The sequence below is a fragment of the uncultured Eudoraea sp. genome (genome assembly GCF_947258925.1).
Taxonomy (GTDB): domain Bacteria; phylum Bacteroidota; class Bacteroidia; order Flavobacteriales; family Flavobacteriaceae; genus Eudoraea.
The window spans coordinates 1-57,671 of sequence record NZ_CAMYKG010000004.1 but is presented as its reverse complement, the minus strand read 5'-3'; the positions used below and the strand labels follow the sequence as shown (position 1 = coordinate 57,671).

The 57,671-nt window shown below is 38.3% G+C and carries 48 protein-coding genes and 1 tRNA gene (1 of these 49 running past the window's edge); 15 read left to right on the top strand and 34 right to left on the bottom strand.

The window, feature by feature from the left end; all coding sequences use genetic code 11:
* Positions 1-1,152, top strand: partial view of an MFS transporter gene (locus Q0X77_RS01870; protein ID WP_297792308.1) — the 3' portion only. Its footprint begins 57 nt before the window's first position; the window shows 1,152 of its 1,209 coding nt (coding positions 58-1,209); its start codon lies beyond the left edge, outside the window; it ends in the stop codon at positions 1,150-1,152.
* A 5-nt stretch (positions 1,153-1,157) separates the two neighbouring features.
* The gene (locus Q0X77_RS01865) at positions 1,158-1,895 is read left to right on the top strand and encodes a DJ-1/PfpI family protein (RefSeq protein WP_297792306.1); all 738 of its coding nucleotides are present in this window, start codon (positions 1,158-1,160) and stop codon (positions 1,893-1,895) included.
* On the opposite strand, the gene Q0X77_RS01860 is transcribed toward Q0X77_RS01865, so the two are convergent.
* Both Q0X77_RS01860 and Q0X77_RS01855 read right to left on the bottom strand, forming a co-directional pair.
* Complete coding sequence (locus Q0X77_RS01860; RefSeq protein WP_297792304.1) at positions 1,882-3,306, bottom strand: alpha/beta hydrolase; 1,425 nt, start codon at positions 3,304-3,306, stop codon at positions 1,882-1,884. The two genes, Q0X77_RS01865 and Q0X77_RS01860, sit on opposite strands and share 14 nt — an antisense overlap.
* Before the next feature lie 290 nt (positions 3,307-3,596).
* On the bottom strand, positions 3,597-4,049 hold the full coding sequence (locus Q0X77_RS01855) for an Lrp/AsnC family transcriptional regulator (protein WP_297792301.1): 453 nt from the start codon (positions 4,047-4,049) through the stop codon (positions 3,597-3,599).
* 92 nt (positions 4,050-4,141) lie between these two features.
* On the opposite strand from Q0X77_RS01855, the gene Q0X77_RS01850 reads away from it, so the two are divergent.
* Complete coding sequence (locus tag Q0X77_RS01850) at positions 4,142-4,606, top strand: hypothetical protein (protein WP_366939189.1); 465 nt, start codon at positions 4,142-4,144, stop codon at positions 4,604-4,606.
* A 62-nt stretch (positions 4,607-4,668) separates the two neighbouring features.
* On the opposite strand, the gene Q0X77_RS01845 is transcribed toward Q0X77_RS01850, so the two are convergent.
* Positions 4,669-8,019: a methylmalonyl-CoA mutase family protein gene (locus tag Q0X77_RS01845; protein WP_297792299.1), complete on the bottom strand. Its 3,351-nt coding sequence runs from the start codon at positions 8,017-8,019 to the stop codon at positions 4,669-4,671.
* Positions 8,020-8,162: 143 nt separating this feature from the next.
* Between Q0X77_RS01845 and purU the strand changes: the two genes are divergently transcribed.
* The 3 genes from purU (at position 8,163) to Q0X77_RS01830 (ending at position 11,002) form a co-directional block, all read left to right on the top strand.
* Positions 8,163-9,014 carry a formyltetrahydrofolate deformylase gene (gene purU / locus Q0X77_RS01840; RefSeq protein ID WP_297792297.1) on the top strand — a complete coding sequence of 284 codons (852 nt, stop codon included), beginning with the start codon at positions 8,163-8,165 and terminating at the stop codon, positions 9,012-9,014.
* 78 nt (positions 9,015-9,092) lie between these two features.
* Positions 9,093-10,058, top strand: a complete 966-nt coding sequence (locus Q0X77_RS01835) for a carbohydrate kinase family protein (RefSeq protein WP_297792295.1) — start codon at positions 9,093-9,095, stop codon at positions 10,056-10,058.
* A gap of 746 nt (positions 10,059-10,804) precedes the next feature.
* A complete protein-coding gene (locus Q0X77_RS01830; protein WP_297792293.1) occupies positions 10,805-11,002 on the top strand; it encodes a hypothetical protein in 198 nt (65 codons plus the stop codon).
* On the opposite strand, the gene pyrF is transcribed toward Q0X77_RS01830, so the two are convergent.
* The 6 genes from pyrF to Q0X77_RS01800 form a co-directional block, all read right to left on the bottom strand.
* Positions 11,003-11,824: an orotidine-5'-phosphate decarboxylase gene (gene pyrF, locus Q0X77_RS01825; RefSeq protein WP_297792291.1), complete on the bottom strand. Its 822-nt coding sequence runs from the start codon at positions 11,822-11,824 to the stop codon at positions 11,003-11,005.
* 8 nt (positions 11,825-11,832) lie between these two features.
* Positions 11,833-12,909, bottom strand: a complete 1,077-nt coding sequence (prfA, locus tag Q0X77_RS01820) for a peptide chain release factor 1 (RefSeq protein WP_297792289.1) — start codon at positions 12,907-12,909, stop codon at positions 11,833-11,835.
* Between the two features lie 101 nt (positions 12,910-13,010).
* A complete protein-coding gene (locus tag Q0X77_RS01815) occupies positions 13,011-14,009 on the bottom strand; it encodes an FAD:protein FMN transferase (protein WP_297792287.1) in 999 nt (332 codons plus the stop codon).
* Between the two features lie 140 nt (positions 14,010-14,149).
* Positions 14,150-14,581, bottom strand: coding sequence for a ubiquinol-cytochrome c reductase iron-sulfur subunit (locus Q0X77_RS01810; RefSeq protein ID WP_297792285.1), 432 nt, complete (start codon positions 14,579-14,581; stop codon positions 14,150-14,152).
* A gap of 98 nt (positions 14,582-14,679) precedes the next feature.
* Positions 14,680-15,858 carry an AIR synthase related protein gene (locus Q0X77_RS01805; RefSeq protein WP_297792283.1) on the bottom strand — a complete coding sequence of 393 codons (1,179 nt, stop codon included), beginning with the start codon at positions 15,856-15,858 and terminating at the stop codon, positions 14,680-14,682.
* Positions 15,859-15,929: 71 nt separating this feature from the next.
* On the bottom strand, positions 15,930-18,116 hold the full coding sequence (locus tag Q0X77_RS01800; protein WP_297792281.1) for a glutamine synthetase III: 2,187 nt from the start codon (positions 18,114-18,116) through the stop codon (positions 15,930-15,932).
* Between the two features lie 211 nt (positions 18,117-18,327).
* On the opposite strand from Q0X77_RS01800, the gene Q0X77_RS01795 reads away from it, so the two are divergent.
* Positions 18,328-19,353 (top strand): glutamine synthetase beta-grasp domain-containing protein, encoded by a 1,026-nt coding sequence (locus tag Q0X77_RS01795; protein ID WP_297792278.1) that lies wholly within the window; start codon positions 18,328-18,330, stop codon positions 19,351-19,353.
* A 51-nt stretch (positions 19,354-19,404) separates the two neighbouring features.
* Here Q0X77_RS01795 and Q0X77_RS01790 read toward each other — a convergent pair whose 3' ends face one another.
* A complete protein-coding gene (locus tag Q0X77_RS01790; protein ID WP_297792276.1) occupies positions 19,405-20,994 on the bottom strand; it encodes a carboxypeptidase-like regulatory domain-containing protein in 1,590 nt (529 codons plus the stop codon).
* A gap of 24 nt (positions 20,995-21,018) precedes the next feature.
* Positions 21,019-21,957, bottom strand: a complete 939-nt coding sequence (locus Q0X77_RS01785; protein ID WP_297792274.1) for a calcium/sodium antiporter — start codon at positions 21,955-21,957, stop codon at positions 21,019-21,021.
* A gap of 222 nt (positions 21,958-22,179) precedes the next feature.
* Between Q0X77_RS01785 and Q0X77_RS01780 the strand changes: the two genes are divergently transcribed.
* The 3 genes from Q0X77_RS01780 to Q0X77_RS01770 all read left to right on the top strand — a co-directional run bounded on the left by Q0X77_RS01780 (position 22,180) and on the right by Q0X77_RS01770 (position 24,895).
* Positions 22,180-22,539, top strand: a complete 360-nt coding sequence (locus tag Q0X77_RS01780) for a BlaI/MecI/CopY family transcriptional regulator (protein WP_297792272.1) — start codon at positions 22,180-22,182, stop codon at positions 22,537-22,539.
* Positions 22,540-24,207 (top strand): M56 family metallopeptidase, encoded by a 1,668-nt coding sequence (locus Q0X77_RS01775; RefSeq protein ID WP_297792270.1) that lies wholly within the window; start codon positions 22,540-22,542, stop codon positions 24,205-24,207.
* Positions 24,208-24,742: 535 nt separating this feature from the next.
* Positions 24,743-24,895 carry an SsrA-binding protein gene (locus Q0X77_RS01770; protein ID WP_297792267.1) on the top strand — a complete coding sequence of 51 codons (153 nt, stop codon included), beginning with the start codon at positions 24,743-24,745 and terminating at the stop codon, positions 24,893-24,895.
* On the opposite strand, the gene Q0X77_RS01765 is transcribed toward Q0X77_RS01770, so the two are convergent.
* Positions 24,892-25,404: an adenine phosphoribosyltransferase gene (locus Q0X77_RS01765; RefSeq protein ID WP_297792266.1), complete on the bottom strand. Its 513-nt coding sequence runs from the start codon at positions 25,402-25,404 to the stop codon at positions 24,892-24,894. The two genes, Q0X77_RS01770 and Q0X77_RS01765, sit on opposite strands and share 4 nt — an antisense overlap.
* Before the next feature lie 77 nt (positions 25,405-25,481).
* On the opposite strand from Q0X77_RS01765, the gene Q0X77_RS01760 reads away from it, so the two are divergent.
* Positions 25,482-25,555 (top strand) — tRNA-Arg (locus Q0X77_RS01760).
* Between the two features lie 904 nt (positions 25,556-26,459).
* Positions 26,460-26,753 (top strand): hypothetical protein, encoded by a 294-nt coding sequence (locus Q0X77_RS01755; protein ID WP_297792264.1) that lies wholly within the window; start codon positions 26,460-26,462, stop codon positions 26,751-26,753.
* Between the two features lie 37 nt (positions 26,754-26,790).
* Here the strand turns inward: Q0X77_RS01755 and Q0X77_RS01750 are convergent, their stop codons facing one another.
* The 11 genes from Q0X77_RS01750 to Q0X77_RS01700 form a co-directional block, all read right to left on the bottom strand.
* Positions 26,791-28,608: a long-chain fatty acid--CoA ligase gene (locus Q0X77_RS01750; RefSeq protein ID WP_297792262.1), complete on the bottom strand. Its 1,818-nt coding sequence runs from the start codon at positions 28,606-28,608 to the stop codon at positions 26,791-26,793.
* A gap of 75 nt (positions 28,609-28,683) precedes the next feature.
* On the bottom strand, positions 28,684-29,148 hold the full coding sequence (locus tag Q0X77_RS01745) for a MaoC family dehydratase (RefSeq protein WP_297792260.1): 465 nt from the start codon (positions 29,146-29,148) through the stop codon (positions 28,684-28,686).
* 5 nt (positions 29,149-29,153) lie between these two features.
* Positions 29,154-29,891, bottom strand: a complete 738-nt coding sequence (gene fabG, locus Q0X77_RS01740) for an SDR family NAD(P)-dependent oxidoreductase (protein WP_297792258.1) — start codon at positions 29,889-29,891, stop codon at positions 29,154-29,156.
* A gap of 80 nt (positions 29,892-29,971) precedes the next feature.
* Positions 29,972-30,946: an NADPH:quinone oxidoreductase family protein gene (locus Q0X77_RS01735; protein WP_297792256.1), complete on the bottom strand. Its 975-nt coding sequence runs from the start codon at positions 30,944-30,946 to the stop codon at positions 29,972-29,974.
* The gene (locus Q0X77_RS01730) at positions 30,943-31,944 is read right to left on the bottom strand and encodes an NADP-dependent oxidoreductase (RefSeq protein ID WP_297792254.1); all 1,002 of its coding nucleotides are present in this window, start codon (positions 31,942-31,944) and stop codon (positions 30,943-30,945) included. The genes Q0X77_RS01735 and Q0X77_RS01730 overlap by 4 nt, the downstream gene beginning before the upstream one ends.
* A 19-nt stretch (positions 31,945-31,963) precedes the next feature.
* Positions 31,964-32,734 carry an enoyl-CoA hydratase/isomerase family protein gene (locus Q0X77_RS01725; protein ID WP_297792253.1) on the bottom strand — a complete coding sequence of 257 codons (771 nt, stop codon included), beginning with the start codon at positions 32,732-32,734 and terminating at the stop codon, positions 31,964-31,966.
* Between the two features lie 46 nt (positions 32,735-32,780).
* Positions 32,781-33,539, bottom strand: coding sequence for an SDR family NAD(P)-dependent oxidoreductase (locus Q0X77_RS01720; RefSeq protein ID WP_297792251.1), 759 nt, complete (start codon positions 33,537-33,539; stop codon positions 32,781-32,783).
* A 71-nt stretch (positions 33,540-33,610) separates the two neighbouring features.
* Positions 33,611-34,681: a phosphotransferase family protein gene (locus Q0X77_RS01715; protein ID WP_297792249.1), complete on the bottom strand. Its 1,071-nt coding sequence runs from the start codon at positions 34,679-34,681 to the stop codon at positions 33,611-33,613.
* Complete coding sequence (locus Q0X77_RS01710) at positions 34,681-35,901, bottom strand: acyl-CoA dehydrogenase family protein (RefSeq protein WP_297792247.1); 1,221 nt, start codon at positions 35,899-35,901, stop codon at positions 34,681-34,683. Before Q0X77_RS01710 ends, Q0X77_RS01715 begins: the two co-directional genes overlap by 1 nt.
* 14 nt (positions 35,902-35,915) lie before the next feature.
* Positions 35,916-36,692, bottom strand: a complete 777-nt coding sequence (locus Q0X77_RS01705; protein ID WP_297792245.1) for a glucose 1-dehydrogenase — start codon at positions 36,690-36,692, stop codon at positions 35,916-35,918.
* 59 nt (positions 36,693-36,751) lie between these two features.
* Positions 36,752-38,563, bottom strand: coding sequence for an acyl-CoA dehydrogenase (locus tag Q0X77_RS01700; protein ID WP_297792243.1), 1,812 nt, complete (start codon positions 38,561-38,563; stop codon positions 36,752-36,754).
* 438 nt (positions 38,564-39,001) lie between these two features.
* On the opposite strand from Q0X77_RS01700, the gene Q0X77_RS01695 reads away from it, so the two are divergent.
* The 3 genes from Q0X77_RS01695 to Q0X77_RS01685 all read left to right on the top strand — a co-directional run bounded on the left by Q0X77_RS01695 (position 39,002) and on the right by Q0X77_RS01685 (position 40,544).
* Positions 39,002-39,475 carry a hypothetical protein gene (locus Q0X77_RS01695; RefSeq protein WP_297792241.1) on the top strand — a complete coding sequence of 158 codons (474 nt, stop codon included), beginning with the start codon at positions 39,002-39,004 and terminating at the stop codon, positions 39,473-39,475.
* Between the two features lie 95 nt (positions 39,476-39,570).
* Entirely contained in the window at positions 39,571-40,134 is a 564-nt protein-coding gene (locus Q0X77_RS01690; protein WP_297792239.1) for a YeeE/YedE thiosulfate transporter family protein, read from the top strand.
* Complete coding sequence (locus tag Q0X77_RS01685) at positions 40,131-40,544, top strand: DUF6691 family protein (RefSeq protein ID WP_297792237.1); 414 nt, start codon at positions 40,131-40,133, stop codon at positions 40,542-40,544. The genes Q0X77_RS01690 and Q0X77_RS01685 overlap by 4 nt, the downstream gene beginning before the upstream one ends.
* Before the next feature lie 199 nt (positions 40,545-40,743).
* Here the strand turns inward: Q0X77_RS01685 and Q0X77_RS01680 are convergent, their stop codons facing one another.
* The 11 genes from Q0X77_RS01680 to Q0X77_RS01630 all read right to left on the bottom strand — a co-directional run.
* Positions 40,744-41,685 (bottom strand): glycosyl hydrolase family 17 protein, encoded by a 942-nt coding sequence (locus Q0X77_RS01680; RefSeq protein ID WP_297792235.1) that lies wholly within the window; start codon positions 41,683-41,685, stop codon positions 40,744-40,746.
* A 39-nt stretch (positions 41,686-41,724) separates the two neighbouring features.
* On the bottom strand, positions 41,725-42,609 hold the full coding sequence (locus Q0X77_RS01675; RefSeq protein ID WP_297792233.1) for a glycosyl hydrolase family 17 protein: 885 nt from the start codon (positions 42,607-42,609) through the stop codon (positions 41,725-41,727).
* Between the two features lie 78 nt (positions 42,610-42,687).
* The gene (locus Q0X77_RS01670; protein WP_297792231.1) at positions 42,688-44,127 is read right to left on the bottom strand and encodes an MFS transporter; all 1,440 of its coding nucleotides are present in this window, start codon (positions 44,125-44,127) and stop codon (positions 42,688-42,690) included.
* 65 nt (positions 44,128-44,192) lie between these two features.
* Positions 44,193-45,227, bottom strand: a complete 1,035-nt coding sequence (locus Q0X77_RS01665; protein WP_297792229.1) for a glycoside hydrolase family 2 TIM barrel-domain containing protein — start codon at positions 45,225-45,227, stop codon at positions 44,193-44,195.
* Positions 45,228-45,283: 56 nt separating this feature from the next.
* Positions 45,284-46,579, bottom strand: a complete 1,296-nt coding sequence (locus Q0X77_RS01660; RefSeq protein WP_297792227.1) for a glycosyl hydrolase family 17 — start codon at positions 46,577-46,579, stop codon at positions 45,284-45,286.
* 10 nt (positions 46,580-46,589) lie between these two features.
* Entirely contained in the window at positions 46,590-50,051 is a 3,462-nt protein-coding gene (locus tag Q0X77_RS01655; protein ID WP_297792225.1) for a hypothetical protein, read from the bottom strand.
* Between the two features lie 150 nt (positions 50,052-50,201).
* A complete protein-coding gene (locus Q0X77_RS01650) occupies positions 50,202-51,743 on the bottom strand; it encodes a sugar porter family MFS transporter (RefSeq protein ID WP_297792223.1) in 1,542 nt (513 codons plus the stop codon).
* Positions 51,744-51,802: 59 nt separating this feature from the next.
* Positions 51,803-53,293 carry a glycoside hydrolase family 30 protein gene (locus tag Q0X77_RS01645; RefSeq protein WP_297792221.1) on the bottom strand — a complete coding sequence of 497 codons (1,491 nt, stop codon included), beginning with the start codon at positions 53,291-53,293 and terminating at the stop codon, positions 51,803-51,805.
* A gap of 251 nt (positions 53,294-53,544) precedes the next feature.
* The gene (locus Q0X77_RS01640; RefSeq protein ID WP_297792219.1) at positions 53,545-55,170 is read right to left on the bottom strand and encodes a family 16 glycosylhydrolase; all 1,626 of its coding nucleotides are present in this window, start codon (positions 55,168-55,170) and stop codon (positions 53,545-53,547) included.
* Positions 55,171-55,181: 11 nt separating this feature from the next.
* Entirely contained in the window at positions 55,182-57,341 is a 2,160-nt protein-coding gene (locus Q0X77_RS01635; RefSeq protein WP_297792217.1) for a hypothetical protein, read from the bottom strand.
* 20 nt (positions 57,342-57,361) lie between these two features.
* A partial coding sequence (locus tag Q0X77_RS01630) for a RagB/SusD family nutrient uptake outer membrane protein (RefSeq protein WP_297792215.1) occupies positions 57,362-57,671 on the bottom strand: 310 nt, incomplete at its 5' end.

The window sequence follows — 57,671 nt, the reverse complement described above, 5'->3', positions numbered from 1 at the left end:
TGGTGGCTGTCTTTGATTACCTTAATAAACAGGGCCGGTACTATGGTCATCCCATTTTTGTCACTTTATCTTACCCGGGATCTTGGTTTCACCCTGGAAAATGTTGGTATTATCATGAGTTGTTTTGGATTAGGCTCACTTATTGGAGCATGGCTGGGTGGTAAATTAACAGATGTTTTTGGATCATACCCTGTGATGTTGGCAAGTCTAATACTTACAGGAATACTTTTTATTATCCTGCAATATTTCGAATCATTTTGGTCAATTTGTGGTGGTATTTTTGTGTTAATGATCATTGCCGATGCGTTCAGACCTGCCACATTTGTAGCGCTAAGCGCGTATAGCATGCCTGAGAACAAAACAAGATCTGTGACTCTTATTCGCCTTGCAATAAATCTTGGATTTTCTGCGGGACCTGCCTTAGGTGGACTAATAATTGGCACAATAGGGTACCATGGATTATTTTGGGTAGACGGTATTAGTTGTATAGCGGCAGGTTTTTTGCTATTAGTTCTCCTGAATCCCAAAAAGGTAAAAATCCTTGATAGCGTAGAAAACAAAACACCAAAATCTGCATATAAAGATGTCCCGTATTTGTTGTTTATTATTGCAATGGTCCTGTTCGGATTCATATTTGTGCAGTATTTTTCCACAATTCCCATATACTATAATGACATACATAAACTAAATGAAACACAAATAGGTTTACTCCTGGCTGTGAATGGCTTCATAATTTTTGTCTTTGAAATGCCCCTGATAAAATTTATGGAAACCAGGTCCCAGTCCAAAATATCGAATATGATAATTGGTTTAGCGCTTGTTTCTTTAAGTATTCTTATTCTAAATTTTACTTCATGGATTGGGGTACTTGCTATAGGGATGTTATTGATGACACTTGGGGAAATGATCGCATTCCCGTTCTCTAATGCCTTTGCTATGGACAGAGCTAAAAGAGGCAGACAAGGAGAGTATATGGCCCTTTATAGTATAGCCTTTTCCATTTCTCACATTTTCGCCCATAATTCAGGAATGCTATCCATTGTAAAATTCGGCTACCAAACCACCTGGTATTTGGCTTCATTTATTGGCCTACTCGGTATTTTGCTACTTTTGTTGCTGAAAAAATTACTTCTAAACAATTCCCGAAAGTAAAATCTATGAAAAATTTCTTGGTCCTTAGTTTCCTTTTAGGCATGGTTTATGGATGTTCCGAAAAAAAGAGGAATCCAGAGACTACAGCTACTATTCTTAAAAGTAACACTGAATTAAATCCTGATAATTATAATGTTGCCTTTTTAATCATGGATGGAACATATAATACAGAATTTACAGCCCCGTATGACATTTTTCAACATACAAAATACAGAGAAGGCATCAAAGCGATGAATACGTTCACGGTGGCTAATACTTTAGAGCCTATAACAACTTTTGAGGGACTGCGAATTTTACCCGATTTTAATTACTTAAAAGATTCCCTTCCACCAATAAATATACTGGTAATTCCAAGCGCAGAACACCATCTGGACAAAGATTTGAAAGATACGGCCATGCTTAATTTTATAAAAAGAGTAGACAAGAATGCATTATTTATGACTTCTCATTGCGATGGTGCTTTTGTTCTGGCAAAAGCAGGACTACTAGATAATGTAGCCTCTACCACCTTTCCCAGCGACATATCAAAATACAGGCAAATGTTCCCACATTTAAATGTAAAGGACAGTGTACTATTTGTTCATGATGGCAAGTATATCACTTCCGCAGGTGGCGCTAAAAGCTTTGAGGCCGCCCTATATCTATGTGAACATCTTTACGGAAAAGAAATAGCCAAATCGTTGGCTAAAGGTTTGGTCATAGATTGGGAACTTGAATTAGTACCTAAAACTATTCCTCAATAATTGCATCATACCGAGAACCTTTCAGGTACTTATTTACTATGGTATTGAACTCGGGCATTATTCTCAAAAGAGCTGTATGTTCCAAGGAATATAGTGTTGTCTTGTCCTGATATCCATTTTTTAATAATTCCTCGAGATAAAACAAGGCCGTCCCAAAATCCTCATATTTAGAACTATCCGAAATTATTTTTAAATAATACTGATATGCCTTTGGCTCTGTAATTGTTTTCAGCATCCATAGATAACTTAAAACCTCATCATCAGCATCCTGATACTCCTTTTCAATATCTATATTATCTTCAATTAGCGCATTTATATACCCCAACAATCTCTTTCCAACGTGTTTTTCGAAGGGATACAATTTTTTTTCATATTTCTTTAAATCCGTTATTTGATAGTTCCACCAGCCCAGATTATTATAATTTAGAGTTGATAAATCTTCCATTAAATTATAATTATAATCGTCTTTGATGAATGACTCCTGAAAAAGCGTATTACTAAAAAGGCGTTTTTGAGCTCTATACGTTTTATCTTTTTTCAAAGTTTTTACTTTCTCTTTCAGGGAATCAACTCCGACATGAGACCTGTAAACAGAAATCAATTCATTGAGCAGATTAGCAGCAGTGAGCATCTGATTAGAATTTAGCTGCCTTTGATATTCTTCAAAATCATTGCTATAAGAAGTCATTACCAGCGAATCATTTTTCGGGGCATTCCCCTTTGCTATTGCTGCAAGGGTCAAGATTTTTAACCCTTTTTCTATCAACCTAAAATCATTCCAGCGTTCACCTCCATCAAATACTAATAAATTATTAGGAAATTTCATTTTATTTAGCAATTCCCTACCCTGCAACATTTGCGTATAATTGAAATCCTCATTGCCCACAATTCCCACAAAGTGAAATGAGTTTTTTATATCTAACAATTCTACATTAGCCACGAATGATCCGCATGATATTACTCCATCAACCTGTTTTATAAATGAAGGGACTATTGATGCAAATTTAGCCCCGGAGGCAAAGCCTGCTGTATAAACTCTTTCGCTATTAACGGGGAGCATTTTCGCAACTGCCTGAAACATCCTGCTGGCAACCATAATATTCTTGGAAATTGATAGGGAGTCATGAATACTATTTGATGAAGCGAGAAAATATCCCTGCTTTTCCGCGGCCCCTTTAAAAGCATTAATTGCCTGAGAATTTTGCCCATTCATGTCGAAAACAAAAACTATGGGCCAGGTTCCCTTGCCGTCAAACTTTTTTGGAATATATAATTTATAGGTTTCAGGAATAGAATCATTGATGGGAATCGAATCTGTTATAGTACCCTTCTTAAATACCGCTTGCTTTGATTGTGAGATAGCTGAGTAGGAACAACCACAGATTAAAAGAAGAAATAATATTCGCTTCATATTTTTGAATTAATCAAAAACCTAGCCAAAATAAATTTATTGATACCCGAATTTATAGTAATAATTCTTAAAAACATCTTTAAGCTTGATTAGTAGCAACTTAGCTAAAACCATATCGCTATCTTAGTCCATTAGTTAAATTAAGTGATTAAATTGTTTAAGAACAAATATTCAAAAACATTTATTTTCCACTTCAGGATGACCGGCTCTAAATTTCTGATTACCTTATCTACATCTGCATATAAAATTGTAAAAAATATAAGCTGTGGATTCAATTCCTGATGAAAATTTTAAATCTTCAGACGTTTTATTGGTGCCTCAGACACAACATCAGATAAAATAATATGGGTCCGGGTTTCACCATATCTGATAAGTTTATCAATAAATCCTTCAAGATGTGCTTGATCTTTAAGAACTACTTCCATTATTATGTTTTCATTACCTGTGATGCGATAGCAATTGACAACTTCGTCTAGCTTTGGAACCATCTCAAGAAAAGGCTGCAATTTACCCATAAAAGCTTTTAATGTAATAATTGCTTTAAGCTGATAACCTGCCAAACTATATGATACTTTTGCCTTAAAGCCTTCAAGAATTCCAAGATCTTCCATTTTTTTAACGCGCTCAGCTACGGCCGGCGGCGTAAGGCCCACCTGCCTTCCAATTTTCGCCAAAGACAACCTGGAATTTTCCTGAAGGAGTTGAAGGATGCGCCAGTTTAAATCATCTATTTTGTTATTCAAAGTAAAATGTTATTAATAATATTTTTTATAAAGCAAAATTACAAAATTGATTTGTATTTTAAAGATATTATCCAAAATTAGGCCGTAACTTTATGTTTGAATTTTTGCTTAAAGAGAAAATGCCCTACAAGAACTTAAGAACCATACCGGTTTACAGAAAAGCTATAGACCTCTGCACGATGAGCAGGGAAATTGCCTCCTATGTTTCGCAGAACAAGGATTTGCTTCATTTATACAAATCAAATAGCTTAAGGGATCATATTGCCGATTCCTTACTTACCGATGCTATTTTAATTCCTCAGCAGATTGCCAGGGCAGAGTCCTCGGAGTCATATGCAGTTCGTATGAAAAGTGCCTCTTTTATTAATATAATGATAAGGAACATAATGTCTTATTGCAATGGTCTGGAAAATGATGGATTAAAAGAAAGGGAGTACTTAGATCTACTAAGACAGGAAATTCTTGGTTTCAGGAAGTCTTTCAAGAAATGGAGAAAATCTATCGGAATAAATGGCGGCAATTTAAATTGGGGATTTAATGATTACATGGGTTATTAATACCACTTCGATAATTACAATAATTCTTTTTTAATATTTACCTGCAATACCCCGGGAATCATTTACATATTTCTTCTGTATTGTCCCCCCACTTCAAACAAGGCCTGGGTAATTTGGCCGAGGGAACAGTCTTTGGTTACCTCAAGAAGTTTCGCAAAAATATTTTCATTCTTAATAGCAGTTTCCTGAAGTTCTTGTAACTGTTTTTCCGCTCTTGCCTCATTTCTACTATGCAGCCTTTCCAAAGTATTGATCTGATGTTGTTTTTCTTCTTTTGTTGCTCGAATTACCTCAGCCGGACGTATGGTCGGTGATCCTGAGGAACTCAAAAAAGTGTTCACACCTATTATCGGATATTCCCCGGTATGTTTCAGCATCTCATAATGCATACTTTCTTCTTGTATTTTGGATCTTTGATACATGGTTTCCATGGCACCCAAAACACCTCCACGTTCAGTTAGTCTATCAAATTCAAGCAAGACGGCCTCTTCAACAAGATCTGTAAGTTCTTCAATAATGAAAGACCCTTGCAGCGGATTTTCATTTTTGGCAAGACCTAATTCCTTATTAATAATCAATTGAATCGCCATTGCTCTCCTAACAGATTCCTCCGTTGGCGTAGTAATGGCCTCATCGTATGCATTGGTATGCAATGAATTACAATTGTCATAAATAGCATATAATGCCTGTAAGGTTGTTCGGATATCATTAAAATCAATCTCCTGCGCGTGCAAACTTCTGCCGGATGTTTGTATATGATATTTTAACATCTGCGCCCTTGGATCCGCATTGTATTTGTCTTTCATGGCTTTGGCCCAAATACGTCTTGCCACTCTTCCTATTACAGCATATTCAGGATCAATTCCATTGGAAAAGAAAAACGACAAGTTGGGACCAAATTTGTTAATATCCATTCCCCTGCTTAGATAGTATTCTACATAGGTAAACCCATTTGACAGTGTAAATGCCAATTGTGTAATTGGGTTGGCACCTGCTTCCGCAATATGATATCCGGAAATTGATACAGAATAAAAGTTTCTTACCTCATGGTCAATAAAATATTCCTGCACATCACCCATAAGTCGTAAGGCAAATTCTGTGGAAAAAATACATGTATTCTGAGCCTGATCTTCTTTAAGGATATCAGCCTGGACTGTACCCCTGATTTTTTTTAAGGTTTCCTGTTTAATCGAATTATAAATCTCCGGTGCAAGGACTTCGTTACCGGATATACCCAGTAAAAAAAGACCAAGACCGTTATTACCTTCCGGCAAATCACCCTCATATTTAGGTCTGTTTTCTATATCTTTCCCATAATGGGCCTTGATTTTTGCTGCTACCTCTTTTTCAAGGCCGTTTTGATGGATATACTTCTCACAGTTTTGATCAATTGCCGCATTTATAAAATAGCCCAACAGCATAGGAGCAGGACCGTTTATTGTCATGCTTACCGAAGTCATGGGATCGCTCAGGTCAAAACCTGAATACAATTTTTTTGCATCATCCAAACAACAAACAGATACGCCGGCATTACCTATTTTGCCATAAATATCTGGTCTGTGATCCGGATCATTTCCATAGAGCGTAACAGAATCAAATGCGGTGGATAATCTTTTGGCAGGCATATCCAGACTTACATAGTGAAACCTTCTGTTGGTACGTTCCGGTCCGCCTTCACCCGCAAACATACGTGTAGGATCTTCCCCCGTCCTTTTAAACGGGTAAAGTCCGGAAGTATAGGGAAAATCCCCCGGTACATTCTCCTGAAGCCGCCACTGGAGCCGATCACCCCATCCCCGATACCTTGGCAAGACTACTTTGGGAATCGCAAGGCCGGAAAGCGATTTTTCATGGGTGCTGATTGTAATTTCTTTATTCCTTACTTTAAAAACATAGGAAGGGTCTTTGTATTTTTTAATGGTACTGTCCCAATTGAGCAAAATTTCCCAGTTGTAAGGATCCAAATTCATTTTTACCCGGTCAAATTCCAAGAGTAATTGTTGAATTAAATTATCATTGGAGTTTTCCTCAGGCACATGTATACTTGAGGCTTCGATACCTGAGCTATTTAAGACTGGTGGTGTATTAGAAAGACCTGCTATTGTTTTATAAATACCGTATAAATGTTGTGCTACTTCAACCTGGTTGGCAACTTTGACATCATAGGATTTAATACTTTCCGAAATCTCAGAAAGATATCTTGTTCTGGATGGGGGTACCACAAACACTTTTTCATCCATTTCCTGACTAACTACCAAAGTCGATTCGAGATTAGCATTAGCTTTTTGGGTCAATTTTTCCATAACCGCTTTGTATAAACGATTCATTCCAGGATCATTGAATTGAGAAGCTATAGTTCCAAAAACGGGCAAGGTCTCTACATCACTTTCCCATAATCCCTGATTCCGCAAATACTGTTTCCTTACATCCCTAAGTGCGTCTAGTGCACCCCTTTTATCAAACTTATTTATTGCAACCAGATCAGCAAAATCCAGCATATCAATTTTCTCAAGCTGAGTAGCTGCTCCAAATTCTGGTGTCATTACATAAAGGGAAACATCGCTATGCTCAATTATTTCGGTATCTGATTGTCCTATTCCTGAAGTTTCAAGGATAATTAAATCAAAATCGGCAGTTTTTAAAACCTCAACAGCTTCATTTACATATTTAGATAATGCCAAATTGGATTGTCGTGTTGCCAAAGATCGCATATATACCCTATTATCATTTATGGCATTCATGCGGATCCGGTCGCCCAGCAGTGCTCCTCCTGTTTTCCTTTTGGAAGGATCAACGGATATTAATCCAATAGATTTCTCAGGAAAATCCCTTAAAAACCTACGGACAAGTTCGTCAACTAAACTGGATTTACCCGAACCCCCGGTGCCTGTAATTCCAAGCACAGGGACATGATATTTATCCTGTCGAATTCCGCTAAAGAGTTCCTCAAATTCGGACGGTCTGTTTTCAGCAAGACTTATTAACCTGGCAATGGTCTCAGGCTGTTTCTTCTTCAAAGATTCATGCAGGGTCATTCCTTTATTTAGGGCCAAATTTGGAACCGGGAAATCACACAGTTCAACAAGATTGTTTATCATTCCCTGAAGACCCATTTTCCGGCCATCATCCGGAGAATATATCCTTGTAATCCCATAATTCATCAACATATATCTAAAATATTCATTATGACCGCCTTGATACGAAGTCATAGCAATGGCATTAACATCTTCCTGAATAGCGCAATTTACCACCTCATCTACACTTCTGTCATGACCTAAATGAATAACCTCTACTCCTGTCGATTGAATAATACGCCGCATAATATTAATGGCAGCGTCATGACCATCAAACAGTGAAGCCGCCGTAACGACTCTTATTTTATTCTTTGGTTTATAAATTTTATTTTGCTCCATTGATAATTTTTGGACTTCTTTAGGTAAGCAATTTACGGAAAATGCAAAAAAAATCACCTTACAATCAGAATTTTATAAAAATCATTAGTTTCAACAAGCCTCTGTGCCTAATAGTATAATTTTATGGGCTAAAATAGATTATTTTGAGAAACACAATTCTTATTCACTGCCCGGATAAGTCGGGAATAATAAGCGCTATAACTGGTTATATACACGAAAAAGGTGGAAATATTGTTTACCTGGACCAGCATGTCGATGAGGAACTCGGCGTTTTTTTTATGCGCCTGGAAAGTGAGTTTTCAAATAATACCATTGCATTTTCTGAATTCAAAGAAGAGTTTGAGACAAAATTGGCCCTCCCATATGAGATGAAATGGAGTATACATCCTGATAACTTAAAACCTAGAATGGCCATTTTTGTTTCTAAATACAACCACTGCCTGTATGACCTATTAAGCAGATATAAATCCGGTGAACTGGAAGTTGAGATTCCATTCATCTTAAGCAATCATGAAGATGCCAAACATATTTCCGAACAATTTGAAATTCCTTTCTACTATATTCCCGTAACCAAAGAAATGAAAGCGGAAGCAGAGGAGAAGCAATTGGAACTATTAAGAACACATAATACAGATTTTATAGTACTTGCACGCTATATGCAAATATTAAGCAGTAAGATTATAGATCATTTTCAAAATAAAATCATAAACATTCACCATTCTTTTCTTCCTGCGTTTGCGGGAGCCAAACCTTATCATGCGGCATTTGCAAGGGGTGTTAAAATCATTGGAGCAACCAGCCATTATGTAACAGAAGCCTTAGATGCAGGACCCATAATTGAACAAGATGTTACTATGGTATCGCACTCACACAGGGTAAAGGATTTTATCGCTAAAGGACGTGATCTGGAAAAAATTGTACTTTCCAGAGCGGTTCAACTTCATGTGAACAGGAAAACCATGGTCTACAATAATAAAACCGTAATTTTCTCGTAAGCTCAGAGTAAAAGCTCTTTTCACAACACATATTATTTAGTATATTAACGAAATAATATTTTACAAAGAGCAATGCTTATGGTTAAAATAGCGGTTTTAGGACCAATACCAAGAGATACTATCTACACACACCAGGAAGAGGTAATACAAAAATACGGTTGTGTAACACATCCTGTAATCGCTTTGGCCAAGCTATTGGGAGAAGAAGGAAACGTTGTTCCAATTGCCCATGTCCATCAGAAAGATTTTGATCCAATTCTGGAAGTGTTTAAACCATATTCAAATATTGACACTTCCTATATAGGCAGTGAGGAGGATAGAGGCACGGTTATAGAATTGAGGTTTATAGATCAAAATAATCGATTAGAGAAGCAAACATCCTGCATGAGGCCCATCTTACCGAAGGATATTTCAGATTTAGATGATATTGATGCCTATGTTTTTGTTCCCATTACAGACTTCGAGATTTCCCTAAGTACATTAAGTTATATTAAGCAGCATAAAAAAGGGTTGATAATTTTTGATGCACATGGACCTACTACGACCATGAGTATGACAGGAGATCGATACCGGAAGTTCTGGGTAGACATGGATGAATGGCTTCCCAATATTGACATTCTTAAAATGAATCTTGAAGAATCCCAGGCGTGTTGGTTTAAAAGTGAATACGAATACGAGGAAATGACTAGTTATGAAGAAGATAAAACAGATCATTTAGATGCAATGGCCGAGCATGTGTTATCAAAAGGCGTAAAATATTTCTATGTAACATTAGATTCAAGAGGTTGTGTAGTGTATTACCTTAAGGATAATGCTATTGTGAAAACCTTTGTAAAATCTGTTTTAATGAAAGATGTTATTGATACTACCGGATGCGGGGACTCCTTTGCCGGAGGCTTAGCTTACGGGTTTTGTTTTTACAATGACCCTATTAAAGCGGCACAATATGCAAATACGCTTGGTGCCCTGCGAACCCAGGGAAAAACATTTGAAGTTTTCAAAAACAAGAAAGAAACCGAGAAAATAATGTCCAGGTATTATTAATACCCCCTGAGCACCGGATTTATAAAGAACTCCCTTGATTATTGCATTTATCCCTAAAAATCAGCCTCGATTTCATAGAATGATTAAATTATTTCTTAAAATCCTTACAATAAAGAGAAAAAATTAACGTTAAATTTTTAAAGGCAAATAGCTACAAATTCTAAGCTTTTGTAGTTCTGCTCAGTTTCAAGCAGATGCCCTTGAACGAATTATTTGAGTTAGTATTTTTTGAGTTAGTTAGTTTAAACCGGTGGAAGCACCGGTTTTTTTGTTCCAAAATGCCTCAATATCTCTGACTTAATTCACTTTTTTATACAAGCCATCAAAGGCGACATTTACAACGGTGTCCTTATTCAGTACTTCCCATAGTTGACGTACCGTACCGACTTTATTATGGGTCCAGGTAATCTTATTTACATATTTCCCACCGTCTTAGCCAGCAAAAAGATCAGATTTTAGAATCATTTGGTTCCCACTTCTACTCCCATACAATTTTAAATGACCTTCTGAATTATCAATCCAAAGTTGTTCCCATTACCCATTAATTTGCCTTCAGTTTCAGCTTTGACAAATAAACCGAAGACTCAACAATTCTCATAAATTTCTAGACTTTTTATGCTTGTTTTCAACAATTTAGTTAAATATTGGACAAAACACTTGATTTTTAGGTGAATACATATATATTCTGACATCCAAAGCTTCATTTTGGCCGTATATTTGTAAGAACGAAGAAAAAGAATATGACCATGGATAATCAGTATTGTAAAGTTGGAGCGATTACTCCAATAACAAGCGGACAAAAAGCTCTAGCCCAAATAGAGTACCAATATCAGAATTTTTTAAATAAAGCTTCAGATTTTAAAACTACAGACGACAAGCTGGCGGCTTTTTTTGAATTAAAGGCCCGGAAGCTGGAAAAGCTTTTAGAGAGTTTAGTAAAGTAATTAATTCTTCTTTTTTAGTTCCTTTGCCATAGTATCCTGTAATTCCTTTGCCTTTTTGGCAGCTGCAATAGCAAAGTCATGATCCTTTGAGGCATAGATTATCCCCCTGGAAGAATTCACCAATAGCCCTACATTTTCAGTCATTCCATATTTACATACCTCCTGTAGGCTTCCCCCTTGGGCGCCTACCCCCGGAACTAACAGAAAACTATCAGGTATTATTTCCCTGATTTCGGCCAAATAACTTGCCTTAGTAGCCCCAACAACATACATCAGGTTTTGAGAATTCTTATATGAAATAGAGGTTTCCAAAACTTTTTCATATAGAGTCCTTTCTCCAATCTTCTTTGTTTGAAAATCAAAAGCCCCTTCATTTGAGGTCAGGGCGAGGAGAATAGTATGTTTATCCTCAAAAGATAAAAAAGGTTCAACCGAATCTCTCCCCATATAAGGTGCCACGGTAATGGAATCAAAGTCCATATCCTCAAAAAAGGCTTTGGCATAACGGTAGGAGGTGTTTCCTATATCGCCTCGCTTTGCATCTGCAATGGTAAATATTTCAGGGTAAAATTCATTAAGGTATTCAATGGTCCTGCGCAAGGCCTCCCACCCTATTGAACCATACGCCTCATAAAATGCAATATTTGGTTTATAAGCAACACAAAGGTGCTGGGTAGCATCAATAATAGCCTTATTAAAAGAAAAAATGGGTGACTCTTCGTTTAACAGATGGTTCGGTATCCTTTCAAGGTCTGTATCCAAGCCTATACAGAGAAAGGAATTCTTTCGGTAGATTTGCTCAACTAAGTGTTCAATTTTCATGCTAACTCCTAAAAAATCTCCGAAGCTTCTTTTAATTTTTCTGTATTGTCCACCAACATTAACTCATCAATAATCTTTTGAATATCACCATTTATTATATTCTGGAGATCATAAAGAGTTAGGCCTATCCTATGATCGGTAACCCTGCCCTGTGGATAATTATAAGTCCGGATCTTTGCTGAACGATCTCCGCTGCTAACCTGCGAATTTCTTTTTGCAGCGTCCTCTTCCTGTTTCTTGGCAAGTTCCATATCATACAAACGTGATCTCAATACTCTAAAGGCCTTATCCTTGTTTTTATGTTGTGATTTTTCATCCTGGCACTGTGCTACCAGGCCTGTTGGAATATGAGTTAGCCTAACTGCAGAGTACGTAGTATTTACTGACTGGCCCCCGGGACCTGAAGAACAAAAATAATCTATGCGGACATCTTTGGGGTCTATCTGAACATCAAAATCTTCAGCTTCGGGTAAAACCATTACCGTTGCTGCACTGGTATGAACACGTCCTTGCGTCTCTGTCTGAGGAACACGCTGTACCCTGTGTACGCCCGCTTCAAATTTGAGTGTACCATATACATCTTCGCCACTTACTTCAAACTGGATTTCCTTATAACCCCCACTGGTACCCTCACTTAGATCAATAATATTTGTCCGCCAACCTTTAGACTCGCAATATTTCGCATACATTCGGTAGAGGTCCCCGGCAAATATACTCGCCTCATCTCCACCTGTCCCTGCCCGTATTTCCATCACAACGTCTTTGGCATCTTCCGGATCCTTAGGAATTAATAAAAACTTTATTTCCTCTTCCAATAGGGGCAATCCTTCCTTGGCTTCATCCAATTGCATTTTTGCCATTTCAACCATCTCTAAATCACTCCCATCAGCAATGATCTCCTCGGCTTCGTTCATATTGTTCGTAAGCTCAATATATCGATCTCTTTTCTCAATAAGCACCCTTAAATCTTTGTACTCCTTATTAAGTTGTATATAGCGTTTTTGATCAGATATTATATCAGGTTGAATAATAAGATCCGATACCTCATCAAAACGTTGTTTAACTATATTTAATTTATCTAACATGCAATCATCTCTTAGGTATGCGAATTTACAAATTTTTAAAGGTTATTAACCTCTTAAAAACTAATATAGGATGAGTATCGGTAAAATAATAATGAGAATTTTTATTCTTCTGTATCCAGAATTATTCCATTGCTGGTCCACATCTGATTAAAGGCGTCCAGAATTATTACTTCAGTGTCACCAAGTTGGTTTACCAGGAACATCCCTCTTTCCTTACCCAGAACAAATACCGCTGTAGCCAGGGCATCACAAAATTCGGCACTTTGGGCAAGTAAAGTCACCTTGTTGATACCTGTGGCAGGATATCCCGATATTGGATCAATAAACTGCGAATATTTTTTACCATTAAAAGTCAGGTATCTATCCAGATTACTTGTAACAGATACGGATGATTCAATTAAAGGAAGCCATGTAAATATCCTGCCGTTACCTCTTGGGCGATGCACACCTATCAACCATTTCTCACCAGTTGCTTTTGTTCCCCATGTTGTAATATCACCGGAAGCGTTGATCATGCCGGCTGGCACCTGTTTGGAGACCAGTAATTCCTTAACCTTATCCGCGGCATAGCCTTTTCCAATTGCACCAAACCCTATTCGCATACCCTCTTGCTTAAGAAACACAGTATTATCGGCCCTATTTAATACGATTTTGTCATACCCTACTTTTGAAACCGCCTCACTTATCTGTTCGGGGGTTGGGAATGCCGTCATGGAGCCATCATACTTCCAGGTGTCTTCCATAGCGGCTACCGTAATATCAAAAGCACCTTCTGTAATTTCCGAAATCTTTTTAGAACGCTCTATCAGCTTATAAAGTTCATAGCTTACCTTAACGGGTTTCAGGCCCGCATTTCGATTAATTTCTGAAGTTTCTGAATCCTGATCCCAGGAGGAAATCAATTTTTCAATTCGCCTAACTTCTGCAATGGCTTCTTCCAAATTGATATAGCCAATTTCTTCGCTTTGGGCAACAACTGTAAGTTCAAAGGGAGCACCCATTAAACTTACTGATCTTTTTACGGTTACATATTTTTTATTCTGTCCATAGGACATGGCCATGGTAAGAATACCAAAAAGTAATACCACCAAACTCCTCACTTACTTTGATTTTTTTAGTAGTGAAAAAATGGGGTACAGCAATGTTGCGCTCTTATCAACTAAAGAAAGAGCATAGGAAAAAACGAAAAGATCCAGGGCCAAACTTTTCATATTTTAATTAAAAATGCGAATAGCGGTAATTACTCAAAAACACGCAGTAAATCACCGTTTAATTCTGTGTTAAACGTTTTAAGCGGATTGCTTGTAATGGCATTTAATGGTGTACCGTTTTGATCAAATTCTGATCCATGCGTAGAGCAACGAAATATTCCTCCATTATCGTCAATAAATCTTACCTGATCTGTTTGCTGATGACTGCAAATCTGACTGGCAGCTACAAAGTTCCCTTCCAGGTTCTTTACAACGACCACATCATTTTTTAGAATAAAATCACCATTATTCTGCAATCCTAAACCTTCCTGTGAAGTAAGATCAACTGTAAAGTCAACTCCGGTAGGCACCGGTAACACATCCAGGTCTCCATCATCACTTGAACAACCATTAATACATGGGAAGGTTAAAGCAAAAGCGGCACCAGCTCCCAGACTTCTTAAAAATTCTTTTCTCTCCATAACATAACTATTTTTAACTTTTCTTGGGTAAATCCAACTAGAGGATTAGGGTAAAAATCACTAAAGAAAGAACGCTTTAAAACAAGGATTCGTATACCTTAATAGTTAAAGCTACCGTATTGGCTCTTGATTGTTAACTTTTTTTTGGGATTTGCCTCTACATAGCCTATAATTTGGGCTTCTACATCAAATTCTTTAGAAATTTCAATTAGGTCCCGGGCAATGCTTTTATCCACATAAAGCTCCATACGATGTCCACAATTAAAAACCTGATACATTTCTTTCCAATCTGTACCCGATTGCTCCTGTATTAATCTAAACAAGGGAGGTACGGGAAACATGTTGTTTTTGACGATATGCAGGTTTTCCACAAAGTGAAGGATTTTGGTCTGTGCCCCACCGCTGCAATGCACCATCCCATGGATATGTTCGGAATCGTATTTTTGAAGAATTTTTTTTATGATTGGAGCGTAGGTTCTCGTAGGTGACAACACAAGTTTACCGGCATCCAAAGGAGAATCGGGCACGGCATCTGTAAGTTTAGCATTTCCGGAATAGACCAAGGCTTCAGGAACACTTGCATCATAACTCTCAGGATATTTTGCACTCAGGTATTTTGAAAAAACATCGTGCCTTGCTGAGGTAAGTCCGTTACTACCCATCCCACCATTATATTCCTTCTCATATGTCGCCTGTCCGTAAGACGCCAGACCAACAATAACATCTCCCGGGGAAATATTAGAATTATTAATTACACTCGACCTTTTCAACCGGGCAGTCACTGTAGAATCAACGATCACCGTACGCACTAAATCTCCTACGTCTGCAGTTTCTCCACCAGTACTATGAATCGTGATCCCATGATTGGCCAAATCTTCAATCAATTCCTCGGTCCCATTAATTATGGCCGAAATCACCTCTCCCGGAATCAGGTTTTTATTTCTTCCAATCGTAGAAGACAACAGGATATTATCTGTAACACCAACACATAAAAGATCATCCAGGTTCATAATCAGTGCATCTTGTGCAATACCTTTCCAAACAGACAGGTCGCCTGTTTCTTTCCAATACATATACGCAAGTGAGGATTTGGTACCCGCACCATCTGCATGCATTACCAAACAATATTCCTCATCCCCGGTGAGGTAATCCTCTACAATCTTGCAAAAAGCGTTTGGAAATAACCCTTTGTCAATATTTTTTATGGCATTATGAACGTCTTCTTTGGAGGCTGATACTCCTCTTTGGCTATAACGTTTACTGGCAGACGGATCCATTGATTTTGGTTTTCGTAAAAATAGGACAAACCTTAAAAAAAGCCCACAAAATGTGAGCTTTAATTCTATGCTTATTTAATATACAATAGTTCCCTGTATTTAGTAAGGGGCCAGGACTGATCGTCGATTAGTTGCTCAAGCTTATCACAATGATATCGGATTTTATCAAAATAGGGTCGAACATTATCGCAATATGCGAATGCTTTCTTATTGAGATCTTTTAAATTATTAGCGATCTTTCGGGCATTGGTCATATCATCTGTATTCCTTTTTATAACTACCATATGCTCCGAAATCTGTTCAATCAAAGTAAGATGGCCCTCGGATAATTTTTTATGCGCTGCGCCATAAATCTCTTTTAAGCCCAGAACATTTTTAATTATTTTATTTTGATATTCGATTGCCGCAGGAATGATGTTGCTATATACCAAATCATTTAAAACCCTGCCCTCAATTTGGGTTTGCAAAATATAGGTTTCTAATTCAACTTCCTGCCTCGCTTCTACTTCAGTACTATTCATGACCTCCAAGCCCTTAAAAAGTTCCAAACTCTTTTTAGATGTCAGCACCCGGACTGCCGAAGGAGTATCTTTGTTATTACTCAACTTCCTTTTTTTAGCTTCTTTTTCCCATTCTTCACTATAGCCATCCCCATCAAAACGAATTCTTTTGGATGATTTAATATATTCCCTTAATACATTAAAAACTGCCTCATCCTTCTTTAATTTCTTTTTATCAATTAAAGCATCTACTTCCTTTTTAAATTCCTTTAATTGATTAGCGACAATCGTATTCAGAATCATCATGGGCTTTGCAGAATTTGTTTTAGAACCAACAGCACGCATCTCAAACTTATTTCCGGTAAATGCAAATGGTGAAGTCCTGTTTCTATCGGTATTGTCCAATAAAATTTCCGGGATCTTACCTACTACATTGAGCTTTAGTTCAGTTTTTTCCTCAGGTGAAAGTTTTCCCTTGGAAACTCCTTCCAATTCATCCAAAACATGACTTAGTTGTGTGCCAATAAAGATTGAAATAATAGCAGGTGGAGCCTCGTTGGCACCCAATCTATGATCGTTACTGGCAGAAGCAATTGAAGACCTCAAAAGCTCCTCATAGGTGTCCACCGCTTTAATAGTATTTACAAAAAAGGTTAGGAACTGCAGGTTTTTCATTGGTGTAGATCCCGGACTTAACAAATTAACTCCGGTATCCGTTGCCAGCGACCAATTATTATGTTTCCCTGAACCATTGATCCCCGCGAAAGGTTTTTCATGAAATAGAACTTTAAAATTATGCCTGTCTGCTACCTTTTCCATAATATCCATGAGGAGCAAGTTATGGTCAACTGACAGGTTTGCTTCTTCAAAAACGGGAGCCAATTCAAATTGATTGGGCGCAACTTCATTATGTCTGGTTTTTAAAGGGATGCCCAGTTGAATACATTCTTTTTCCAGTTCCCTCATAAAGTTTACTGCCCTGGTGGGAATAACTCCAAAATAATGATCACTTAACTGCTGACCTTTGGCTGCGAGATGTCCAATAAGTGTCCGACCGGTTAAAACTATATCAGGGCGTGAATTTGCCAATGCCTTATCTACCAAAAAAAACTCTTGCTCCCACCCTAAGGTAGCATGGACCTTAGAAACATTTTTATCAAAATATTTGGCCACGGCTGTAGCCGCAATATCCACAGCGTGCAAAGCTCTTAATAGAGGGGCCTTGTTGTCCAGCGCTTCTCCGGTATAGGAGACAAAAATTGTGGGAATGCAAAGCGTTGTACCATAAATAAATGCCGGGGAAGTAGGATCCCAAGCCGTGTAACCCCTTGCTTCAAAGGTATTCCTTATTCCCCCACTAGGAAAACTTGAGGCATCTGGCTCCTGCTGAACAAGTTGGTCGCCACCAAATCTTTCAACCGCCCGTCCGTCCGTCCTAAGGTCAAAAAAAGCGTCATGCTTTTCTGCAGTTGATCCTGTTAAAGGTTGAAACCAGTGTGTATAATGCGTAGCACCCATTGAGATTGCCCATGCTTTCATGGCTTCAGCTACTTGATCTGCTATTTTTCTATCAATTTTGGTACCCGCAAATATTGCTTCATTAACGCTTCTATGCGCATCCTTTGTAAGATATTGCAGCATCCGGTCTTCATTAAAAACATGGGTGCCAAATAGTTCTGATCTTCGGCCTGTTTCTATCACTGAATGCTGTTGGCGCTGCAGGCTTTCGGTAATTGCATTTAATCTTCTTTTGGACATTAATTGAATTTTAAGAGTTTAATTTCAACGATATTAAGCAATTAATAGAAAAACCGCTAAATTATGCAAATATTGCAAAATACCCTCTAATAAACAGGGGTGTTGATAAATATGTCGAATTTTTTGATAAATACCCCCTATTTTTTAATAGATATAATTAAAATAATTTATTTTTGGAAATCGCAAAATTGAAAAATTAACATCGAAGATTATGAGTAAGACAAAATTGGAATACATTTGGTTGGATGGCCACGAACCAACGCAGGAGTTGAGAAGCAAAACTAAAATTGAAGAAGATTTTGGTGGCAAAATAGAGGACTGCCCATTATGGTCTTTTGACGGAAGTTCAACAGAACAGGCAACAGGTGATTCTTCAGATTGTTTGTTGAAACCGGTTGCTATTTATCCGGATCCCGAAAGAGCTAACGGATTTTTAGTAATGGCAGAAGTGCTAAATGCTGATGGAACACCGCATGAATCAAATCATCGTGCTCAAATTGATGATGATGATAATGACTTCTGGTTCGGATTTGAACAGGAATATTTTTTAATGGATACTGAGACGGATTTACCGCTTGGGTTTCCACGTGGCGGGTTTCCAGGGCCTCAAGGTAAGTATTACTGCTCCGTTGGTGGAAGATACACCTGGGGGAGAGACTTTGTAGAAGAGCATATGGACTTATGTCTTGCGGCCGGCATTAATATCGAAGGTATTAATCAGGAGGTGGCGCCCGGACAGTGGGAATTTCAGTGCTTTGCCAAGGGTGCTAAAAAAGCTGGTGATGAGATTTGGATTGCCCGTTATTTATTGAATCGCCTAACTGAGAAATATGGCTACTATATTGAATTACATCCAAAACCGGTTAAGGGCGATTGGAATGGTAGTGGAATGCACGCAAACTTTTCAAATACAACGTTAAGAACATGTGGTTCTAAAGAGATTTATGAACAAATTTGTGAGGCTTTCAGGCCTGTTGCTATTGATCATATAGACGTTTACGGTGCTTTTAATGATGAAAGGCTTACTGGCTTACATGAAACAGCATCCATTAAGGATTTTAGTTATGGTGTTTCAGACCGGGGAGCTTCTATCAGAATCCCGATCATCACCGTTGAAAAGGGATGGAAAGGATGGTTAGAAGACAGGCGCCCTGCTTCTAATGGTGACCCATACAAGATTGCAGGAAGAATTATCAAAACTGTTAAATCAGCAAATATTGAAGCTGTAGCTAACTAGTTCTCCGCATAATTTTTACTGAGCCGCCTTTAATTCCTTAAAGGCGGTTTTTTAATTTATAGGTGTTTTTAGTGGGGTGTTCATCCAAAAATCTGTGAACCCATCCGGTTTTACCAGGGGTTGCCCTTTAAAAATAGGGATATTCTTCCTCATATAAAGACTATCTGCAGGGCCTTTACCGGAAGAATTTACCTGCTGAACAAAGTACTCACGAAATTGATCAAATAGACCATAAGTAGGTCTATCTAAAACATTACCCTCAGTATCCAAAATATTTTTAACTTTTATACTTAACAGGTCAGATATCCCTTCTACAATGCTTGTTGCCATACTAATTTCCTTAAACATTGCGTCTTCCTTCTCCTGAGGTATCCGCGGGTATACCTCAATCTCTTTATCACCTGTTACTATGAGACCTATTGGTACCTTTTTTCCATTATGCTTTATAGTATAATTAGTTATCCTCTGTGTGGATACTGGTTCTGGCTGGCCACTTAACTTAATTACAAAACATCTTTTTTTGAGGTCAACTAAAAACTGTTCTGTCCTGAATTTTGGTGGTTCCACAAGCATAAACGTATTGTGAAAAGAGATATAATTTAAAAACATTTTAGTATTTACACGCTGATATTCCGTGATTACCTCAAAAATAAGCTGTTTGCCGGTATCATGTTTGTTTGTTTTGCCCTTCGGCATTGATTTAAAACGGTCATAAAGCGAATATTCCATTTTATGAATGGCAAAATCTTTCCTGGAAATATATAAGGTCCCGTAAGCAAGGTAGTTTTCGTACGATTTTTTAAAATCGATGGTATATAGATACTCTCCTTTTAAATACGTGTCTTGTTTCCTTTTAAAACTGTGATTTGACAGGAATTCGTATTTGAACCTATTTACAAATGAATAGGTTTCATATTCATAATTCCGGATGGCGTCGTGAATGCGTAAAATAGTAAATTCATTACCTCCAAAATCATGCAAATAGGCATTATCGATAACTTTTAATCCACTTTTGTAATTATAGGGTTGTCGGGCAACAGAATTTCTTTCAAAATCTGTATTCTCCCTGAAATCGTACAAACGCACTTTGGTGGTCTTCAAATCTGATTTGTCAAAACCACCATCAAATACTTCAAGAATAGCTTCATTAAGGTTAAGATATTTATTCTTATCCAATTGATAATCCCGATAATATCCAAGTGTGGAAAAAGAACTTATCGGATAATTTCGGGGAATAGCATTTATAGCATTCCTGACAATTCTTTTGGTGCCCAGAGGTCTTTTTTTTCTTGCCTTTAGCACTGCTTCTTCGAGCTCAATTATTCCTTCCTTTAGATAAATGATATTTATTTCATTAGAAATTAATTCAGATATTAAAATTATTTTAGTCTCATAACCCATAGAGGACACCTCCAGGACATCGCCTAAGGTCTGGTACTTAAGAGGTATTTTAAACCCTCCATCTGCATTAGAAATTACCCCTAAAGCATAATTCTGCACTCGAATAGTAGCAAAAGGAATGGGTTCTTTGCTTATAATGTTCAGCAATCTTCCATATATAAATTCCGGCTTTTGGGCCGACGTAAGCGATATATTAAAAACTATAAGGAGGAATAAAACAAGTCGTAATCTTATATTCATAGAACATAATTGTTAAATCCATTTTCAGAATAGCGTAAAATATAGAAAAAGAGAATAGAAAAACAACAATATAAGACCGTCTCTCCAGCCCAGTCGAAGTCCTTTAGGAAAGAAGACCAATGGAAGAATAAGGAAGGAAATACCCAACATCCACCAGATATCATTGGTTAGCAGCCCCTGATCAATGACATAAATGGGTTGAATTAAAGAAGTAATTCCTAATACAGCTAACAAATTAAAGATATTGGAACCAATAAGGTTACCCACGGAAATGGATTTTTCCTTTTTAACTACTGCTATAATGGAAGCTGCCAGTTCGGGGATACTTGTACCTACAGAAACTACGGTAATTCCAATAATACGTTCACTTACTTCATAAAAAGTAGCCATGCCTACAGCGCCCATGACCAATAATTCTGAACCTCCCCAAAGGGCCGCACCACCCAATCCCAGAAAAAGCAACGCCTTGTAAAGCGCGAGAGGTTTATCATCCTCACGGGCATCATCTATTACAGCCGTTTTCTGAAAACGAAGTAAAAAAATCAAAAACAGAAATAGGAAAAGAAGCATAATTCCGCCTTCATGGCGTTGTAAGGCACCGTCGAAATACAGAAAACCTATAACTAAAAAAGTTGCGGCCATCATCACCGGCCAGTCTGTAATATAGAAAGCCTTACGTACATCAATGTTGCCAAGAATTATAATAATTGCCAATACTAATCCCAGGTTGGCGATATTGGATCCAACCACATTTCCAAGGGCCAGATCCGGAAAACCATCTAATGCAGCATTTATGCTAACAATAAGTTCCGGTGCCGAAGTTGCAAAGGAAACTATGGTCATGCCGATAATAATTCTGGATATATTGAGGCGCAAAGAAAAAGCTACAGCCGACTTTAATAACCAGTTTCCTCCCAGTATTAATAAAGACAAACCAATGACGATAAACAAAAAATTGAGCATCCCGAAGATTTCGGTAAAGATAGCAGAATACCCCGAAAACATTAAGTCATAAAGCAATAAATTAAACCCGCTTTTTAATGGAAATATAATAAGTGCCCTTTATGGAAAAATGAATTCTAAATGAAGTTTACAGGTCCTAAAACCAAAAAAATAGTTAAATAACTATAAAAGTAGTTGTATAACTAAATTATTAGTAATAGGTTTGAATAAAATTAGTTCAAGATGCATAGACTTACCAATAAGGAGGAGGAAATTATGAAAATCCTCTGGAGACTAGAGCGAGCGTTTGTAAAGGAAATCAGGGAAGAATTGAAAGGTAAAAAACCACATTACAATACCTTATCTACTATAGTTCGGAACCTGGAGGATAAGAATTATGTTGCTCATGAAGCGTTTGGCAATACACATCGCTATTATCCTCTTGTTACCAAAGAGGTCTATAGAAAACGTTTTATTTCCAATACCCTGATAGATTATTATGACAATTCCTATAAAAGTATGGTATCCTTTTTTGCCAAAGAACAAAAGATATCCATTGAGGAGTTGAAGGAAATTATAGAACTAATTGAAAAAGAAAACTAGATGGAAGCTTTCATGATTTATCTATTAAAAGCCTCCGGAATCCTTGTCCTATTTTATGTATTCTACCAGGCTTTTCTAAAAAACGAAACCTTTTTTCGGGCGAATCGCAATTTTTTATTAACCGGAGTCATTGCAGCTTTTATTTGTCCCTTAATAGTTATCAATAACTACGTGGAAATCGTTGCGACTCCTTTAACCATTGCAGATTCTTTAGCGGTAAATTCTTCTTATGAAATAGGTAAACCCCAATTTAATTGGCTGAATATCCTTTACGTGGTTTATGGCCTTGGTTTACTTATGCTTGTATTCAGATTTATTTTCCAACTCTTTGCTATTCGTAAAGTGATTAATTCCAACAGAATCATTAAGAAAGATGGTAACGTTTTTGTAGAAACCGATAAAGACATTGCCCCTTTTTCTTTTTTTCGATACATTATCTATAACCCAAACAAATTTGATACCCTTGAGCTCGAAGCTATATTAAAACATGAACGTGCACATAGTTCCCAACAACATTCTTTGGACTTATTGATAGCCCATTTTGTTACTATTATATTGTGGGCAAATCCATTTAGCTGGTTATATAAAAAGAACATAGAACAAAATCTGGAATTTTTGGCGGATGACACCGCTATTCAAAGTGTCGTATCCGATAAGGCCTATAAATATGCTTTACTTAAAGTATCTGGAAATCAATTCTTTACGCCAATCACGAATAATTTTTACAGTTCATTAATCAAAAAACGAATAGTTATGTTACACAAATCAAAATCAAACAAAAGAAACGCCTGGAAAATGGTATTAATTCTTCCGGCATTGGCCATTTTCCTGTTAAGCTTTAACACCCGGACGATCTATACCCCAAAATCGGATGACAGCTTCATATCGGCTGAAAACCAGAAAACTATCGAAATCCTGATTAACAAGGATACCACTAATGAGGAACTGGAGGAAATTAAAAAAGAATTATCGGCAAAGGAATTAGATTTTTCATATACGGTAGTACATAATGAAAATAAAGAAATCATAAACATCGAAATTGATATGCGCTCTAAGAAGAAGGACGGTAAAAAATTCAGCAGTTCTGCCGAATTTGACAATGATGGCAAACCCATAGATCCCATAACATTAGTCTATAATGGAGATGACAACTTATTTTTTATGGGTGATTCCAAATCTAAGCACAAGGTCCTACATGAAAAGACAAACGTCCATACCTGGGTTTACAGCGATGATGACGATGACAGGCATATTGAGATAAAAAACATCAACGGCAAAGAAATTATTATTGTCAAAGGAAAAGAAGTTACCCACGAAACCATAGAGGAAATGCGAGTAGATGATGAGATTTATGAGAAGCATGTGCGGATCATGAAAAGCAGTTCAGATGAAAAAGACGCCAATGTATTTATTCTTAAAGATTCGGATGATGATAATGATATCGAAGTAATAAGTGAAGAAGGCAATAGTTTCTTTTTTATAGATACCGATGAAGAAGACCCACTCTATATAATTGACGGTAAAGAAAGCAGTAAGAAGAAGCTAAAATCCTTAGCTCCGGAAGAAATTGAGACTATTAATGTCTTCAAAGGTGATAAGGCCTTTGAAAAGTATGGAAAGAAAGCAAAAAATGGCGTTATAGAAGTCCATACGAAGAAAGGGAATTAACTATTGCTGAAATATCAGATTGATCAATAAAACCATAAAACTATCGGCCATAAATTAGGCAGGTAGTTTTGTTTTTTCAGGACGGAATTGACAAAATAAGCGAATTTCAGCCTTCAAAACGCCTTGAAGTTAACTCATAGCCCAAAAAACCCCCTACAAATGTTACAATTGTTAAGTTTTTTATCGTTTTAATATTACTATTTAAAACACTAAACAAGAGAAGCACCATCTAATTATAATAAATATCATTTTAATACTTACAATTATGTATGCAATTACATTAATTTACGGTAAATTATTTGCAGAAGGTGCATGCGTTCACATATCTTCGAATTTCAATTACGAAAAGCAACAAGTTTTAACTTTATAAATTAATTACAACTTATGATTACGATTGCAAAAATTATTATTTATGTTTTAGTCTCTCTTATACTGATAATAACCTAATTAAATATGGAGTAAATGAAGTAAAAATGAGCGCTTTGAGCGTTCATTTATTTTATGTATAAGATTGTATATTTACAAAAAGTACAGCATGAAAAAATCATTCTTTAAGCTTCTTGCCAAACTAAACAAACTGATATTACCTTCCTATACCAAGAAGAGAAAGGACCTTTCTAAAGCATCCAAATATCAATTGGCCATTATTGGATGGCGCTATTATATTACTACGAACGCCCTGGACTAATAACTTACCAAAGCCTTTAAATCATAATCTTCCAGTTTGGAAGCCCCATTTAATTCCAATAACTCCAATAAAAAGTTACATTGCAGCACCTTTCCGCCAAGAGCTTCTACCAATTCACAAGTTGCTTTTGCAGTACCCCCTGTAGCTAAAACGTCATCGTGAATAATTACGTTCTCACCAGGTGAAATACTATCTGCATGTATTTCAAGTGTATCTTTTCCATATTCAAGTGCATAGGTCCGGCTAATCTTGTCTGATGGTAATTTTCCGACCTTTCTTACCGGAACAAATCCGGCATTAAGCAATGATGCGAGGATAGGCGCAAAGAAAAAACCACGGCTTTCCATGCCAACCACCTTATCTACTTTAACATCACCTATCATTCTTAACATGGCCTGGGCTGCCGCTTGCAATGCATCTGCATCTTTTAATAACGGAGTGATATCTTTGAATGTCACCCCTTTTTCCGGAAAATCATGAATATCTCTGATGTAATTTTTAAAATCCATTTATTTGATAGGTTCTAATTTTGCCTTAAATGTAAAAAGAAATATATTTGCAGCCCGTTAGGGAACAGAATATATAAGGCCTCGTAGCATAACTGAATAATGCACTTGATTACGGCTCAAGAGATTACAGGTTTGAATCCTGTCGAGGTCACATCAAGCACAAAACCACGCCAAAAGGCGTGGTTATTTGTTTTATGGAAAAACCAAACAGCGTTTGAGTTTTAGAATAAAATTAATACCCCGAGCGACAGCTCGTGGTTTTGTATTTGCAACTTTGAGCTAAAAGGACGTGCGCCAGCAAATCCTGTCGAGGTCACGAATAAATAGTACGATAAGGAAAAACGCCAAGCTTGCTTGAGCGTTTTTTTGTTCGAACTATTTTCAAAGCGGAGCTTTGTCAGGATAATGAGCATTGTGAATAATCCTGCCAAGGTCACTTAAAGCAGAAAGTCCATTACGAAAGTAATGGATTTTTGTTTTTGGAGAAGATGGAAAGTATTGCTTTCTAATCTTCGAGAAAAATAAAAAATATGGCTTAGCCATGGATTTTCTATTTTCACCTGGGAGCACAAAGGAACACCAGCAAAGCGAGTAATCCTGTCGAGATCTCTTAAGATTGAAAAGCGCTTACAAATGTGAGCGCTTATTTGTTTGAAGAAGCTAAGAACTTACCTTTTATCCGAGGTAAACATAAACTTTACCAAGACACTGTAGGCCATATTATTAACCAAAAGTTGTAAAAAACCATCTGTATATAGGAATTTTATGACAAGGATAAAAAGGGAACACTACGCATTTCATCCAAATAAGTTATAGTTAAACGGATATCTTTTGTTTTTGGAGCGGACAAATTTAATTTTATGGTTATGAAAAGAAAATCCAGAATTATCAGCATTGTACTAACGTTTGGGAGTGCGTTTGTCCTATTTATGACATTCATGGTGGTTTCCAATATTATGTAGGCTGCTTTCGGCCATATCAATCTAATTGGTATCTTTGACTTACCAAACCCCAATACATGATAGTTTTACTGTCATGATCTTAAAACCTATAAAATGCCTAGAAGCACAAGAAATTTAGCAATTGCCTTGATCGCGGTTATCGTGGGTTTTGGCATTGGCATATACCTACAGGACCTGAAACATCAGGAAAGTACGGCTGCAGCCTGGGAAGCTAACCGCTTTAACGTGGCAAAATTTCACAGGATATTGAAGTATAATTCCAATATGAATCAGTCCAACTGGGCAGTAATGCAAGATAGCATTTCACAACAACTAGATTCCCTGGTGATCCTGCGTTTCAGAAAGGAAATGGACAGCCTCAATGCGCTGAAGAATCAAAATCCGTAGTATTCTGATAAATCCTAATAGCAGTCAAAAACTTCCGTTAGGTGTATATTTCCTGTATTTCCTTTTTATATTTCTCCCTTATCACGCGTCTTTTAAGCTTTAAGGTTGGTGTTAGTTCAGCTACAGAACCATCTTCGTGAATAGGCAGCCAAACAGTCGGAACAAGCCGGAATTTCTTTATTTGCTCTATATGATTGAATTCTGGATTATAGATATCAATCACTTTTTGATATTTTGCAATTATTCTATCCTGCTTCACCATATCCTCAAGACTGGTCCACTTAATATTTTTATGCAAACACCAGTTCTTCAACCCATCTTCTGAGGGAACAATAAGCGCTGAGACAAATTTTTGTTTATCGCCAATTACCATGATCTGATCAATAACAAAATTTTCTTTTATCCTGTTTTCTATGGGTGCGGGTGCTACATATTTACCGCCGGAAGTTTTCAACAACTCTTTTTTCCTGTCGGTAATTTTCAAAAATTCTTTTCCATTTGCACCTTTGATCATTTTTCCAATATCCCCGGTACAGAACCATTTTTTGCCATCAATTTCTTTGAATACCTGAGCATTTATCTCGGGTTTTTTATAATAGCCCGACATTACATTGGGACCAATAGCGAGTACTTCACCTTCATCTTCATTATATTCCCCTGAAGATTTATCTATATACAATTCTACACCATTGATGGCATATCCCACTGTCCCAATGATGGCCCCTCCTGGTTCCGTGCCATTAACAGTTAAAGTAGGAGAAGTTTCTGTTAGCCCATATGCCTCCCGTATATTTATCCCGGCAGCGCAAAAGACACGTATTATTTTTAAGGGACAAGGGGCAGAACCTGTAACAATTAAGCGTACATTTCCTCCCAGGGCTTCTCGCCATTTGCTGAAAATCAATTTATCAGCAATCCCCCATTTCATCTTATTATAAGGGGATAAATTCTGATCCAGTTCATAATTATCTGTTAAGCGAAGGGCCCAAAAGAAAAGTGCCTTTTTTATTCCTTTTAATGTCAGGCCTTTATTGTAGATCGCCTCATATACTTTCTCAAGAAGTCTTGGAACTGTCGTGAAAACTACAGGTTTCACAGATGCCAAATCACCATTAGGGCCACTAAGATTATCCGTGCCACAAAAATATATGCTGGCAGCCTTGTTAAACCATGCAAGTGAAACCGCTCTTTCGTATATGTGGCACAAGGGTAGAAAACTCAATACTTTTTCCCCGGGATAAATGGTTACGAATGGGGAAGTTTCAAGGATAGCATGTAAAATATTCCTATTTGTCAACATAACCCCTTTTGGATTTCCGGTTGTTCCGGATGTATAAATAATTGTAATCAGATCATCACCCTTTGCCCGATTCTTAATTTCTTCAATCTGGGGTAGATTATCACTGTCTAAAATTTCCTCCCAAAATGGTCTCCCTTCAACTTTGTCAAATGTAAATATGCTTTTTAAACTGGGAACTTTATTACTGGTTAATGACAATTTATCATAGAGATCAAGTCCTCCGCAAAAAGCCGCCTTTACTTCAGCTTCGTTTAAAATATATTCAAACTCAGAAATACTTATTGTAGGGTAAAGGGGAATACTTATTAAACCGGACATTTGCAGGGCAAAATCCATTATGACCCACTCCGGTCTGTTCTTATAAATTACCATGGCCACCTTATCTCCCGGTTTTAATCCTAATTTCAATAAGCCGGAGGCAGCTTGTTCCGCATAATTTTTTACATCTTCGGTACTAAAGGATTTCCAATTTCCAAGTGCATCGCGGGCACTTAAAGATGCGTCAAGCGGGTTGTTTTTCAATTGTTTGTAAAGAAGATCAAAAACTCTGGTCATTGGTTGGTGTTTTTTGTTTATATATTGCTAATTATCGGCAACTTTTATTGGATGATCATTTTTAAATTTAAGAAATTACTCAAACATCAGGCTTATAAATTCCGCCACACAGGCAGGTTTATCGGATCCCTCCTTCTCTACGACACAATTCGAAGTAATTTTCAAGCCATTATCCCCGAATTTTTCGATTTTCTGTATCGTACAGATCAGTCTTAGGCGGCTATTGACCAATACCGGGCTTGGAAAACGCACTTTGTTTACCCCATAATTTATACCCATTTTGGAAGATTTAACCACTAAAACATCACCCAACATCTTTGACAAAAGTGCAAGTGACATGAAGCCATGTGCCACAGGTTTCTTAAAAGGTGAGTGTTTTTTTGCTTTTTCAACATCAATATGAATCCATTGAAAATCCATGGTGGCTTTCGCGAAGTCATTGATCATTTCCTGTGTCACCCTAAGCCAGTCCCCGGCAGGTAATGTTTGACCTTCTATTGCCCGAAAGGCATCAAAATTCTCTAATTCTATTTTGGCCATAGTATTTATCTTGAGGTTCCACCATCTATTGTAAGGCAAATGCCCGAAACAAAACGAGCTTCATCTGATGCCAGGTACAGGTAACCATAGGCAATATCTATGGGTTGTGCTACAGTCCGAAGCGGAATGCTATCCTTAATTTTGGTAAAATGCTCTGCCGGGATCTTATCTACCATTTCGGTCATCGTAAATCCGGGCGCTATTGCGTTGGCCGTAATCCCATACTTACCAAATTCCATGGTCCATGTTTTTGACATGGCAATTACACCGGCTTTGGTGGCGGCATAATTTGTCTGTCCGAAATTACCCCTTAAACCTACATTCGAGGCGGCACTTACTATCCTGCCCCATTTATTCTCCTTCATATAGGGAACAGCCGCCTGGGTACATATAAATACGCCTTTCAGATTGACATCAATAACTGCGTCCCATTCATCCTCACTCATTTTTTCAAGGGTTCTGTCCCTCGTAATTCCCGCATTATTAATAAGGATATCTATTCTTCCATATTCATCATTTACCATTTTAAAAAGTCTTGTTACCGCAGGCTTATCCGTTACCGAAACCTGGTGATATTCCGCTTTTCCCCCCGAGTCATTTATACTATCAGTTACTTGTTGCCCTTGCGGCAATAGGTCCATAATAATTACCGTTGCCCCTTCTTTTGCAAAGAGCTCGGCTACAGCCCGGCCTATGCCACGGGAACCCCCGGTAACTATTGCTATTTTGTCTTTTAATCTCATTTCGTATGTTCTATGATTATATTTCTTTTTATTCCTTAAGGAATTTGATTTAAGCTGAATTAATTACCAGATTAAAAGCCTTATACTTTTATTACTAATTTACCTTTTACCTTTCTATTTATAATTTCTTCTAAAGCCTTTGACGTTTCACTCAAATTATAGGTCTTGTGGATATGGGGCTTTAGCTTACCTTCATCATACCATTTCATTAAGGTCCTGGTATTCTCCATATTCTCCTTCGGGTTTCTCATAGCAAAATCACCCCAAAAAACACCAACAATTGAGGCAGTCTTCAGTAATGGCAGATTTAATGGCATTTTCGGTATTGTACCGGAAGCAAAGCCAACGACCAGATACCTGCCTTGCCATGCAATTCCCCTGAATGCCGACTCTGAATATTCACCACCAACAGGGTCATATATAACATCTACTCCTTTCTTATCAGTCAATCTTTTAATTTCCGTCTTCAGATCTTTTTTCGAATAATTAATAGTTTGATCAGCGCCATAATCGCGACATAATTGTAGTTTATCTTCAGAGGATGCAGCCGCAATTACATTAGCGCCCATGAGTTTACCTAACTCCACGGCAGCTAAACCTACACCACCCGATGCACCAAGCACTAAAAGTGTTTCACCTTTTTCCAGTTTCGCCCTGTCTTTAAGTGCGTGGTATGAAGTACCATATGCCACCATAAAAGACGCCGCAATTGGGAAATTCATATTTTTTGATTTCAGGAAACAGGTATTAGACGGTACAACCACTTCTTCTGCAAACCCTCCATTTAAGACAAACCCAAAGACTTCGTCACCCACCTTAAGATGTTTTACCTCATCACCAACCTCTTTTACAATCCCGGCAATATCGCTGCCAGGAGTGAAGGGAAGTTCTGGCTTAAATTGATATAAACCCTGGATAATTAGCGTGTCCGGAAAATTAATTCCGCAAGCTTTTACATCTAACACCACTTCTTTTGCCGTAGGCTTTAAACCGGGCATTTCTTCTAAAACCAGGGAAGATGGCGGGCCAAATTCCTTGCATCGTATGGCTTTCATTCTATTACTTTTAGTACCAGTTTACCTAACTTTTCGCCTGAAAACAACCTTTGATAGGTTTGATGAAAGTTCTCAATGCCATCATATATGTCTTCTTTACTTTTCAATCTTCCTGCTGCCAGCCACGCTCCCATTTCCTTTGCAGCTTCCCCATACCTCTTTGCATAATCAAATACCACCATTCCCTGCATTGTAGCGCGGTTTACCAGGAGTGAAAGGTAATTACTCGGCCCTTTTATGGCCATTTTATTGTTGTATTGTGAAATGGCGCCACATATCACTACTCTTGCATGCATTCTGAGTCTGCTCAGGGCGATATCAAGAATTTCGCCGCCTACGTTGTCAAAATATACATCCAGACCTTCCGGGCATTCTTCCTTCAACCTGAATCTAACATTCTCATTCTTATAATCAATAGCCGCATCAAAACCCAATTCCTCAAGTATATAATTACATTTCTCTTTGCCCCCTGCAATACCTATAACCCGACAGCCCTTTATTTTAGCTATCTGGCCTACGATACTCCCTACTGCTCCGGCCGCCCCGGATACAACCACAATATCACCTTCTTTGATCTTCCCTACATCAAGTATTCCAAAATAGGCGGTCATCCCTGTCATGCCCAAAGTGCTTAAATAGGTAGGAAGAGGTGCGAGGTTTGGATCTATGATACGGGAATTTTTTCCATCGGAAACTGCATATTGCTGTACACCTCCAAATCCCGCGACATAATCGCCTACATTGAAGTCTGAATTGTTGTTAACCGCTACCACCTCACCTACAGCACCAGCGCGCATTACAGAGCCAATAGGCATAGGCTCTATATAGGATTTCGAATCATTCATCCAACCCCGCATTGCCGGATCGAGCGAAACATAGTGTTGCTTCACCAGAATTTCTCCATCCTGTAATTCGGGTATAGGGTTACTCTCCAATGACCAGGTTGAAGCATCAGCCTCACCCAAGGGTCTTTTTACAAATTTTAGCTGTTTATTCATTTTTTTCATATCTGTTCTATCATTTCTTTTTATTCGAGAAACTCTTTACATAAGCCTCCATTTTGGCCCTTATTTCTGGCTTCCACCATAAGGTTGCGGCTTCTTTAAGTGAATTTTCAGCATTAAAATCCAGCTTGCCGTGTAAATTTTTGCGAAGTTTACTTTTAGTATTAAGAAGTATTTCCTGATCCGCTTTTAAGTAATGCTTCATCTTGGCCTCAGCTCTGGGCAATACCTGATCTAAAGGGACCAATTCATCCACTAAACCAACTGACAAGGCCTCTTTTCCATTAAGTAGTTTTCCCTCCATAATATACCTGCTTGCTAAACCTTCACCAATCCAAAATGCATAAGTTTCTATAAGGTTCTGAGATATCTGAATGTTTACAGCCACTTCATTCAGTCCAATTATATAGTGTTCGCCATCTGCCATAATTCGGTTATCGGTAGCCACAGCGAGAACGCAACCTCCTGCCGGGGAATGACCTGTAATTGCTGAGATAAGAGGTTTTGTGATCTGCATCAATTCTATAAAAAGTGCGCCAAAAACATGGAAAAATTCTTCGATCTGCTTTTTATCGTATTGAAATAGTTCGATGAGATCCAAGCCTGCCGAGAAATAATTAGGCTGCCCTGTAAGTATTGCGCCTTTCACCGTTTTGTCATTTTCAATTTCACTGAAGACTTGCCTAAGTTCTTGTACCATTTCATAATTGATGGCATTTACCTTTCCCCGATTCATCTCGATAATGGTATACCCTTCTTTCTTTATAATCTTTAATGTATTCATCTGGGTAGTATTTCTAATTTGTTCAATACCGGTTTTTCAAATTATCCTATAACAAAGATGTCCCGCCATCCAAGGTTATTGTTTGACCAGTTATATATTTCGATTTATCTGATGCAAGCCAAACGGCAGCCTCTGCGATTTCATCCGCTTCTCCAAACCTATCCATGGGAATCAATCTTTTTAGGGTTTTTTCCATATCGGGCTTGCTGTCGAGTAATTTATCTAAAAGTGCCGAATGGGTGTAACCCGGACATAGTGCATTTATCCTGATATTTTTACGTCCATATTCCAGTGCAGCCGATTTGGTCATGCCTACGACGGCAAATTTACTTGCGCTATAGGAAAGGTTATTCCCAGAGGGTTTTAAGCCAGCGAGGGAAGCGATATTGATTATATTTCCATATCCCTGCTTTATCATCTGCTGCAAAGCCAATTTCATACAATAAAAAACACCCGTTTGATTCACAGCGATAACATTGTCCCAGTCTTCAAGGGTGTGTTCGGCAGTCTTTCTTTGATTTTCACCACCAATTCCGGCATTATTTACCATGACATCTAAGCTTCCATAATTCTTGACAGTATCCGAAATCAAACTTTCTACTTCAGAATACTTGGTTACATCTACCTGGTACGAAAATGCCTTACCGCCTGCTATATTTATTTCATCAACTACTTTTTGGGCACTTTCAATATTGATATCAGCTACAATAACCAATGCCTTTTTCTTAGCCAGCAATAAAGCCGTAGCAGCTCCTATCCCACCTCCGGATCCGGTAATTACAATCACTTTATTTTTTAAATGCATATCTCTTTAATTTAACCGTACGCCCCTGATCTTTTAAGGTATGTCTTTGCTTGTCACACTGCAAATATTATTTAGTCTATACTATCCCTCTGAATTGCCCTCCATGCGGTGTCACAACACAAACCTGAAACTATGTTCAAGTTGGCAAATCTAGGGTCTGTTGTATGTCCATGCTTGTATCTATAATATATCTGTTGGGCAATAACCGCAATTTTAAAAAGGCCATATGCATAATAAAAGGTTAGATTCATAATATCCCTGCCACTTTTAAGCGCGTATTCCTGCACAATTTCAGAGCGTGTAGGATTACCTTCCATGGTCGTAGGTGATGGAAGGCCCTGTTTTAAAAAATCGGCATCGGAGCTCGTCGTCCAGTATCCAAGGGAAGTTCCTAAATCCATCAATGGATCACCTAAGGTGCACATTTCCCAGTCCAGTATTGCTGCTACATCTTTCCATTGGTTATTTGTAAATACTACGTTGTCGTACTTATAGTCATTATGGATAAGGCTATAAGCGTAGTTTTGAGGTTGATTATTTTCCATCCATGACATGACTTTTTGAGCTGAAAGAACTTCTTCTGTGGCTGCTGCCAGGTATTGTTTCCCCCAGTTCAAAACTTGCCTTTCCACATATCCTTCCGGATTTCCCAATGCTGCCAGTCCGGCTGCTTTATAATCCACATGATGTAGTTCCACATAAGCATTTAACCAGGTATCTGCTATAGTTTTAAATTCATTCGGTGAGATCTGGCGCTCTCCGGCCTCATTAGCCGTAAGAATAATTCCGTCAACCTTCTTCATAATATAAAAAGGAGCTCCTAATAACCCGATATCTTCTGAATACGCATATGGTTTAGGAGCTTTATCAAATACTTTATGAAGCATATTAAGCACTTTAAACTCCCTGCCCATATTATGGCCTCGTTTTGGTGCCGCAAATGGAGGACGACGAAGTACGTATTCCTTTTGCTCTATTTTTAGCAGATACGTAAGATTGGAATAGCCATTGTAAAATTGCCTGATTACCAATTCACTGTTTTCATCACTAATCAAAGCACATTGCAACAGGAAATTTTTCAAGTTCTTTTCATGTAGTTCCTCCCCTATTCTTACAGTTTTGGTTAGCTCCTTTTCCGCCATTAGCTGTTATCTGTGTATATTTTTATTGTGTTTTTTCCCAATTGACTTAAATGAACTTCATCGGGGCCATCAGCCAGTCTCAAAGTTCTTGCGGCGGCATAAAAATGAGCCAGCGGTGTATCTCCACTAACACCCATACCCCCCATAATCTGAATGGCCTTATCAATAACGTTTAAGGCCATATTCGGAGCTATAATCTTAATCATGGCTATTAGGTCTTTTGCTTCTTTATTGCCCACCTTATCCATCTTATCAGCTGCCGAAAGTACCAAAAGACGTGCTTGCTCAATCTCACAACGAGCGTATGCAATTTCCTGCCGGATGCTGCTATAGGTATCCAATGTTCTCCCAAATGGTTTGCGATGGGTAGTTCGTTGCGACATTAACTCCAAAGAATACTGAGCCATTCCTATTAACCTCATACAATGGTGTATTCTTCCCGGTCCCAAACGGCCCTGGGCTATCTCAAATCCACGGCCTTCACCAAGGATTAGATTCTTTTTTGGTACACGAACTTCATTCAAAACTATCTCAGCATGTCCTTCGGGAGAATCATTATAGCCAAAAACACTCAAGGGTCTTACTATCTGTAATCCCGGTGTATCCATTGGAACTAAAATCATACTGTGTTGCAGGTGGCGAGGGGCATCGAAGTCGGTTTTCCCCATAACAATGGCAATCTTACAATTAGGGTCCATAGCCCCTGAGGACCACCATTTTTTTCCTTTAATAACGTATTCATCTCCATCGGCCTCAATGGAAGTCTCAATATTTGTAGCATCTGAGGAGGCGACATCGGGTTCGGTCATTAAAAAGGAAGATCTCATATCACCCTGCATCAAAGGCTGTAACCAGGTATCTTTCTGTTCCTGAGTTCCATATTTTGCCAATACTTCCATATTTCCCGTATCCGGGGGACTGCAATTAAAAACCTCCGAAGCCCATAAAATCCTGCCCATAATCTCGGCCAATGGGGCATATTCCAAATTGGTTAAACCCGGACTTAATTCTCCATATGTCTTTGGTAAAAACAAATTCCAAAGTCCTTCAGCTTTTGCTTTTTCTTTTAGGGAAACAAGGCCCGGCCATTTCTTCCATATATTGACAGGATCTTTATGGAATGACTCAACTTCTTCCTGAAAAGGAACAATATGTTCAGCTATAAATTTTTTTAGCTTGTCCTGCAAGGCAATGGATTTTCCACTGTAATCAAAGTTCATAATATAATTTTTGTTTAACCTGATATTAAGTATCCACCATCCGCTGCATAGACACCTCCTGTCATATAAGACCCCGCGTCTGACGCCAATAACATCGCTATTCCGGCCATTTCTTCCGGAGCGGCTATTCTACCAAGGGGCAGGGCCTTTTTAAAACCTGCTACCAACTTGTCATCCGTCCATAATCCCTCACTAAATTTAGTCTTGATCAGGCCCGGGCACAAGACATTTGCCCTAATCCCGTAACGGCCCCATTCTTTAGCCTGATTCTTCGTTAGCATAATCAAAGCTGATTTAGTTGCACTGTACAATCCTAAGCCAAATCCGGGCGTAAGCCCTTCTACAGACGAAATATTGATGATGCTACCCCCCTTCTCCTTCATATGAGGCAAGACCAGATTAGAGAGGATCCATGGCGCCTTTACATTTACGTTCATTATCTTATCAAAAACTGCTTCATCTGAACCCTCCAAGGGACCATAATAAGGATTTATAGCAGCATTGTTTACCAAGATATCTATTCGTCCAAATTGATCTATAGTCTTATTAATCAAATCTTTGCGTTCTTCGGAATCACCTATATGGCATTGAATTCCCACAGCTTTAAGACCTGCTTTTTGAAATTCAACAGCGACTTCATCCACGGCGGCCTGCTTTCGACTACTAACAACTACTTGGGCTCCATTTTCTGCCAGGCCACGGGCAATCGATTTTCCTATTCCTTTGCTTGAACCGGTGATTATTGCCACTTTACCGTTCAGGTCAAATTTCGATCTTATAGTGTTACTCATTTATTTTTGTTGATTTAGTGCTTTGTGATATTTGGCTAATTGCATCTTAATTCTTAACCTCAATTGAACAACTCATTTTCATCAGCCATTGTCAAAACCTCTTTATCCGTTAAAACCTCGGCCAACGCCTTTGTTTTAGGAATTTCATATTTGAAATAGAACTTCATCGCATGGATCTTACTATTCAGGAATTCCTGTGAATTTTGAGCGTTACCTGAATTCAATTTCTTATGTGCTTTTGTAGCCATATCCAACCACAACCAGCCTATGATAATATTTCCAAAAAATTCCATGAACACTGTGGCATCCGACAAGAATCTTTCATAGTCTCCTTTTTTGGCAAAATCCATTAGAAATTGCAGTACCTCCTGGGTTAATTTTAAAGCTTCCCCCAGTTTTGAACCATAAGGCGCCAAAGCATTATATTCAATGGCCTCATGAATACTTTTCATGATTTCTTCGGATAAAAGTTTTAGTGCTTTACCATTATCCATAGAGATCTTCCTGCCCAACAGATCGAGGGATTGAATACCGGTAGTACCTTCGTAAATTGAAAAAATACGAATGTCCCTGTAATATTGCTGTAAGATATAATCCGAACAAAAACCATAACCCCCAAGGACCTGCACCCCATTACTTACTGAGAGCAGCCCCATTTCAGAAGGATAGGTTTTAGCAATTGGTGTCAATAACTCAAGTAAAAGCGAATATTTTTCCCGCTCACCCGGATCTGAATGAGTCTGAGATAAATCATGGTATTTAGAAGAAAGTAAAATTAAACTTAATGATCCTTCGGCTATTACTTTTTGCAATAGAAGCATACGTTTAACATCCGGGTGGTTTATAATTAATGTTTGCTCCTGGGCCACATCTTTTTTGCCTGTATTTGTCAGGCTTCGTCCCTGAGGTCTTTCCCTGGCGTACGCCAATGATGCCTGATACGCTGCCATAGTAATAGCCGCAGCTCCCCGTCCTACGGCTATACGCGCACCGTTCATCATCATGAACATGTACTTTAATCCCTTATTGGGCTCTCCAACAAGCCATCCTCTGCAGTCTTCCTTATGTCCAAAGAAAAGATGGGTAGTACAGTAACCCTTTTGCCCCATTTTTTGAAAATCTGCGAAGGTCGTCACATCATTGGAAATCAGCGTTCCGTCGGAAGAAACTCTATTCTTAGGAACTACAAATAGGGAAATACCCTTTGTACCTGCAGGCGCGCCTTTAATACGGGCCAGAACAAGGTGAACTACATTTTCAACTCCTTCATAATCTCCACCTGAAATAAATATTTTCTGTCCGGAGATCTTGTACCCTCCCTCTACAGGCTCAGCAGAAGTAACAATGTCCGATAAGGAACTACCTGCTTGTGGCTCTGTCAGGCACATTGTACCCCCCCACTCACCCGTGAGCATTTTGGGAACAAAATAATCCTTCAGTTCTTCGTTGCCAAAATGTACAATTAATTCCAGGGCTCCAAGGGTTAAACCAAGATAACCGGGTAAATGGTTATTAGCGGTCTCCTGGATATAAGCAGCAGCGGTAACAACGATACCGGGCAATTGTAATCCCCCAATTTCATAATCGAACAATCCGGAAATAAGTCCTAATTCCCCTCCTAGTTTCACATATTTTTTTACCTGAGGGTGAACAATAATTTCCCCATTTTTAAAATGAGCGGCCTGCTCGTCCATTTCCTGAAAGAATGGGAATAATTCTCTATCCGAAAATTCCTTAATAGAATCCAAAAAAAGGTCTATAGATTCCTCGTCATAGTCATCAAAACGACTTTGATTCAATATACTTTGAAGGTCGTGTACTTCGTAAAGTAAAAATTTGAGGGTATCTAAATCTAAATATTGATTTGCCATAGGTAATTAGAATATAGTTCTTATTAAAAGTTATTTAGATCGTGATCATAATACAATTATCATGGAAAGATTACCTAAATCAGCCAATACCAATGGAAATTACAGATTACAGCATCTTACTTAATAGCAAATTTGGCAGTATTAATTTCCTTCAAGATAGTCATTTCGTATGACTTTTAGGTCTAAATCAAAGAGATTGAATTGAAGTCATTCAGACTGAACAAGGCAACTTTTAAACTAGTTAAAAACTAAACGCCTGTCTTAAAAATCCTTGAATTTTTAATTACATAATCAGGGTCAATTTCGTATCCTTTTGCAGATATTACCTGGAGAAAAGCATTTCGGCAATACGAATTTTTACATTGCTACTTTCGTGTCCGGGTTTCCTAATCAATTTAAAACATTTACATTTGAATAATTTTTAAAAATTAATTCGCAATGAAAAGGTCAAAGGTTTTAGTTCCCCTGCTTGCTTATATTTTTATTTTCCAGGCTTGCTCATCTGATGACAATGCAGCGGTTGATAATCCCAACGATGCTGTTGTGGGTACCTGGAACTTATCAGAGCTGAATATAAATCCCCCACAGGATATTAATGAGGATGGGAATACCACTTCAAATATTCTATCGGAACTCCCGTGCGCATCCGGAACATTAATAATAAATAGTGACGGGACCTGGAGTTCAACCGTGGTTGTTATAGATATTACTGCCATAACCGGTGGATTATTTGATATTCGGTGCACAAATACAAGTAATACCTCTTCCGGTGTCTGGCAATTTCAAAATTCTCAATTATCCTTGTTTGAAGGCACCACCGTGTTCTTATTTAGCCTTAACCAGGACAGGTTGACAAGCACTACCAATGAGAACCTTCCCGGATTTATGAGTGAAGTTTATGTAAAACAATAATCCAATGTCTGGCATCTTTAAATACAAGGTGTAGATGTAATTATTATTCGGTAATTCCGACAATTATTGCTTAAGACTTGATTTAAATAAAACAAATGGACTATATACTTAAACCCTGGCCCTGGTATGTTTCAGGTCCTTTAATAACGTTGGTAATGTTATTGCTGATTTATTTTGGCAAAACCTTCGGCATGTCAACTACTTTGAGAACTTTATGTAGTATTGGAGGTGCAGGTAAATATTCTGACTTCTTCCGCTTTGATTGGAAAGCGTATCGCTGGAACCTGGTTGTAGTCCTAGGTGCTATTATTGGTGGCTATATAGCGGTTACCTTTTTGTCCGATGGTTCCACCATAGCCTTAAATTCTCAAACCGTAGAGGATCTCAGTTTGCTTGGTTTTAGCAATGCAGGAGAGAATCTTTTACCTTCTGAAATTTATTCATGGAATAATGTTTTAACGATCAAAGGAATGGCCATACTTATTATTGCAGGTTTCCTTGTTGGGTTTGGAACACGCTACGCCGGTGGTTGTACATCGGGGCATGCTATTACAGGGTTGAGTAATTTGCAATGGCCTTCCCTAATTGCTGTAGTTGGTTTTTTTATAGGGGGACTTCTAATGACCCATTTTCTTTTACCTTTAATATTTAAACCATGAAAGTTTTAAAATTCTTTTTGGTAGGTATATTTTTTGGAATTGTACTGGTCAAATCTGAGGCGGTTTCCTGGTACAGGATTTATGAAATGTTTAAATTTCAGTCGTTTCACATGTATGGTATCATTGGCTCTGCTGTTTTCTTAGGGGTTCTGTTTGTATGGTTATTTAAAGTATTTGGTGTAAAAAATATTGAAGGAAATCGAATACATCTGATGCCAAAAGACAATGGTTTCATCCGCTATATTGTAGGCGGTACGATTTTCGGTCTTGGCTGGGCACTTGCAGGTGCTTGCCCCGGGCCCTTATATGTTTTACTTGGTACGGGTGTCATAAGTATGCTAATTGTTATTGCGGCGGCTGTTTTTGGAACATTCGTATATGGTGTGTTAAAAAGTAAACTTCCTCATTAATAATTCGGATATTTATATCTATTATCACTTCCACTTAAAGTAAAAAATGTTCTTTACAAAATGATATCGAATTTTTGTGAATTTCAACTGCTAAAGACGTTCAACCAGGAGCCGATAATGCCGATTCCAGGCTATAATGTAAAGCAGTTTCTTAATGGAATTTACCATCAGGGTTATTAAAACAATTAGTAAAATAACCTTAGCCGGCCGTCTCACCCGAGTACAGTTCACTCATCACAAGTTTTGGAGTTCTGTCAACCTTGAATAATCCCCAGTGTTTTTCAGGTTCAAGTGCCTCGTTAGATCCTTTCCAGGGTTCATCAAATGCTTCAAAAACAAAGGTGAGAATTTTTGCTTCTTCACACCAATTTACCAAATCATTGTAATATATACGCTGGTATTCCTCACTTACATTACTGGGGCAAATGCCTTTTCCATTTGAAAAAGTTGTCCAACCTGCTTCCGTTATTACCACTGGCTTATTTGGATAGGTATCGGCTACCGCATGATAATTTTGTTTGGTATATTCCAGGGCCTCATGAATGTTCTTATACTCCCACACCGGGTAGGTATGGATAGCTATAAAATCGACTTCTTCTACCAAATCTTTTAGCTTATCAAGCCATGGAAGATAATTTTCACAAAAAGTAACAGGCTGTTTGGCGCCTTTTTTAATCATCTTCACATAATTGATAACACTATCAACCGGGACATAGTGATCGGTCCAGTCAACGCAAGCCTCATTCCCTGCAGATAAGGAGAAAATGATATTTGGATATTTATTTGCCCAAAGGATCAATTTTTTAATTTGACTGACATTTGTAATTTTATTTTTCTCAAGTTGTTCCTCAGTATATGATCCTCCCCAGGGACAACCATAATTATTGGCTTCTGCAACGATATAGGCTCCCAGCATTACTTTGAAATTCAGCTTCTCTTTTTCGATTACTTCCAAAACAACCTCAGTATGCCTGTCGCAGTCATATAAACGAAGGTATTGCCACTGGTTCTGAAGTATTAGCAGATCCTCCTTTATTTCTTCATAACTTGGATAGATCCCTCCGGGATTTTGTCCTTCTCTAAATCCGGAATAGCAAATTGCACTTCCGGGTTCTATTTTCAATTGGCTGGCGTAATTCATTAAGCAATAGTTAGTTATAAGGTATTTAAGTGAATTGCTCTAAAATTTAAGCTTTTCATCTTTATCCCAAAGGCCCCAATAAGCACCTACGTCTCCTTCAGAACCAACTTTCCAGGACTCATCAAAGGATGAAAAGTAGAACATTTCGATATCTTCTTCCGCGGACCACTTCTGTGAGTTAATAAAATATTTTATAGCGTTTTCAGAGGATGGGATTGCACCTTCCAGGCTACTGCCTTCACTAGGCCATCCGGTCTCTGTAATAATGACCCTTTTCCCATTACCGGCCCTAAGTGCCCTTTGATACATATCCTTCATATATAATAAAGAATAATCCTGATTACAACCTTCCCAAAAGGGGTAGCAGTTGGCCAAAATCACATCACTTGCTTCGGTTATCCTGGGGCGATCAGCAAACTCATAATAGGCATCAACATAACCAACGGGAACGTTTGGTATGGCATCTTTAACCTGATATATAAACTTCAACAATTCATCCTCCGTTAAATCCCCCCTATACATGACTTCATTTCCAACAGCAGCAATATCAACATAGCCTTCATTGGCCAATTTAATCAGATTGGCTATTTCTTGTTCATTTATTTTTGGGTCGTCTCCTAACCAAGCACCTACTAGTGTTTTTATACCCAATTCATGAGCAATTCGGGGAATAGCTTCATTACCGTCAGTACAGGAAAAGGAACGTATCCATTTTGTATATGGTTTTATAATTTCCAAACGCCTTCGAATTTGTGTTTCCGACATATGATCCCCCGGCTTTTGACCTTCCTCATAAGGACTATAGCAAAGTCCGTGCATTCCTTTTTTTAAAACCTGTTTCCATAACTTTTTCAGGTCCTCTGTTGTTTTATTGGCATAATCAAAGGTGGTCAATGCCAAAATCTTTTCTTCTCTTCGCGACATAATCTTCTTTTTAAGATCTATTTTATTTTTTATTTGTTAAAGGTCACCTTAATGGTTAACGAATGCTTCAGGCTGTTTTTAATCATTTGAATTTAATGACTTTTCCTTGCGCTTATCCAGTTCAGCACGAATTTCATTAGCCCGAACTTCGGTGACGTCATAATCACGCATAACATACATGGCGATAAGTGTGCCCAGAATAGGTAGTCCGGAGAAAAATGCTCTTAAGCCATCAACAGCGCCGTCTGGTTGGATTTGAGAACCTGAATCAAAACCTACAGAACTCATTATTACACCACTCAAACCTCCTGCAATTGCAAAGCCAAACTTAACCATCCACCAGTAAATAGCACCAAATGTTCCTTCTCTTCGTTTTCCGGTATTAAGCTCATCCAGATCTATAACGTCCGCTGTCATAGACATCATCAACACAAATAGACTTCCTATACCGAAAGAGAAAAATGGCAAGGCAAAGATGAACATATACGGTTTACCCGGAATAAAAAGAAACCACAACATAATGTAACCAAAAATCGATATTCCCTGAGAAAGAATAAAGGCCTTCTTTTTACCTATTTTTTTTGATATTCTTGCCACGATCGGAATGACTAAAAAGGTTGTTCCCAAAGCACCCAGAGATCCAAAAAGTGTTGGCCAAAAACCGGCTGCCCCTGCATCGCCATCAAAAAGATGGTAAACGATAATAAAGAATGAGAATGCTGCAATGGTATTAAACGCATTGAAAACCAAAAACGTAGCGATACAGAGTTGCCTAAACGGCTTTAGCCTAAAAGCTTGTTTAAACCCTACAAGTATTTCTTTAAGACTGCTGCCAATCGTTTTAAAGCTAAGGGGGGAATAATCTTCATTCAGGGTAGATTTACTTTTAATAAAGATCGCAGGTACCATGGCAAAAAATGCGCAAGCAAGACCTACCCAAACTGCCAGTGACCTGGTAGCAACTTCTGCAGATTCAAACAATTCCTGATCATACATAATTACCCAAAACCAGGGTGCCACAACCCATGCCCATTGACCAATCCATTGGGCAATGGCCATTATGTTGGTTCGTTCGTGAAAATCGTTGCTCATCTCATACCCCATGGCTACATAGGGTACGCTGAAAATGGTAAGCCCCAAATAGAATACAAAAGACCAAAGCAGGAAGTACGTAAAATTATAGTCTATACCATTTTCTCTGTACAATTGCCACATTGTAATAAATGCAATACCCATAATAACGGCGCCGATAAGCACATACTGCCTTCTTCTACCCCACCTTGATTTAGTATTATCTGAAATGAAACCCATTATTGGGTCGGTGATTGAATCAAACACCCTGGGGAAAAAATAAATCACACCCCACATCCATCCCGGAAAACCTAAATCCTGTACCAGGACTACCATAAAAATGCCCAGTACTGCGGGAAACATTTGATTGGCAAGCATACCCACCCCGAATGCAACTTTTTGACCGAATGGAACTTTATTTTGTACTGCTGTGCTATGAGTTGACATATTTTTAAATTTTAGTTTATTGGCTATTATGGTTTTTCAAGAGGTGAAGGTTTCATTCATAAATACTAATTATTCCGGGATATATGCGTGTATTTTTCTTTGACCACAAGAAATGCTTCTTTCTTATTTCTATCAATATCTACTATCCCCCAATACTCCTCATTAGGAGTGCCGTCATAAGGTACACCGGTGCTATTTGGAGCCCATCCTCCCGGATCCTGCGTTTCAGCATTTCCGGCTTTCCACCACCCATCGGTAAATGAAAATATGGTTACACCGGAACAAATGTCGGACGCATTAAAGACAGCATCTAAAATATTCTTATTGGCATCGGCCTGTGCATCCTCATTAGTGCCTTGCTCGTAACCATCCTTGGATATAGTCATATAACTGTCTCCTCCGGCTTCGGATAAATACATTGGTTTAGAACTAATTGCACCCCATTCCTTAAATATTGGCGTCGGATCATCGTACCGGTACACATTCATTCCCCAAACATCAATATTTGGAGATAATGACATAGCCAATGAATCAGGTAATTCCCCATGAGCAGTGGTAACGGGATGTGAAGGGTCTTTTTCGTGTATTAGTTGTGCAGCATTATTCATTGCCTTATACCAGTTCTTGATATCCCCATCAAACCATTCCGGATGGTAATTATATTCGTTGCCAAGTTCCCAAAGCAATATCGCATCGTGATCTTTATAAGTGTTGACATAATCAATAAATGTTCCTGAGCGTATATCGTTTTTCCCACCCTGATTATATCCAAATCCCACAATTATCTTTATACCCGCCGCATGAATTTGGTCAAGCACCTTCTTGTCTGTAATAGGTTCATAAACCCTGACTGTATTTATTCCGGCTTCTACCATCAAGTCCAAATCCTGATTTAAATTATCAAAGCTTCTTTTCTCACTGCCCTTGGGCACGGGGTGATAACAAATCCCTTTAATTATGTAAGGAGCATCATTTACCAATATTTGACGTCCTGAGATAGTAACGATATCCGTATTAGAATTTTCTGTACATGAAAAAAGAACGCCAACTACAAGCAATAGTATGCCATTAAAAATTTTTAATCCGAATCTTTCGCTCATTTCTGACTTTTTTATAGAATGTTATTACAGGAAGTATTGAACCATATGGGCTTTTTCTATTCCGGAGCTTTTGTTTCGCTTGCCAATGGGGGTACCAACACATCTTTCAAAAGTGCCTCTTTATCACCATTGTATGTTTTCGTGATGGATGTTCCGTCCCTTGTTAACCCGTCAAAAGCACCATCATCAACTAAATTCCAAATTGGAAATTTGGCCTGGCTTTTAAGATTTATAAGGCCGAAATGATTCTCTGAACCATTTGGATTTTTAGCATCCTTCCACGGTTCATCAAAACCTTCAAAATAAAAACATGAAATACCCTCTGCATTTGTCCAGTCGCGCATGTGTTTGTAATACAATCCTTGCTTATATTCATCAGTGGCTCCCGAACCTGAGGACCCATAGAATCCATCAGAGGTTGTTGCCCATCCGGTTTCGCCGATATGAATTGGCTTATCTACGCCTATACTTTTCATATAACCTGAAACACTATCGTATTGAGACATTGCAAACTCTTTTGCACGAAGCATGGCAGCATCTATTTTTTCAATGTCGCTTAAATCCTCTTCTTCTTCGGGCACTCCCCAAAATTTAGGATTATAATGCGTGTTGTGATAGGGATATGTGTGCATAGAGATATAATCTACGGCATTATACAATTTTTCAAGATCCTCGGTATGATATTCAGCACCACCTCCGCCCCATGATGAAAAATCGTCAGAACTCGTTATCCATAAATCCTCAGGTAGTTTACCTTCTTTTTTTAAATCCTGGAGGTGGGTAACCCATTTTAATATCACTTTGGGTTGCACATAATAGGTTTCAGCCCATTTCACCATAGCCTCGTTACCGACGGCAATTATTTTAACAATATCCGGATATTGATTTGCCAAATAGGAAGCTACCAAAATTTGATTTGCATTGGTTTCACTTTCTTGTTCGTGATCCGGCGGCATAGCTGTCCATGCATTTTTACAATCTATCCATGCACCCAGCATTACATACATTTCAAAATCGGGATCCTCTTCTTTTAATTCACTAATAGCCTTTAATAAATTAGTGGCTTGGGGCAGGTGAACTTTATAGGTACGCACAATTTTGACACCCATTGCTGCCAATAGTTTCATATCTTCCTTGAGTTCATCAATTGCCGGTTCAATACTATGATCAACCTGTCTGTATCCTCCGTAGGATATTGCCAAATACTCCGGGTTCCCCAGGATGTCCTTTGCGCTTAAGCTTGTTGTTGTTTCCACAGAATTCGTATTAATCTCTTTATTTGTATTGTTTTTGCAAGAAAAAACTATTATCGCAAAAAGTAAGAAAATGGTTATTTTAAGATGTTTTTCCATATTCCCAATGTTATTTTTTAATAGATACAATTATGTGGCTGATTTCTCCGGTGCGTTCAAAAATCTTTTTACTTGTTGCCAAATCCAGTTGTAATTCATCATTTTCCATAATGGAATCATCACTGAGGACAACTTTCAAACTTTCATTTTCTGACAATTTGTAAATAATTGGTATCTGACAATAAGTGAAACAAAGTGAATTGTCCTCCAGCTTTAATTCTTTTTGTTGCTTATTAAGATCAATATATGGGAAAGTATCCCCTTTTTGCATAAATTCTTTCCTCCTTAAAAGATCTGGTTTGAATTGAAGTTTACCATTTTTCACGAACACGCCCAATTCGCCAATCCTGCTCAAAATATCTTCCTTAACCTGTCCTGTCATGCCAGGCTGCTGTGCCCCTTTCCCAGAAGGGGTATGTGAATAGGGGTCGGTTGGGAATGCTCCATAAAGTTCAGGAGATTTATGCACACCTATACCTTCATTTATTTCATAGTAATGTTCCAACAATCTGCCTACAATTTCATCACTTTCATTGTCTTCAATTGCTTTTAAACAACATTCCTGCACGGCCAACAACAGTTTGGACACCATATGCCAATAAATGGAGCCAAGGCCTTCATATCCAAAGAAAGTACCAGATCTTCCGGTAAATGATTTATGGTCAAATACTTCTTCAAAAATAGTTAATACAAATTCCTGATCCTGATCGACTAGTGTATGGTATTCCTCCTTTGGGAGTTCAGATAAGGCTTTGCTAAGGCTATTGGCATTGTTAAATGACCCGTTAAAATGGTAGTTGCCAACTACGTCCTTTTCTATAATCTGTTTGTTTCCATCTTTGACCAATTGTTTTAATAAACCGGACTGTTCTACTTTATCTGAAGGTATATTGTTCTTATCTACGAATCTCGGCAATTCCTTGTCCGGATATAAGATATAACTATACTGATCATCCCTGAATAGGCTACTTGCTTTTAAAGCATCGAGAATTTCAAGGCATGATTCTGATGAAAGGTAGCCTGCGCTAAGCACTGCAACTTGTCCTTCGAGCATTTCACTTAAATTAGAAATGGAAATCTCATTTTCATTCGCTACGGACATTAAATTATAAGCGTGATACATATTATCCGTCCTTCTGTTCGCGTCTATCGAATGATCTAGATACTTTAAAGCCATCTCTATAAAACTGAGTAAGGCTGTTTTGGAAATATCCTTTTTGGTGCCGCTAAATCCGTGAATATAAATCTTGGTTCTGTAAGTGCTACCCGCTTCCCCCAGGCCGTCTAAAATACGTTTTCTTTCAGCATCCGAAATTTTGCCTTTCAGGGTATATTCATACTTCTCTAAAGTAGTAGAAAGACCTATAAAAAAAGCAACTAATTCTTCTGAGATAGCGGCATTGGTGAATTTTGAACTCGAAAGTATGTCCCTTAAGAAATTTAAAAATCTTCTGAGGTAATAAAGCGTAACCATAGATACGCCATTACCAACCAAAGCATTGTTGGCATCATTCCATTCCGGTCTCTGGGTATTTAGCCATATTCCTGCTTCAGGAATAAAGTTAGAACACTTCGACATAGCGGTGGCCAGTAATTTTTCAAGAAGATTAACGCTGTAAATATCAGAATTCCCGCTCCTTAATAAAGCTCCATCTGCGCCCAGTTCGTTTTTCCTTCGGATTATTTCCTCATTCAGATCATGGTCGTAATCAATAGTATCCTTTGGGTTTTTCAGCGTCTCCTTATAACTTTTAATTTTATATGGAACATTCGCATACACAAATAATTCTTCATTAAAATACGCTTCGAGTTTAGAAGGGTAATAATTCCTAATAATCTCCAAAAATTTAAGAAGATATATTATTTGGTGATCACCCCAATAGCCGATATAGGACCAGGGATCGTCTGGTTCTATTACTTCCCAGTCAAAGCCATCTTTGGTCACACGATAAGGGTTGTAGCCTTCAAAAGTAGTAGCATTCAAAAACTTATGGATCATGCTCTCAATAAATTCGGGATATGAGTGTGCCAGGGCCTCCCAGTTTTGGAAAATATCCCTCCAGTTACCTTCATAATCCAAAACTTTTGACCCATCAATCTCACTACGGGTATTTATGGTAAATCTATTCCATGGTCTGCTGGGGTCTCCATGTCTGCGACTAAATTTTAAAGGCATGTATTCAAAACAAAGCCGTTTGAAGTTCTTGTCTGAACTTTGATTGGTGATTTCCTTTAAATCCTTTAGTGAAAAACTAGTTGGAATTTGATTTAATACATTTTTGTTTTCCTTATAGACTTTATTATTTGCTTTTTTAATATACCCTATAAAATCACCTTTATCTATATGGTAACCGTCATCAAAAATACCCCCCCGCATGATGTTAAAAAGTACATTTGAAAAGTGTCTTGTATTCTGGAGTTTATCTGCAGTAAGTTGTAAACCGTCTGCTGAATAGGTTAATTCCTTAAGGTTTTGCGTTCCTGCTTCTACATCTTCTAAAATCTTCTCATATAAGCCCTTTTCTGATTTCAACAACCAAATGATGGCCTCTACATCCGAAGGCCCCTGATTCACATCAGTCACGATTATCCAGTTTTTTTCAGTATTCGGACTGAGTTCCACTTTGGAGCTAATAAAATAAGCGCTCTTTTCGGCTTTGATATTAATTTCTTCCTCTAATGGCAAGCCTTTTCTAAAAGTATTTAGCTGTAATGAAGAAATCAAACGGGTGGGGTTTTCCATCCCCAGTGAATATGCAAGTGTTGATTTTAGTGCCTCGCTTGGTTCTGCCTTATCTACAATTACTGCGCTAAGTGCATAAATGCCTAATCCCACTTCAGCTTCCAGCTCACTTTTCTTATACGCATCGGCAAGGTTGCTTCTGCTATTTTGCAAACCTTCATTTATTCCATAGGGCAAAATATTTTGAATCCCATCCAAAACAGTTACCTGAGCTGCACTTTTAGATTGATTTATCAATGTGGCCTTTTTTACAAACCCGTATTGGTCAGATGAACTCCACTGATACCGGAACACAAGGTCCAGGTCCTCATTTATTTCTTCAAATATTATTTTATTACCAAAGCTGTTTTTATATAAATTTCTGATGATTTGATAAACCCCTTGGTAACGATCAGAAAAAGGTTCCCAAAGAACAGACCGATCATCTTTATGCACTTGCAGTATGGTCTTACTACCTGTAATTTCAACAGATTCGGTGATTTTATCATCTGTATAATAAGGAAAAATAGCGCTATCACTATTTTTTCGTCCGGCAGTTAGTGCCCCATTGCTGGAAATAAACATCCAATGATCAGAATCGCTTACAATACTCATGAAAAATGGTCTCATGGCATCGCTGTTTGAAATTTTATAAAAATTTTCATTTTGTAGCTGTACCACTTCTCCCTTTATCTCAGACTTCTCAAAATTAGTTTTTATATCACCGATGTATATAGTGTCTTGATTCATTTATTATTAATTTGATTGTTCTTTATTCCAGAAACTATTTCATTATAATTTTAATTCCCCATTGATTTTTTCTAATATACTTTTAGTATTGTTTAGATTGGCATGAATGGAATATTTACTCTTGATGAGTAACTATATTTATGTATCAATCTATTTCCTAATCAATATTTCCTGAACTTCTTCTAATGTTTTTTCTTTTGTTTCAATCACGAATTTATATACAAAGAAGATTGCGCAGAACGACAACAAGGCATAAATGCCGAAAGTAGCCGTAGGCCCCAGATTGGATAATTCCCAGGGGAATACCTGGGTCACCGAAAAACTTACCAAAGAGTTAAAGAAACCTACCACCGAGATGGCAATTCCTTTTATTCTGCTTGGGAAGATTTCTGAAATCAATGTCCACATCACCGGTCCCAATGAAATGGCAAAAGCGGCAACATACAAAAGGATAGCAATCAATACCAAGGTGGCGTTGATTTGTATAAAATTGGTGATTTCGTTTCGCTTGAATTTAAGGAATAGGGCCTGATCCATTACAGGCTCTATCTCTTCAAAAAGATCTGCCTGACTCTGATAAGACTTTCCATCAAAGTCTGACAAAGCGGTTCTAATTTCATTGTTACTTATTTTGGCCAAAGTCTGCTCGTTCAAATCATAGGTCGCATTATTAAATGCGTATGCGGCCATCATAAGAGCGATAGTCATAAAAGTAGTTCCTATCAGTAAAAGGGGTTTCCTGCCCAGCCTGTCAATTAACCAAATAGCCACCAATGTAAATACAAGGTTGGTCAGTCCTACGACTATTGCCTGTAAAAACGAAGAATCTGTACTGCCTCCGGCCTGTTCAAATATTGTTGGGGCATAATAGAACACTGCATTTATCCCTGTAATTTGTTGAAAAAATGCAATACCTATGGCAATTATCATGATAGTGCGATTTCTGTATTTAAACAGATCGGATAGTTTGCCTGTTTCTTCCTCAGCAGACATTCCGCGCTGAATTTCAGCGATTGTAAGCTCGGCATACTCCTCGCCCCCTATCTTTACCAGGATCTTTCTTGCCAGTTTAACATTATTTAATTTCCTTATCAGCCACCTCGGACTTTTAGGAACCGTAAAGAGTGCTAAAAAATAAATGGCTGCAGGTATAGCCTCAACACCAAGCATCCAACGCCAACTGTCTTCACCCAGGTTTACCAGAAAATAATTGGAAAAGTAGGCGACTGAAATACCAATAACGATATTTAGTTGATTAAAAGATACCAGGCTACCTCTTAGTTTAGGAGGCGCAATTTCTCCAATGTAAATGGGTGCAATTAATATGGCTCCGCCAATCCCGATTCCGCCAATTATCCTTGCCGTGATAAATTCAATATAACCCGTGGCCAATGCAGACCAGGTAGCAGAAATGGTGAATAATGCCGCTACAATAATCAATATATTTTTTCGGCCGAACTTATCGCTCATGGGTCCTGCCAACAAGTTCCCGGCCATTGCACCAAAAACTACACAGCCCACTGAGAATCCCAGCATCCATTCGGTCATTTCAAAATAGATCGTAATTCCTTTTACCGCACCTGAAATTACAGCGCTGTCAAAACCCAGCAAAAACCCTCCCAGAGCTACTATAAGACTTATGAGTATCGTATAAGACTTATTCATTTTTAGTACTGAATCAGGTTCTTCCATGTTTTTCAGTTTTATTTGGTTGATTATTTAGTTTGGTTAATTTACAAAATGATAAATTACTATTCTGACATCACAATGGTCTGTATTCCGTGTCCGGGAACATCAACTTTAGCTGTTAATGAATTCATCGTTACACTGTATTCCAAAGGTGCATCACTTTGATTCATAGCAACGATCACTACACTACCATCCACATTTACAAATGCAGTTGACAGCAAGGAATTTGAACTTGAAACACTGCTAATCCTTTTGGCGCCAGGTCGTATAAATTTTGAAAAATGTCCGATATAATAATACGAATAGGTCAATGTAAGTTCACCTGTTTTGGTGTCACCATGTGCCGTGGCAAAACATAAATTTCCGACATGGTTAGGACCCCCGGTTTCATCCAATAGAATATTCCAGTCTGTCCATGCCACCGTACCATTGTTAAAGTCGTTTATCATAGACCTTCCATAGCGCTCAGCAAGCCTTACTTCTTCTATTTTGTTAATATCATAACCTTCATTACAGCCTTCTGTAAAAATTAAATTCTTATCCGGAAATACTTCATTGACATTTTGCACATTATCGAACATTGGAATGCCATCTTTCCAGTCTTCATACCAATGAAAACCTGCTCCCCAGACATATTTAGCAGCCTCCGGGTCATTTAAAATAACACTTGCCCTTTGAAACAACAGATCGCGGTTGTGATCCCAAACAATGATATTTTTATCACCCATTCCAGCCTTTTCCAGGGTAGGCCCAAGATAATTCTTCAGAAAATCGCGTTCTTCCTCGGCGGTATATATACAGGACTCCCAACGTTGAACGGCCATGGGTTCGTTTTGTATGGTAAGTCCCCAAATAGGAATGCCTTCTGCTTCATAGGCCTCAATAAATTTTACATAATAATTGGCCCACGGCTGATAAAACTCGGGTTTTAATTTTCCACCCTGTAACATATTATTATTTGTTTTCATAAAAGCCGGCGGACTCCAGGGGCTGGCATACATCGTTAACTCTCCGCCTGCTGCTTCAATCGCTTTTTTTGTAAAAGGCAATCGGTATTGTCTATCATGTTCAATATTGAAAGTCTCTAACTCAGCATCTCCTTCTTCAATATAGGTATAACTCCCACTTGAAAAATCGCAACTATGAATAATGGTCCTGGCTAAAGAATAGCCGATGCCCTTTTCCTGACTATAGTACGCTTCTAAAAATTTATCTTGATTTTCTTCGGTTAGTTTGTAAAAAGTTTCCGCCGCGGCGTCTGTCAGAGCTGCACCGATCCCCATAAACGTCTGAAATTGTTTAGCAGGATCAACGAGTACATCAATTTCAGTCTCTAACGGCTGTTTAAAATCATTGAATGTCAAGGCTCCGGTCTCGGTAAGTCTTAAATCAGTTTTATGGGCAGTAGTATAAACACTAGCATTCATATTTGTTGTCGCCATAATTTTCGGTTCGGGTTCTGCAACCAAGGTTTCGGCCGATTCTTTTTCTTTGGTCGCACAGTTAACCAATAACAGTGTTAAGGATAGGATAGTAGTAATTTTTCTAACCATCTGTTGTTTTTTTTACTTGTACCATTTAAGAGACATTTAGATTTCTAATAGAAAACTACTTTGATCATCCGATGTCTGTCTGCCAATGAATTCCCGTATTGAAACAAATCTAAGGAGCATTTTTAAGGTACCTCTATAGGTCTGGTTATCTGTCGTTGGTTAGTTACATCGTTATCAAGTACAATTTAATCAAAAAAAGGTTAGGGGAACCATCTAACCTTTTTTCTGCTAAACAAATTAACTAAAGAAAATTATTGATATACTCTAATGTAATCAACTTCCATGGTTGACTGTGTAAAAGAAGGGTCTATTGCCCCTCCAAAAGTGCCACCCATGGCAATATTTAAAACAAAATAGAAATCTTTGTCAAACGGACGATTAGCATCATTTAATATTGATCCATATTCCACACCATCAATGGTAAATGTTATTACTGCAGCCGTCCACTCTATGCCATATACATGAAAATCATCCGAAACACCACTAATAGTAGTATTTATTTTTCGAGCATCGCCGCCAAAATTGATAGGGTCGTGAGTGGCACCCTGGATAACATCCTGGTTATTGCCCGCATGTTCCATGATATCAATTTCACCTGCGCCAGGCCATGGATTTGTGTCAATATCACCACCAAGCATCCATAAGGCAGGCCAGGTTCCTCCCCCGGCAGGCAGTTTTGCCCTGATCTCCACCCTTCCATATTGAAATTCGAATTTACCTTTGGAGTTGATCCTCGCAGAGGTATAATTACCTGCATTTTCTATGGCTGTAATCTTTAAGAGCCCGTCTTCAACAACAATATTACTTGGATCGTTTGTGTAAGATTGGGCTTCATCATTGCCCCACTGACAAAGATCGGGGCAACCATCTCCTAAATCATAATTCCAAGATGCAGAATCCGGCGCTCCATCAGTATCAAACTCATCAGACCAAATTAAGGATTCCTCTTCTTCCACAAGTGGATCAGTAGTAGAGAAAGTATGGTACCAGGCCAGGAAATCATCATTACCCTGAACAGCACGCACAATCATTCTGTTTGCTGTAAGAGAGAGTATTTCATATGAAGTTGCTCCGATATAATATCCCATAAATCCACCATCTGTAAAATTCATTACCGTACCCCTGGTTTGCCCTTCTACCCCATTGCCGGCTACAAAGGACTCCGAAGGTGCCAGTGTAACTATTTTTTCTCCGGAAGTATCAAAATCATAACAAAAGTCAAATCCCGCAGAACCACCAGCTACATCCTGATAGGAAACATTAAAAAAGGTCTTACCCAGATTATTTAATTCATATTTCAAGGTTTCCCCGTCTAAAGTAAATACTAATTGATCTTCATAGATACATTCACTATCTGGATTTCCAGCTTTACCAAAGGGAACCTCTGAGAAAAAATTGGGATAGAAATTATTTGCAGCGTCGGCATCGTTCTGCCCTACTCCTAAATGGCCGGGTTCCGAGGCGGCCCAATACCAGGTTTTGGAACCGTTCCCGGTGAGTAGTTCTATTGCCTCAGGATCGGAAAAATCACTTTGAACTTCTACTTCAAAAGATGTTGAAGAACTATTACCTCCTGTACCATAAGCGATAACAACTACACCATATGTATTAAGACCTGTTTTTGTAAACCTTTTTGTAACTATACCACTTGGTGAAATTTCAGAAGTACCATCACTAAAAGTGTACTTATAGCTTATTGCATTTTCTGCTGTAGCATTAAACACTACAATTCCTGAACCATCAACACTAATATCACTGGTCACAGACAAGCCGGATGGAGCAATAATCGCCTCCAGTTTAGGCTCACTTTCCTGACAGGAAATAAATACAAATAACAATAAAACAAACGGACTATATCTTTTTAAAAGCACCTTCATATTTACAATTTTTATTGTTGCGTTATATCATCCATATAGAACGTACCGGCAGTAGTCCCTGGTCCGTCTACGAATATTACCATTACAGCATACTGGCCCGTTGGAACAAATGGTTCCCCAACACCCTGGCTACCATCTATAAAGCTTTTAGTGGCGTCTACCGCAAAGTCGAAACTAATATTTTCCCATCCTGTTCCTCCATGATTGGCAACCACTTCATTTTGCCGCTCTCCATTTACCCCTCCTTCAAATTTGAGTAATACAGGTGTTGGGACATTGGACCAGAACTTCATAGTTATGGTTTTGTTGGATCCACTAAAATCTACCGCGGTGTCTAAAGTAAAGGCACCACCTTCAAAATTATTCCCTGAATTGGTGATTGCACCAACTTTTGAAGCAACGCTATTTGCTCCTGAAAGATCCGGGTTATCCACTACTTCATAGGATGCTCCGTTAAATGTGCCAAAGTCATATGTAACCAATGGATCGTCAAAGGTTATAGGTAAGGCCAATGGATTCATTGGTGTAATCTGTTCTATGTCATCCATGTAGAATGTCCCTGCCGTTGTGCCAGGTCCGTCCACAAAAATAACCATAGTGGCATATTGACCGGTGGGTACAAAAGGTTCACCTACTCCCTGACTGCCATCAATGAAACTTTTAATGGCGTCTACTGCAAAATTAAAACTCAAAATTTCCCAGCCGGTACCGCCATGATTGGCTACCACTTCGTTCTGTCGTTCACCATTCACACCACCCTCAAATTTCAACAAAATAGGAACGGCCGTATTGGACCAGAACTTCATCGTTATCGTCTTGTCATCTCCGCTAAAGTCTACCGGCGTATCCAAGTTAAAGGCGCCACCTTCAAAATTATTTCCAGAATTGGTTATTGCTCCTACTTTTGAAGCCGTGGTATTAGCTCCGGAAAGATCCGGATTATCAACTACTTCATAGGATGCCCCATTAAACGTTCCGAAAGCATAATCTACAGTGCTATCATCAAATGTTATTGGAAGTTCTAACAATGCCACGGCACCACCGCCAGGCTGCTCAATATTATCAATATAAAATGTTCCTGCGGTGGTCCCCGGACCATCGACAAAAATTACTATTGTAGCATATTGTCCTGTAGGGACGAATGGTTCTCCTACTCCCTGGCTACCATCAATAAAACTTTTGACGGCATCAACTGCGAAATCAAAACTCAAATCTTCCCAGCCTGTACCTCCGTGGTTTACTACTACCTCATTTTCACGTTCTCCGTTTACCCCTCCTTCAAACTTCATTAAAACCGGTACCGCTATATTGGACCAGAATTTCATTGTAATGGTCTTGTTATCACCGCTAAAATCTACTGGAGTCCCAAGATTAAAAGCTCCTCCTTCAAAATTATTCCCGGAATTGGTAATTGCTCCCACTTTGGTAGCCTCCGTATTGGCTCCCGAAAGATCAGGGTTATCTACAACTCCATAAGAGGCCCCATTAAAGGTTTCAAAGGCATAGTTTACAGCCGGATCATCAAACGTTATTGGCAAAGCCATAGGATTTGTACCTCCAGATATAGTTATAACTTCCGAGGATTCGACAGTTGCAGCCCCCGCACCTCTGGCGACAACCCTTACCGTGTAATCACCAGTCTCGGCATAGACATGTATTGCAGTTTCACCGGCCATTATTGTCGTAGGTTCTTCATCTTCTACATCCCCATAATAAATATCAAAAACTGTAGCGTTGGTTGCAGTTGGAGTAACTGAAATTTCCAATGGATTAGTTGTTGATATCGCAATTCCCAATTGCAAATCTGTTGGAGCAGCGAAAGATATATTTACAATTTTGCTTAATTCACTTGTTAACCCCGTGAGACCAACTGCGACAATTCTCAACGTAAATTCCCCTTCCCCGTAGGTGTATTCTGCACTATCTCCAGGGCTAACCTCTACCGGTGTTTCGTCTTCTACTTCACCGAAATAGACTTTGAATAAAGTTGCCCCTACAGCGGTAGGAGTAACCACTACATCACCAGAATCATCTTGTGAAATATCAAAGACTGCCTTAACATCTGTCGGTGCTGATACATTTTCCAACGCATAAGATGTTTCCCTTTTTGTACAGGAATTAATTAAATTTATTACTAAAAATAGTACTGTTAATTGCTTTATAATTTTCATTTTTTCAAAGTTTATTTTTATTAATAACCAGGGTTTTGTGCCCATCGGCTTCCCGCCAATTCAATTTCGATATCGGGTATTGGGAATAATTCATTCTTACCTGAAGTAAATCCTTCAATTTCCTGAGCCGCTCGGCCGGTTCTTACCAAATCAAAAAAATGATGGCCTTCCCCTACCAGTTCAACCCTTCGTTCTTTAAATATCGCCGTAGTCAATGAATTGCCTGTTGCTGTTACATTTCCTAAACCGGCTCTGTTTCTTACCCTATTTAAAAATTGCTGTGCTTTATTGTCATCAATACCTCCTCTATTAAAAGCTTCGGCAGCCATT

Bases quoted from the DNA above. Each gene is read 5' to 3' on its own strand.
- Q0X77_RS01865 (WP_297792306.1), top strand. From the start codon at position 1,158: ATGAAAAATTTCTTGGTCCTTAGTTTCCTTTTAGGCATGGTTTATGGA.
- Q0X77_RS01860 (WP_297792304.1), bottom strand. From the start codon at position 3,306: ATGAAGCGAATATTATTTCTTCTTTTAATCTGTGGTTGTTCCTACTCA.
- Q0X77_RS01850 (WP_366939189.1), top strand. From the start codon at position 4,142: ATGTTTGAATTTTTGCTTAAAGAGAAAATGCCCTACAAGAACTTAAGA.
- Q0X77_RS01845 (WP_297792299.1), bottom strand. From the start codon at position 8,019: ATGGAGCAAAATAAAATTTATAAACCAAAGAATAAAATAAGAGTCGTT.
- Q0X77_RS01835 (WP_297792295.1), top strand. From the start codon at position 9,093: ATGGTTAAAATAGCGGTTTTAGGACCAATACCAAGAGATACTATCTAC.
- Q0X77_RS01830 (WP_297792293.1), top strand. From the start codon at position 10,805: ATGGATAATCAGTATTGTAAAGTTGGAGCGATTACTCCAATAACAAGC.
- pyrF (WP_297792291.1), bottom strand. From the start codon at position 11,824: ATGAAAATTGAACACTTAGTTGAGCAAATCTACCGAAAGAATTCCTTT.
- prfA (WP_297792289.1), bottom strand. From the start codon at position 12,909: ATGTTAGATAAATTAAATATAGTTAAACAACGTTTTGATGAGGTATCG.
- Q0X77_RS01810 (WP_297792285.1), bottom strand. From the start codon at position 14,581: ATGGAGAGAAAAGAATTTTTAAGAAGTCTGGGAGCTGGTGCCGCTTTT.
- Q0X77_RS01805 (WP_297792283.1), bottom strand. From the start codon at position 15,858: ATGGATCCGTCTGCCAGTAAACGTTATAGCCAAAGAGGAGTATCAGCC.
- Q0X77_RS01800 (WP_297792281.1), bottom strand. From the start codon at position 18,116: ATGTCCAAAAGAAGATTAAATGCAATTACCGAAAGCCTGCAGCGCCAA.
- Q0X77_RS01795 (WP_297792278.1), top strand. From the start codon at position 18,328: ATGAGTAAGACAAAATTGGAATACATTTGGTTGGATGGCCACGAACCA.
- Q0X77_RS01790 (WP_297792276.1), bottom strand. From the start codon at position 20,994: ATGAATATAAGATTACGACTTGTTTTATTCCTCCTTATAGTTTTTAAT.
- Q0X77_RS01785 (WP_297792274.1), bottom strand. From the start codon at position 21,957: ATGCTCAATTTTTTGTTTATCGTCATTGGTTTGTCTTTATTAATACTG.
- Q0X77_RS01780 (WP_297792272.1), top strand. From the start codon at position 22,180: ATGCATAGACTTACCAATAAGGAGGAGGAAATTATGAAAATCCTCTGG.
- Q0X77_RS01775 (WP_297792270.1), top strand. From the start codon at position 22,540: ATGGAAGCTTTCATGATTTATCTATTAAAAGCCTCCGGAATCCTTGTC.
- Q0X77_RS01770 (WP_297792267.1), top strand. From the start codon at position 24,743: ATGAAAAAATCATTCTTTAAGCTTCTTGCCAAACTAAACAAACTGATA.
- Q0X77_RS01765 (WP_297792266.1), bottom strand. From the start codon at position 25,404: ATGGATTTTAAAAATTACATCAGAGATATTCATGATTTTCCGGAAAAA.
- Q0X77_RS01755 (WP_297792264.1), top strand. From the start codon at position 26,460: ATGCCTAGAAGCACAAGAAATTTAGCAATTGCCTTGATCGCGGTTATC.
- Q0X77_RS01750 (WP_297792262.1), bottom strand. From the start codon at position 28,608: ATGACCAGAGTTTTTGATCTTCTTTACAAACAATTGAAAAACAACCCG.
- Q0X77_RS01745 (WP_297792260.1), bottom strand. From the start codon at position 29,148: ATGGCCAAAATAGAATTAGAGAATTTTGATGCCTTTCGGGCAATAGAA.
- fabG (WP_297792258.1), bottom strand. From the start codon at position 29,891: ATGAGATTAAAAGACAAAATAGCAATAGTTACCGGGGGTTCCCGTGGC.
- Q0X77_RS01735 (WP_297792256.1), bottom strand. From the start codon at position 30,946: ATGAAAGCCATACGATGCAAGGAATTTGGCCCGCCATCTTCCCTGGTT.
- Q0X77_RS01730 (WP_297792254.1), bottom strand. From the start codon at position 31,944: ATGAATAAACAGCTAAAATTTGTAAAAAGACCCTTGGGTGAGGCTGAT.
- Q0X77_RS01725 (WP_297792253.1), bottom strand. From the start codon at position 32,734: ATGAATACATTAAAGATTATAAAGAAAGAAGGGTATACCATTATCGAG.
- Q0X77_RS01720 (WP_297792251.1), bottom strand. From the start codon at position 33,539: ATGCATTTAAAAAATAAAGTGATTGTAATTACCGGATCCGGAGGTGGG.
- Q0X77_RS01715 (WP_297792249.1), bottom strand. From the start codon at position 34,681: ATGGCGGAAAAGGAGCTAACCAAAACTGTAAGAATAGGGGAGGAACTA.
- Q0X77_RS01710 (WP_297792247.1), bottom strand. From the start codon at position 35,901: ATGAACTTTGATTACAGTGGAAAATCCATTGCCTTGCAGGACAAGCTA.
- Q0X77_RS01705 (WP_297792245.1), bottom strand. From the start codon at position 36,692: ATGAGTAACACTATAAGATCGAAATTTGACCTGAACGGTAAAGTGGCA.
- Q0X77_RS01700 (WP_297792243.1), bottom strand. From the start codon at position 38,563: ATGGCAAATCAATATTTAGATTTAGATACCCTCAAATTTTTACTTTAC.
- Q0X77_RS01695 (WP_297792241.1), top strand. From the start codon at position 39,002: ATGAAAAGGTCAAAGGTTTTAGTTCCCCTGCTTGCTTATATTTTTATT.
- Q0X77_RS01690 (WP_297792239.1), top strand. From the start codon at position 39,571: ATGGACTATATACTTAAACCCTGGCCCTGGTATGTTTCAGGTCCTTTA.
- Q0X77_RS01685 (WP_297792237.1), top strand. From the start codon at position 40,131: ATGAAAGTTTTAAAATTCTTTTTGGTAGGTATATTTTTTGGAATTGTA.
- Q0X77_RS01680 (WP_297792235.1), bottom strand. From the start codon at position 41,685: ATGAATTACGCCAGCCAATTGAAAATAGAACCCGGAAGTGCAATTTGC.
- Q0X77_RS01675 (WP_297792233.1), bottom strand. From the start codon at position 42,609: ATGTCGCGAAGAGAAGAAAAGATTTTGGCATTGACCACCTTTGATTAT.
- Q0X77_RS01670 (WP_297792231.1), bottom strand. From the start codon at position 44,127: ATGTCAACTCATAGCACAGCAGTACAAAATAAAGTTCCATTCGGTCAA.
- Q0X77_RS01665 (WP_297792229.1), bottom strand. From the start codon at position 45,227: ATGAGCGAAAGATTCGGATTAAAAATTTTTAATGGCATACTATTGCTT.
- Q0X77_RS01660 (WP_297792227.1), bottom strand. From the start codon at position 46,579: ATGGAAAAACATCTTAAAATAACCATTTTCTTACTTTTTGCGATAATA.
- Q0X77_RS01655 (WP_297792225.1), bottom strand. From the start codon at position 50,051: ATGAATCAAGACACTATATACATCGGTGATATAAAAACTAATTTTGAG.
- Q0X77_RS01650 (WP_297792223.1), bottom strand. From the start codon at position 51,743: ATGGAAGAACCTGATTCAGTACTAAAAATGAATAAGTCTTATACGATA.
- Q0X77_RS01645 (WP_297792221.1), bottom strand. From the start codon at position 53,293: ATGGTTAGAAAAATTACTACTATCCTATCCTTAACACTGTTATTGGTT.
- Q0X77_RS01640 (WP_297792219.1), bottom strand. From the start codon at position 55,170: ATGAAGGTGCTTTTAAAAAGATATAGTCCGTTTGTTTTATTGTTATTT.
- Q0X77_RS01635 (WP_297792217.1), bottom strand. From the start codon at position 57,341: ATGAAAATTATAAAGCAATTAACAGTACTATTTTTAGTAATAAATTTA.